Raw genomic sequence first — 57,671 nt, forward strand, 5'->3', positions numbered from 1 at the left:
GCTGCTGTCAACACCTCTTTTTCAACTCCCTTTCGGGCTTCGATGACCTGAAGCCGCTCACTGCCGAAAACTGCGTAACTCTTTGTTTACCAAGGAGTTTTCCGTTTCGACTGCGCCGGAAGTGGGGCGAATTATAGACATCCAGAATCTGCCGTCAAGTATTGATTTGGTTTTTCTATCGAACAATCCAAAATCACTGCTATATATAGACGCGCCCGCCACGAATGCGCACTATATTGCCCAACCGCACTACATCAATACTCTCGCTTCCAATTTCGGACGATGCCACGCAATGAATGATCAGCCCCGCAGCATTGCCTCGACCTTGTTCTCGGTAGGCCTTCTAATAATAGCCATGGCCTCGATCCAGTCCGGAGCATCCCTGGCCAAAAGCATGTTCCCGGTTATTGGTGCTCAAGGAACCACCACTCTGCGCCTGATGTTCGCCAGCGTGATCATGCTGCTCATGCTGCGGCCATGGAGGGCGAAGCTCACCGCCAAATCCCTGCGCACCGTCATCATTTATGGCATGGCGCTGGGCGGCATGAACTTCCTCTTCTATATGTCGTTACGCACCGTCCCCCTGGGCATTGCCGTAGCCCTGGAATTCACCGGGCCGCTGGCAGTGGCGATCTATGCCTCGCGCCGGGCGATCGACTTTTTGTGGATAGCACTCGCGGCTATCGGGTTGCTGCTCTTGATCCCTACAGGCGCGACAAGTGCCGGAATTGACCTTGAAGGCGCCGGCTATGCTTTGGGCGCGGGTGTTTGCTGGGCGTTGTACATTCTTTTCGGGCAAAAGGCCGGCGCCGACAACGGTGTGCAGACCGCTGCATTGGGCGTGATGATTGCTGCATTGTTCGTCGCCCCAATCGGCATCGTCCATGCCGGCGCCGCGCTGCTGACTCCGTCGCTGATCCCGGTGGCTATCGGTGTAGCCATCCTGTCCACCGCCCTGCCCTACACGCTGGAGATGGTCGCCCTCACCCGAATGCCAGCCCGCACGTTCGGCACATTGATGAGCATCGAACCTGCGATTGGCGCGTTGTCAGGCCTGTTGTTCCTCCACGAATACCTTTCACTGTCACAGTGGATGGCTATCTTGTGCATCATTCTGGCTTCCGTGGGTGCAACCATGACCATGGGCAGCAGTGCCAAGCCAGCGGTTGCGGCAGATTGATACAGGATTTGACGCAGGTCTGGTAATTACCGCTCAATTAGGCCATGTTTAGGCCCGCAACCCAGTGCCATACATGGATTTTTTCAGGATAGGGACATCAGAACGCTTCAGCGAAAGCGAATGCAGCCAGACCCGGGCACAAGATCCGGGAACGCTATAAGGACAGCAATGAAACGAATTTTGATATTGATCGCCGTACTTGCAGTTGCGGGCTGCGCGGCGACCTCGAAAACATCAGTCAAACATGGCAAGAAAGGGCTGCATATCAACTGTTCAGGGCTCTCATCCTCGTGGGACAAGTGCTACACCAGCGCCGCCAACTCGTGCGCACCCAAGGGGTACAAGGTCATCGCCAAGTCGGGGGACGCGGTGGAAGAACCAGGCGATTATCCGTTCGGCCTCAATCCCGCCGGCTACACCAGCCGCAGCATGATCGTCATTTGCAAGTAGATTGCTGCCGCCCGGCAATCTGGCGGCCAATCTCATCGTAGCTGGACTTCAACACATTACGCTGGATGTCTGGCGTCGCCAGCATCCGCGCGACCACCAGAGCACCGATGCATTGCGACAAAATGGCCCAAGCCAAGCTGTCGCTCTCCAGAATGCGCGCCCAACTCTCCTGTAGCTGACAAATCCAGCGCTCCGCCTGCTGACGAACCAGCACATCCGAACGAGCGATCTCTGCACCCAGCGCGGGTAACGCGCAGCCGGATTCTGGATGCTCGACATGCGCCATGCTCAGGTAATGCTTGAGGCATCGCTGAAGCTTTTCGCGCCCCTGATCGGCGCTTAATCGCTCCAGGCTTTGGCACAGCTCACGCTCGACGATTGAAGCGAACAGTTCGTCTTTCGACGAAAAATGACTGTAGAAAGCCCCGCCGCTCAGGCCGATCGCCTTCATCAAACCGTCGACACCGACCGTGGAGAAACCTGACTTCTTGGCTGACACCGCGCTGCTTTCCAGCAGCCTCTCTTTGGTTTCCAACTTGTGACTGGCCGAGTAGCGCATTGCCCATTCCTCAGATTGATCGTCTTGACGCGTACCAAATCGTAGCATAACGTTCGTTTAGTTAACGATCGTTTAGCAAAGGGATAACCCATGAATAACAAGAAGGTCGTACTGGTTGTCGGCGCGGGTGATGCTACCGGCGGCGCCATTGCCAAACGTTTTGCGAAGGAAGGCTACGTCGCCTGCGTCACCCGACGCAGTGCAGACAAACTCCAGCCTCTGGTCGATGCCATCAAAGCCAACGGCGGTGACGCCCACGGTTTTGCCTGCGATGCGCGCAAGGAAGAAGAGGTGATTGCGTTAGTCGAGCAGATCGAAAGCGAGATCGGCCCCATCGAAGCGTTTGTGTTCAACATCGGCGCGAATGTGCCCTGCAGTATTCTTGAAGAAACAGCCCGCAAGTATTTCAAGATTTGGGAAATGGCCTGTTTTTCAGGCTTCCTCAATGCTCGGGAAGTCGCCAAGCGCATGGCCAAGCGTCAACGGGGCACTATCCTGTTCACCGGAGCCACCGCGGGTATGCGCGGTGCCGCGGGATTCGCAGCATTCGCCGGTGCCAAGCACGGCATTCGAGCCCTGGCCCAAAGCATGGCGCGTGAACTCGGCCCCATGAATATCCATGTTGCTCACGTCGTCGTCGACGGCGCTATCGATACCGATTTCATCCGCGAGAGCTTCCCGGAAAAGTACGCAACCAAGGATGAGGACGGCATTCTCAACCCCGAGCACATCGCCGAGAACTATTGGTACCTGCACAGCCAGCCACGGGACGCCTGGACGTTCGAACTGGATTTGCGGCCCTGGAGCGAACGCTGGTAAGCCCTACCCCTACAACAAAAACAGAGTGCACCGACCATGAGCAAAACCGTGGAGTTCTTTTTCGACCTCGGCAGCCCGGCCACCTACCTGGCCTATACCCAGTTACCCAAAATCTGTGAGCAAACCGGTAGCCAACTGATTTACACGCCCATGCTGCTGGGTGGCGTCTTCAAGGCCACCGGTAACGCTTCGCCGGCGGTCATCCCGGCCAAGGGCCGCTACATGTTTCAAGACCTCGACCGCTATGCAAAGCGCTATGGCGTGCCGCTGAAATTCAATCCACATTTTCCCATCAATACCCTGATGCTCATGCGTGCCGTGACCGGGATTCAGTTACGTCATCCCGAGCGCTTCCTCGCGTTTATCGACTGTCTGTTCAAGGCCCTCTGGGTCGAAGGTCGCAGCCTCGACGACCCCGCCACCGTCGCCGCCGTGTTGACACAAAACGGCTTTGACCCCAATGAAGTGCTCGTCCTCACAGCCGACGAAGAGGTCAAAGCCGCCCTCAAGGACAATACCGAGAAAGCGGTACAGCGCGGTGTGTTCGGGGCGCCGAGCATGTTCGTCGGCAATCAGTTGTTCTTCGGCCAGGATCGGCTGGACTTCGTGGTTGAAGCCCTGAGTTAAATCTCGACCACCAACCGCCCCTGCGCACCTCCCGCAACGAGCAACTCATGGGCGGCCTCGGCAGTTTCCAGCGTGAACTGCCGAGGATCGAGCAGCGGTTTCAACTGACCCGCCTCAATCAGCCGCGTCGCGCCCTGAAGAATCTGGCCGTGACGTTCAAGCCCCTTACCGGTTAATAAAGGCAACAGCGTAAACACCCCGGAGTAAGTCGCCCCACGAAACGACAACGGCGCCAAACTGTGTTGGCCCCAGCCCAGACAGCTCACGACATGCCCTTCATAAACCCGAACGGCCTTGAATGAATCATCCAATACCCCGCCGCCCACCGTGTCATAGACCACATCGAAACCCTCCCCCGAAGTGAACTCAGCCACATAGTCCTCCACCGAAGACGCACGATAATCGATAAACGTTGCACCAAAACTTTCAATAAGCCCCTTATGACGCGCTGAACCCGTTGCAAACACTTCTGCACCCAAAGCCTGGGCTACTTGCACAGCCACGTGCCCGACACCACCCGCGCCACCGTGAATCAGCACTTTCTGACCGGCCCGAACCCGAGCCCGATCAACCAGCCCTTCCCACGCCGTGATCAATACCAATGGCAACCCTGCGGCCTCGCGCATGCTCAGATTTTTCGGCTTGAGCGCCAGAAGCCGCGAATCAACCACCGCGAACTCCGCGAGAGAGCCCTGCGCACCACCGATTCCGGTCGCCATCGCATAGACCTCATCACCCGGCAGCCACTCGCTGACGCCCTCTCCTATTGCCTCAACGATCCCCGCGAGGTCCATGCCCAACACCGCCGGCAATGGCTGACGCGCATGGGCTGCCTGTCCCGCACGAATCTTCGCATCCAGCGGATTCACCCCACTGGCCTTGATCCTCACCAACACTTGACCCGTTCCCGGCACAGGCCGCGGCAGAGAAACCAAGCGTAAAGGCCCATTGGCCGAGTCAACCATCAGAGCGCGCATTTCAAGTGAGTCAGTCATTTCGCTAATTCCCGTCAGAAGTGAATGTCGAACTTATCTTCATCCAGTTCACTCATGCCGATAAGACGCCATATCGCTATAGTGATCATGCCCATACGGCATCAATGAGAAACCCCGTGGACACACTCAACGCAATGGCCACGTTCGTCCGGGTCGTCGAACGTGGCAGCTTCTCGGCCGTTGCCCGAGAAATGCAGGCCAGCCAGCCGACTATCAGCAAACTATTAAGGGCGCTGGAAACCAGGCTGGGCGCCAAGCTGATTAGCCGCAGCACCCGACAACTGTCCCTGACCGATGAAGGTCAGCGCTACTACAACGAATGCCGGCAAATCCTGGCTGCCGTGGACGCGGCCGAACAGCGTTTTCGATCAGGACGCGAATCCGTCGCCGGCAATCTGAAAATCGGTTCCTCCGTGAGTTTCGGGCGCCTGCACATTGCACCGCGACTCCCTGAGTTTCTCAAAACGCACCCTCAAGTTCAGATTGACCTGCAACTCAGCGATCAAAATCAGGACCTGGTCAGTGAAGGGCTGGACGTGACGTTCAGAATCGGCGAGTTGACCGACAGCGGCCTGCTTGCGCGTCACATTGGTACCACGCACCGGATCACGGTTGCAGCGCCTGACTACCTTGAGCAACACGGCGAACCGCACACCCCGGAAGAACTCGGCGCGCACAATTGCCTGCAATTCAATTTGCTGAGCAGTCAGAACCTATGGCATTACCAAAGAGGCAACCAACGCCACGAAGTGCTTATCAGGGGTAATGCGCAAAGCAACAACTCCGAGGCGATTCGCGAGATGGTGCTGGGGGGATTGGGCATTGCGCTGTCGCCGGTGTGGCTATTCAGCGAGGATCTGAAGGCCGGCCGTGTGCAGGCGATTTTGCAAGACTACACGGCACAGTCGCTGCCGATTCATGCCGTGTCCCCGGCGAATCGTCGCCAATCCGCCAGGGTCAGGGCTTTTGTCGACTATATGAGTCAGGCGCTCGAACAAGCGCCTGAACTCCAACCCGTCAAATAGCCGCGGTGCGGGTATTCAACCACTCAAGGGCAGCGCCCTCGAGCAACGGGCTCAAGCGCTCGCGCACTTCGGCATGGTAAGCGTTGAACCACTGTTTCTCTTCCTGGGTCAGCAGCGACGGTTCAAGGCAACGGGTGTCGATCGGGCACAGTGTCAGGGTTTCGAACTTGAGGAATTCACCAAACTCGCTGGAACCCGCCTCGCGGTTCAGCGCCAGGTTCTCGATACGCACGCCCCAACGTCCCGGACGATAAGTGCCTGGCTCGATGGACGTAATCATGCCCGGTTGCATTGCAGTCTGCGGAGTAGCGGCGGCCTGATAGGCGATGACCTGCGGGCCTTCGTGAACGTTGAGGAAGTAACCAACGCCATGGCCGGTGCCGTGACCGTAGTCGACGCTTTCAGCCCAGATCGGCGCGCGAGCGATGGCATCGAGCAATGGCGACAGAATCCCCCGAGGGAATTGCGCGCGGGACAGTGCGATCACGCCTTTGAGCACGCGTGTGCAATCGCGTTTCTGTTCGTCCGTCGGAGTACCGACGGGCACCATTCGCGTGATGTCGGTGGTGCCACCCAGGTACTGACCGCCGGAGTCGATCAACAACAGACCGTCACCCTCGATCACTGCGTGCTCTTCTTCGGTGGCGTGGTAGTGCGGCATCGCGCCATTGGCGTTGAACGCGGCAATGGTGTTGAAGCTCAGCGACACGTAGCCCGGGCGTCGGGTACGTGCGGCCGTGAGGTGTTCGTCGATGGTCAGTTCGGTGATGCGCTCACGACCCTGGGCCGAGTCCAGCCAAGTGAAGAATTCGCACAGCGCCGCGCCGTCCTGCTCCATGGCCTGACGAATGTGCTCGGCATCGGCCAGGCTTTTTTGCGACTTGGCGAGCGTGGTCGGGTTCAGGCCTTCGACCAGTTTTACGCCGCTGTCGAGGTTCTCCAGCAGACCGGCAGTGACGCGCGCCGGATCGACTTGCAGGCTCGCGCCGCTCGGCACGGCACGCAACGCAGCAGCTACTTCGCTGTAATCGCGCAGGGTCACGCCGTCTTGTTCAAGCACCGCACGCAGTTCAGCATCGACTTTGCTCAGGGCCACGAACAGAGTGGCCTGCTCCTGACTGATCAAGGCAAACGACACGAACACCGGGTTGAACGACACGTCGCCGCCGCGCAGATTGAACAGCCAGGCGATGTCATCGAGGGTGGCGATGAAATGCCAGTCAGCACCACGACCCTTCAACACCTCGCGCAGCTTCGCCAGTTTCTCGCCACGACTGACCGTCGCCTGCGGCGGCAAATGTTGATAAATCGGTTCATTCGGCAATGTCGGGCGATCGCTCCAGACTTCGCTTAACAGATCGATGTCGGTACGCAGGCGGGCACCGCGTTCTTCGAGTTTGCCACCCAGCGTACGCGCCGACGCCACGGCCATCACCGCACCGTCCACCGCGACGACGCCGCCTTCAGGGGTTTGTTCGGCCAGCCAGTCCAATGGACTTGGTTGACCCGGTTGCAGCTTGACCAGCTCGATGCCGCTGCCCTTGAGCTCCTTGGTCGCTTGCTCCCAGTAACGACTGTCGGCCCAGACGCCGGCAAAATCCGGGGTCACGATCAGTGTACCGACCGAGCCATGGAAGCCCGATAACCACTGCCGTCCCTGCCAGTAACCCGGCAAATATTCCGACAGGTGCGGATCGGCCGACGGCACCAGCAAGGCATGAATGCCTTCTCGGCTCATCAGTTCGCGGGTTTGCGCCAGGCGCTGTGGCACCGATCCATTGATCGAAGGCTGCGTACTCATCGTGTCTCCTGCTAATCACTTCAGCTTATTGTTGAGTGCCGATCTGAGTCGGCGCTTTAAGGCGCTACTGCCAGAATGCCGGGGCACTGGCGCAGGCCGCTTTGATCAGTTCTACCGCTTGGTCGATGTCTTGCTCGGTGGTGAACCGGCCGAGACTCAAGCGGATGGTGCGACTCGCCGAGCGGGCGTCATGCCCCAGGGCCAGCAGCACGTGGGATGGAACGTTGCTGGCGGAGTTACAGGCCGACGTCGCAGAAAAAGCGATCGAATGGCTCAACGCCGCAGAATTAAACTCACCTTCGCTGAACGTCAGGCTCAGGGTATGGGGAATGCGCTGGGCCGGGCTGCCATTGAGGCTAACACCGGGAAGGCTCAGCAACTGCTCAAGCAATCGCTCGCGCAAGCGCACGATCGTGGCTTTCTCGTCATTGAACACGTCGGCGGCCAAGGCGAAGGCCGCGCCCATGGCGGCGATCTGATGAGTCGCCAGGGTGCCGGAGCGCAACCCGCCTTCGTGACCACCGCCGTGAATCTGTGGCTGCAAGCGTTGTTGCGCGCGCGGACCGACGTACAACGCACCGATACCTTTGGGGCCGTAGATCTTGTGCGCGGAAAACGACATCAGGTCCACCGGCAGGCGCGCCAGATCAATGGCCACCTTGCCCGCGCCTTGAGCGGCGTCGACGTGAAACAACGCATCGCGCGCGCGCACGATTTCACCAATGGCGGCGATATCGTTGACCGTGCCCAGCTCGTTATTGACCAGCATCAGTGACACCAGGAAGGTGTCTTCGCGCATCGCTTCACTGACCGCTTGCGCAGTGATCAATCCATCGGCGTCAGGCACCAGATACGTGACCGCAACACCGGCGTCCTGCAATTGCTTCGCCGTGTCGAGAATCGCCTTGTGTTCGATCTGGCTGGTAATGATATGCCCGCCGCTGACACCACGGGCCTGGGCCACGCCCTTGAGCGCGAGGTTGTTGGATTCAGTGGCGCCGGAGGTCCAGACAATCTGCTGCGCCGTGGCGCCAACCAGTTCGGCGACTTGCTGCCGGGCGTGCTCGACCGACTGTCGGGCTTGCTGGCCATAGGCATGGGAGCTGGACGCCGGGTTACCGAAATTGCCGGTAAAACCCAGACACTCGACCATGACCTTGATGACCCGCTCATCCACCGGCGTGGTGGCGGCGTAATCGAAATACAACGGACGCTTATTCATAAAAGACTCGCAGAGCGTGTTCCGGGATCAGGAAGCTCATGACGGAAACGTCGAGGCGCAGCCTCGTGAGCTGCGCCGATATTTCAGCACGTTAGAAATACCTGATCGGAAGCCGTTAAAGAAGAACAACTTCATTTAAAAGTGCGTAGGAACGCTCCTGAAGTCGAGCTTAACAGGCATCGGGCAACCGGTTGAAGCAATGCGTCAGCTAAAGCTTTCAAGAAGTAACGGATACAGCGAAGCCACCAACAACGCCGCCATGCCCCAGTTGAACAGGCGCAACCAGCGGCGGTCCTTCAACACATTGCGCAACAACGTGCCGCATCCGGCCCAGATGCCGACGCTCGGCAGATTGATCACGGCAAACACCGCCGCAATGATGATCACGTTGGTGAAATAGCCCTGCATCGGCGTGTAGGTGCTGATGGCACCGATGGCCATGATCCACGCCTTGGGATTGACCCATTGGAACGCGGCTGCGCCGAGGTAAGTGATGGGTTTGCTTTCGCTGTTCTCGCTCTCAGAGACCGGACCTGAATGGGCGATTTTCCATGCCAGATACAGCAAATACGCCGCGCCGACGTAACGCAGCACGGTATAGAGCAAAGGATAGGTTTTAAACACGGCACCGAGGCCGAACCCGACGGCGACCACCAGGACAAAGAAGCCACAGGTGACGCCCAACATATGCGGGATGGTGCGGTTAAAGCCGAAGTTCACACCCGATGCAAGCAACATGGTGTTGTTGGGGCCGGGAGTAATCGAGGTGACGAGCGCAAACAGGGCCAGGCCCATCAGCAGATCGAGTGAAAGCGTCATCAGTGGCAGTCCATTAGGGTCAATCGGGTGTTAAGACCCTATCGCACGCCTTGCCGGAAACCCATGGACAGTTATGTGAAACTTCGAGCGGTACAGTTTTCGATCAGCTTGGACGACCGTGAAGCTGTACAGCACGTTCGGCGTTCATCTCGCCCTGTTTATCGAAGCTGAACGATTTTTGCGGTTGACCGAGCAGTGCGGCTTTTTTCGCGTGGTATTCCTCGAAGGACAGACCACGACGATTCAAATCCTCTAGCGCCAATTCCCTGGATTCTTCGGCGGTGTACGGCCGCAGTTCCGGTGAAACATGACTGGCACAACCGGCAAGCACAGAGACCGCGAGCAGCAGAAAAGTGGCGATTAGAGGTTTCATTTTTGGCGTCCTGCATCTGGGTTCGGGGGAATGAACACAGGCTACTCGCGCGGCTTCACGGGCAGAAATCAACGCTCTCAATAGTGGCTATCGACTTTGGTAAACACTCCCCACCCACGCCCTCATATATTCCATAACAATCTATAAATATTTGTTTAATGTCTTTTGCGGAATATAAAACAGCCTTTATAACAACGCCATCGCTTCACGAACTGTTGCCGGAACAACTGTTTGCCAGGCAACAGTCATCCAGCAAACAGCCCCGAAAACAGTACAACGTCGGCCAGGAAACATGCTCAAAGCCCCGTAAACAGGGGCCCGATGGATTGGTACAGCTCTTGCTCAACCCAAGAACTACTCACTGCTCCCCGAGCAACTGTTGAAAAAGGAACTGATCATGTCCCGTGCATTGAAAGTCGTTGCCCTGTCGGGCGGAACCTGGCGCCCGTCTCGCACCCTGGTGCTGACTCAGGCGCTGTTGAGCGAACTGTCGGAGCAATTGCCGATCGAGAGCCGGCTGATCGAACTCGGTGACATCGCTCGCCCCCTCGGTGCGGCACTCTCGCGACAAGAGTTGAGCGCCGAGATTGAAGCCCAGTTGCAAGCGATCGAGAACGCCGACCTGCTGATTGTTGCCGCGCCGGTGTATCGCGGCTCCTACCCGGGATTGCTCAAGCATTTGTTCGACCTGATAGACCTCAACGCCCTGATCGACACGCCGGTGCTGCTGGCCGCCACCGGTGGCAGCGAACGCCATGCGCTGGTCCTCGATCATCAATTGCGCCCGCTGTTCAGTTTCTTCCAGGCCCTGACCTTGCCGATTGGCGTCTACGCCACCGAAGCCGATTTCTCCAACTACCAAATAACCAGTGAGCCCTTGAAGGCCCGCATTCGCCTTGCTGCAGAACGCGCCGCGCCATTGTTCGGCGTGCACCCCAAAAATCTGCTGAAAATCGCTTAAGGACTTCTTCATGGATGTTTTCTGGTTCCTGCCCACTCACGGCGACGGCCATTACCTGGGCACCACCCAGGGCGCACGCCCGGTCACGCTCAACTATCTGAAACAAGTGGCCCAGGCCGCGGACAGCCTCGGCTATCACGGCGTGCTGATTCCCACCGGGCGCTCGTGCGAGGACTCGTGGGTGATTGCTTCGGCGTTGGTGCCTTTGACTGAACGCCTGCGGTATCTGGTGGCGATTCGGCCGGGGATCATCTCGCCGACAGTCTCGGCGCGCATGGCGGCCACGCTGGATCGTTTGTCCAATGGCCGCTTGCTGATCAACGTGGTCACGGGCGGTGACCCGGATGAAAACCGTGGCGACGGCATCTTTCTCGATCACAGCGAGCGCTACGAAGTCACCGATGAATTCCTGCAGATCTGGCGCCGGGTGCTGCAAGGCGAAGCGGTGGATTTCGAAGGCAAACACCTTCAGGTGCAGAACGCCAAGGCGCTCTACCCGCCGGTGCAAAAGCCCTACCCGCCACTGTACTTCGGCGGATCTTCCGAAGCCGCCCATGAATTGGCCGCCGAGCAGGTGGACGTCTACCTGACCTGGGGCGAACCTCCGGCCGCCGTAGCGCAAAAGCTCGCCGATGTGCGTGAACGCGCGGCGCGAAACGGTCGCACGGTGAAGTTCGGGATTCGCTTGCATGTGATCGTGCGCGAGACCGCCGACGAAGCCTGGAAAGCCGCCGACAAACTCATCGAGCACATCAGCGACGAGACCATCGCCGCTGCGCAGAAATCGTTCTCGCGCTTCGACTCCGAAGGTCAGCGTCGCATGGCGGCGCTGCATGACGGGCGTCGAGACAACCTGGAAATTGCCCCCAATCTCTGGGCCGGTGTCGGCCTGGTGCGGGGCGGTGCCGGGACCGCGTTGGTCGGTGATCCACAGCAAGTGGCAGCGCGGATCAAGGAGTACGCGGACCTCGGGATCGAGAGCTTTATCTTCTCCGGGTATCCGCACCTTGAAGAGGCTTATCGGTTTGCCGAGTTGGTGTTCCCATTGTTGCCGGAGCCGTACGCCAGCCTGGCGGGACGCGGCACCACCAACCTGACCGGGCCCTTTGGCGAAATGATCGCCAATGATGTGCTGCCTACCAAAGCCACGGCCTGACGAACAATCCCTACTTGGAAACTGGAACTTTGTGGCGAGGGGGCTTGCCCCCGTTGGGGCGCGAAGCGGCCCTTAAACCTGGATGCCGAATATTTTCTGATACTCCGCGTCAATCGGTTTAACGACTGCTGCGCAGCCGAACGGGGGCGAGCCCCCTCGCCACAAAAGCTCGTTCCCACTGGGGATTTGTGTCGAGTTTATGAGGAATTCACGCGTGACCGCCAAGCCGCACAGCACCCTGTTATCCCCCTTGCAGACCGCCCGCCAACTGGCCGCCGGGTTTGCCCTGACCGCCGTCGAACGCGACGAGCGTGGCGGCACGCCCAAGGTTGAACGCGATGCCCTGCGCCACAGCGGCCTGCTGGGCTTGAGCATCCCTGTGCAGTACGGCGGCCTCGGCGCCAACTGGAGCGAAACCCTGGCCATCGTCCGTGAATTCGCCAAGGTCGACAGCTCCATCGCCCACGTCTTCGGCTTCCATCACCTGATGCTCGCCACCGTGCGCCTGTTCGCCAGGCCTGAACAATGGCAGCCCTGGTTCGAACAGACCGCGCGCAAGAACTGGTTCTGGGGCAACGCCCTCAACCCTCTGGACACCCGTACGGTGGTGAAAAACCTGGGGGGCTGGCGTGAGTTTTCCGGCAAGAAAAGCTTCTGCTCCGGTGCCAGCGACTCGGAAATGCTGATCGCCTCGGCGGTCGATGAAAGCGCTGGCGGCAAACTGTTGATCGCCGCGATTCCCAGCGGTCGCAGCGGCATCACCCTGCACAACGACTGGAACAACATGGGCCAGCGCCAGACCGACAGCAGCAGCGCCACGTTCGAACGGGTGCGGGTCGAAGAGTCGGAATTGCTGCTCGATCCGGGCCCGTTGAGCACACCGTTCGCCTGCCTGCGACCCTTGATTGCGCAACTCACGTTCACCCATATGTTCCTCGGCATCGCCGAGGGCGCCTTCGAAGAAGCGCGGCAATACACGCTCACCGAGACCCGGCCGTGGCACAAATCCACGGTTCAGGATGTGCGTCAGGATCCTTATGTCCTCGGCCATTACGGCGAATTCTGGGTCGCCCTCGAAGGTGTTCGATTGCTGGTGGAACGTGCCGCCGAACTGCTCGACAAGGCCTGGGCCAAAGGCCCGAATCTCAGCGCCGAAGAACGTGGACATCTGGCCACCGCCATCGCCACTGCGAAAGTCGCCGCCACCCGCAATGGCCTGGAGCTGTGCAGCCGCTTGTTCGAAGTGACCGGCGCGCGCTCGACTCACGCGTCCCTGCGACTCGACCGTCACTGGCGCAACCTGCGCACGCAAACCCTGCACGACCCGGTGGATTACAAACTCCATGAGCTGGGTGACTGGGCACTGAACCAGGCCCTGCCCGTTCCGACTTTCTATTCCTAGCCTTCTCTTCATGGAGCGAACCCCATGCAACTGCTGACCTTACCGCCCTCGCCCGCGCTGGCGACTTCGATCCGAGCCACTGCGCAAGTGTTCGAAGACCCGAAATCCCAGGCCTTGCTCGCCCATCTTCAACAAGTCGCGCCCAGTGAAGCCAGCGTGCTGATCATCGGCGAAACCGGCACCGGCAAAGAGCTGGTCGCCCGCCACATTCACAACCTCAGCGCCCGGCGCAACCGGCCTTTCGTGGCGGTGAACTGCGGCGCCTTTTCCGAATCGCTGGTCGAGGCCGAACTGTTCGGCCACGAAAAAGGTGCGTTCACCGGCGCGTTAAGCGCCAAGGCCGGCTGGTTCGAGGAGGCCGATGGCGGCACGTTGTTCCTCGATGAAATCGGTGATTTGCCGATGGCGATTCAGGTCAAGCTGCTGCGCGTGTTGCAGGAGCGCGAAGTGGTGCGGCTCGGTTCGCGCAAAAGTATTCCGATCGACGTACGCGTATTGGCCGCGACCAACGTGCAACTGGAAAAAGCCATCAACGCCGGGCATTTTCGCGAAGACCTGTATTACCGCCTCGACGTCGTCAGCCTGGAGCTGAGCCCTTTGCGCGAGCGCCCCGGCGACATCCTGCCGCTGACCCGGCATTTCGTCGACGCCTACAGCCGGCGCCTGGGCTACGGCAGCATCACCATCAGCAAAGAAGCCGAATTGAAACTGCGTAGCTACAGTTGGCCGGGCAACATCCGCGAGCTGGAAAACGTCATTCACCACACCCTGCTGATCTGCCGTAACGGCGTGATCGAACGCGATGACTTGCGCCTGTCCAACATGCGCATCGAACGCCAGGACGACTACCACACCAGCGTCGACGATTCCCCGGAAGCCCTGCTGGATCGAGCCTTTCAAAAGCTCTTCGCAGAACAGGCCGGCGCGCTGCATGAAAAAGTCGAAGACGCCTTGTTGCGCGCGGCCTATCGCTTCTGCCATTACAACCAGGTGCATACCGCCGCTTTGCTGGGCCTGAGCCGAAACGTGACGCGCACGCGGCTGATCAAGATCGGCGAACTGGCCGTGAACAAACGCCGGGTGATGGAGAATGTCCAGGGCGAGCGGGTGATGCAGTTGTCGATTTAACCCACCAGGCGGCAGTGCAGCGCGTCGTCGTGACTGAGCGCCAGGCTGTGCAGCACCTGGAAGGAGCCGAACTTCACGGTTTTCGCCTGATGGGCGCGGATCAGATGCCAGAAATCCTGTTCGCCGCTTTCGAAACTGCGAAACGCCGCCTCTCCCGCCGCGCGGGTTTGCCATTGCAGGTAGTTGAGCACCCGCCGGCCGTCGTCGCTGGCCTGGATGCTCGCACTCAGAAAACCACTGAAATCCCGGGCCAGACGCTCGGTCTGCCGGGACAACGCCGACACCAGCGCAGGTTGCTGATGCGGCTCGATCTCGAACTCGATCAGTTGGGTGAAACTGCGATTGTTCTCTGACGATTGCATGAAAAGTCCCCCTCACGTGTCAGGCGGATCTTGCGATCCGAAGGCCTGCAGGGTAAAACCTCGAGTTAACTAGAGGTCAAGCAGGATTTTTAAATGATCACCCCGGACACTCTGCACAAGGAACTCACCGTCGGCCAATTGGCCGCCCGCAGCGGCGTGGCGGTCACGGCGCTGCACTTTTATGAATCGAAGGGGCTGATCAAGAGCACACGCAATCAGGGCAACCAGCGGCGCTATCCACGGGAAGTGTTGCGGCGGGTGGCGTTGATCAAAGTTGCGCAGCGCCTGGGGATTCCGTTGGCGGAAATTGGTGAGGCATTGAAATCGCTGCCGGATAACCGTGCGCCGACAGCGGCGGACTGGAAGGTGTTGTCGGCGCAATGGAGCCGGGATCTGGATGAGCGGATCAATCAGCTGACGTTGCTGCGCGACAAGCTGAATGGCTGCATCGGGTGTGGGTGTTTGTCGATGGAGGCGTGTCCGTTGCGTAACTTTGGCGATGTGTTGGGGGAACAGGGGCCGGGGGCGCAGCTGCTGGAATCGAATGTAAATCCGAAATAGCGGTGCGGCCTTCGCGAGCAAGCCCGCTCCCACATTAGACCGCATCCGTCTGGGCACCTCTGTCAACTGTGGGAGCGGGCTTGCTCGCGAAGGCGGCATCCTGGATGAATGAGATCTAGAACCCTGGCGCAATCTGCCCTTTATAGCGAGTCAGGATGAACTGCCGAACCTCATCCGAATTCAACGCCTTGGCCAGTTTCTGCAAGCCCGGATCATTGATGTTGTCCGGCCGCGCCACCAGAAACTCGATGTACAGGCTCTTGCCCTTCTCGACAATCAACGCGCTGTTGGTGTCGATCCCCGCTTCCAGCGCGTAGTTGGCAAAGACAAACGCCAGGTCGACCTGGCTCACTGAACGCGCCAGCAACGCGCCTTCCAGTTCACGGATTTTCAGGTGTTTGGGGTTGTCGATAATGTCCCGTTGCGTGGCCAGGGTGTTGCTCGGGTCCTTGAGCTTGATCAGCCCGGCTTCGTGCAACAGCACCAGCGCGCGGCCGGTGTTCACCGGGTCGTTGGGGATCGACACGGTGGCGCCGTCCTTCAGCTCGGCGATGTTTTTGATCTTGGTCGAGTAAGCACCGAACGGTTCAATGTGCACGCCGACCACCGGCACCAGATCGGTGTGGCGGGTCTTGTTGTAGTCATCGAGAAACGGCCGGTACTGGTAATAGTTGGCGTCGAGGTTCTTCAACGCCAACTGCTGGTTGGGCTGGATGAAGTCGGTGAAGACCTTGATGTCGAGGTCCACGCCTTCCTTGGCCAGGGTCGGTTTGACGAATTCGAGGATTTCCGCGTGCGGCACCGGGGTCGCGCCAACGGTGAGTTTTTCGTTGGCGTGAACGCTCAACGACACTAAGGCAGCCAGAATGGCCAGGGTCTTTTTCATGTTGCGCTCCTAGGCAGATTGAGTGGCCGTCGTGGGGTGGACGTGGGGCCTGATTGCTTTTTTTGAATAAAACTTATCGTCGGCTGTAGCGCGCGACCAGGCGGTCGCCGGTCATTTGCAGGGCCTGGACCAGGATCAGCAACAGCACCACGGTGACCACCATGACGTCGGTCTGAAAACGCTGATAGCCGTAGCGGATCGCCAGGTCACCCAGCCCACCGCCGCCGATCACGCCGGCCATCGCCGTGTAGTCGACCAGCACAATCGCAGTCACCGTGACCGCCGCCAACAACCCTCCCCGCGCCTCGGGCAACAAGGTGTGACGGATGATCTGCCACGTGTTTGCGCCCATGGCCTGGGTCGCTTCCACGACGCCGCGATCCACTTCGCGCAATGCGGTTTCCACCAGCCGCGCAAAGAACGGCGTGCAACCAACCACCAGCGGCGGAATGGTCCCCGGCACCCCGAGCGAAGTGCCGACCAGCAGCGTGGTCAGGGGAATCAGCACGATCAGCAAAATGATGAACGGCAACGACCGCAGCATGTTGACGATCACCGACAGCACCCGGTAAACCCCGACCGCCTCATGCAACTGGCGCTTGCCGGTGAGGAACAGCACCACGCCCAATGGCAATCCCAGCAGCACGGTAAATCCCAGCGCGGCGCCGAGCATGCTCAGGGTGTCGAGGCAGGCCTGAGCGATGTCCGCCCAATAGATATGTTTCAGCAACTCGGCCATAAATCACGACCAGTCATGGCGCGGCGGTTTCACGCCGTTGAGCAGCCAGTTGCCGACCACGTGGTACTTCCAGCGCACCGGGTCGTGCAGGGTATGAACCCGGGCGTTGCGCCAATGACGGTCGAAGTTGTGCTTCTTCAGGGTCGAACGGGTGCCACCGAGTTCGAAGAGTTTGTTGCTGGCCTCGATGGCAATTTCGGTGGTCAGCACCTTGGCCTTGGCCACCGCGAGGGACGCCTGGGCGACGTTGTCTTCGTCGGGTGCCGGGCGCGCCGCATCCAGCGCTCGCCCTGCCCGTTCCAGCAAGGCTTCGGCGGCTTCCAGACGAATCTCCAGGCCACCGACCTGGATGATGGTCAGCGGATCTTCACTGGCCTTTTCCACACCGGCATCGATCCACGGCCGAGCGAACTGCTGGACGAAGGCAATGGTGTCGCGCAGTGCCGCACGGGCGATGCCGGCGTCGATGGCCGCGGTAGTCAATTGCGCAAACGGGCCGGCCAGTGTCGGTGTTTCATAGGAACGGTAGGTCGGGAACAGATTGAATGCGCAGACGTGTAAATCCTCGGCGAGCACGGTGCCGCTGGACGTGGTGCGCTGGCCGATGCTGTCCCAGTCGTCGACGATCACCAGCCCTTGGGTGCCACGCTCGACGAAGGCCAGTTGCCCCTTCTGTTCTTCATCCAGCGCCAACACTGCCAGCCAGTGGGCGTAGAGCGAACCGGTGCAATAACCCTTGCGCCCGTTGATCACATGTCCGTCACCATAACGACGGATCGTCGCCTGAATGTCCTGGACGTTTTTGCCGCCGGTTTCCGACAACGCATTGGCAAAGCGATGGCCTTGCAGTGCCAGTTCGAAGAAGTGCGCCTGTTGTTCGGGCGTGCCTTGCAGGCGGATGTCTTCCAGCAGGCAATAGTGGTTTTGCGGGATCTGCCCCAGCGACGGATCGGCGGCCGAGATGATCGCAATGACTTGCGCCAGCACCGCATAAGACACCTGTGCGCCACCAAACTCGCGAGGCACGCTGATGCCCCACAAACCACTGTTGGAATACAGATCGACGATCTCGTCGGGGACCTGGCGAGTGCGGTCGCGTTCGGCGTCCTGCTCCAGCAATACCGCGGCGACACGCTCGGCGACGCGCAGGGCTTCGGCTTCGTCGGCGATCCGATGGGCGGCCGGCGGGTTGATCGGATAAACGGCAGATTCAGGCATGTGAGGGTCCGGGCAGCAGTGTTTAACAGAGCCATTGCAGCTTCTGTGCCGAGGTCCATCGCCAATCATTTCGGGGGTTTTACGCCTGTTTTTCAGCGTTTTTGATGATGCAGCCGAGCAATCTGCTGCTGCGCTGTTGATGGCTGAACAGTGTGGCTGCTCGTCGGGCACTCGGTTGTCCGCCGGACGCTGACCTATATTTATTCGGCCGGAAATCGGCGCAGGACATTTTCCACCCACAACAACAAACAGGGAGATTCATCATGAGCGTCAAACCCATTCCAGAGGGTTATCACAGCATCACCCCGTATCTGGGCATTCAAAAAGCCGCCGAAGCGATCGAGTTCTACAAGAAGGCCTTTGGCGCCATCGAAGTCATGCGCCTGACCATGCCCGATGGCGGCATTGGTCACGCCGAACTGAGGATCGGCGACTGCCCGATCATGCTCGGCACACCGTGCGACCAGGGGCCGTTGAGCAATCCGGACAAGTCGCCGTCAGTGGGCCTGCATCTGTATGTGACGGATGTGGACAAGTCCTACAAACAGGCGATTGATGCGGGCGGCACGGTGGTGTCCGAGGTCAAGGATCAGTTTTATGGCGACCGCTCCGGGACGTTGAAGGATCCGTATGGGCATCTGTGGTTTTTGGCCACGCGCAAGGAAGACCTGACTCAAGCGCAGATTGAGCAGCGGGCGAAGGAGATGTTTCAGCAGGGTTGAGAGCTTTGTCGCCGCTTCTGGCCCCTTCGCGAGCAAGCCCGCTCCCACATTTGATCTTCGCCGTGACATAGATCAAATGTGGGAGCGGGCTTGCTCGCGAAAAGGCCATTCTCAACACCACAATAACCACTGCCAGTAACAGCTATCTGGCAATAAGAAACATTTACTTTCATCTCCCCCTTCGGGATTTCCGATCCTCATCCGTCTTATAGAGATGCAGTCGGCGTGCTCAGGCAAAAGCCCGCCGGCCTTTCATGGACCTCATCGCTGGGAAGCCCGCAGCAGAGGTTCTCTCATCGATACAAGACCTTTAATCATGTCGAAGAAATCCCGTTCCAAACTCTGGTTTCTGGTCCATAGCTGGCTGGCATTGCCGATCTGGTTTTTTGTACTGATTGTTTGTGTCACCGGCACATTGGCGGTGATCAGCCAGGAAATCGTCTGGCTGGCCAACCCGCAAATGCGCGCCAGCCAGCCGTCGGACGATGCGCCGTTGCTCAGCTATGACCAGATCATCGCGGCAATCAAACAGGCCGAACCGGACACGCTGGTTGAATCCATCAGCCGCCCCGATGAATCCCACTTCGCCCTCGACGTCAGCGTCAGCTACCCCGACGGCCGATCGGTGACCGTGTACGTAAACCCATACAGCGGCGTCATTCAGGGCACCGCCCCGGCTTTCGATTTCAAGGCGTTTACCCGCGCGCTGCACGGCTGGTGGCTGGTGCCGTTCACCAATGGCTACAGCTGGGGCTGGTACCTGGTGTCCTTCTTGAGCCTGCCGTTGCTGGCGTCCCTGGTCACCGGGCTGGTGGTCTACAAAAAATTCTGGAAAGGCTTCTTCCGGCCGACCCTGCGCATTCGACATGGTGCGCGGATTTTCTGGGGCGATTTTCATCGCCTCAGCGGTATCTGGTCGATCTGGTTCATTGCGGTGATTTCCGTCACCAGCACCTGGTTCCTGATTCAGGCATTTATGTTCGATAACCAGGTCTCGATTTCCACGGCGCCGGTGGCCCTGGTGGTGCCGCGTGAAAGTGTGCCGGTGACCCCAGATGGCTCGCCCGCACCGACCATCAGCCTCGAAACCGCGATTGCCCAGGCCAAGGAACGCATTCCCGGCCTGGAAGACAGCTTCGTCAGCCTGCCCGCCAATGCCTACAGCTACCTCTCGGTGGGCGGGCGCAGTTGGTATCCGCTGATGTACCAGACGGCCGACATCAACCCGTACACCGGCGACGTCGCCGCCACGCGCCTGCTGTCGGACCGCACCGGCCTGGAGCTGGTGACCGAGTCGATGCGTCCCTTGCACACCGGTGATTTCGGCGGGATCTGGATCAAGCTGATCTGGTTCTTCTTCGGTTTGATCCTGAGCATGATGGTCCTCAGCGGCCTGCTGATCTGGACCAAACGCACCGCCCTCGCTACGGCCAACGCCCTCAAGCGCAGCAACAAGCACGCTCGGCTGCAAACCACCACGGAGGTCAGCCAATGAACGCGCAGGCCAAGCCAACACCGGACTCGACCCTGCGCCGCTTCTGGCTCAAATGGCGCTTCCACATCAACGTCCTGCTGTTGTTGGTGCCGCTGGGGTTCATGCCCAAATACTTCGCTGACGCGGCGCTGTTTCGCGGTGATACCGGGCTGGGTGAGCGGGAGATCGGAGAAGTCCAGGTCGGTCCGTGGAGCCTGCGTCTGGCCGAACTGCGCAATGAGGCCCCCACACTCGATGGCCCGGCCGGTCACATGAAGAACTTCACCGCCGCGCTCTGCGACAGCTGCCGCGATCAGGTCAAGGCGACTTACCTGCGCATCGGCAAACCGCGCAGCCTGCGGGCTGCCGGAGTGATTTTCTTCGGCACGCCGCACCGTATGGGCGCCATGGTGCCGATCCCGGAAAAGACCAAGGCTGACGCCGAGCTGTGGATCACCATGGAAGGCTGGGACGGCGCGATGCACCAGGCCGCCCTGCCCCTGAGCCAGGCATCGCCGGCCACCGTCGCGTGGCTGAACCAACAAGGAGGCAAACCATGATCAGCATTTTTCGCCCACTCCACGCCGTGTTGCTGGTGCTCTGCGCCGGTTTCAGTGCCAGCGCGCTGGCGCACAACCCGATGTGCGAATGCAAAGCCGTCGACGCCGAACAGATCAAATGCACCGGCGGATTCTCCGACGGCAGCGGCGCGCCGGGCGTGACGCTGGACGTGATCGGCTACGACGAAACCATTCTGGTGCCGGGCAAGCTCGGCGCCGATTCCACGCTGACCTTCAAGAAACCCGGCGCGGAATTTTATGTGCTGTTCGACGCCGGCCCCGGACACGTCGTCGAGATCGACCAAGCGGACATCGAAACCCCATGAGCACGCCCACCACACACGTCGTCCGCCCGGCCGGTGCCGGCCACGAAACCCTTTATGTGCTGTTGTTGTGCCTGATGATTCTGGCGGTGGCCGGTTCGGTGGTTGCCTGGCGCCACGAGTCCCAGGCCGTGAGCAGCGTCGGCAGCCATCAACTGGATGCCCGCCGCGACTTGAGCGCGTCCGAGCAAGGGATCTACGCCGACCTGCGGGTGACGCTGGATGAGATTCACTTGCTGCAACAGGAACAGCAAACCCTGCCGACACCTGAAGCCCTCGCCGAGGAAGGATTTGCACCGTTCGCCCAGGACGCCAGCTCCGTCAGCCGTGGCGCCCATCAATGGCAATTGCTCGACGCCAAGGCGTACTTCGGCCAGAGCCAGACACCCGCCGTGGCCGGTTCGTTTTTGATGCGACTGACCGCTGGCAACGAGGCACCGGACATCTGGCTCCACCGCGCCGCCGACCTCCAAGCCCCGACCGATCTGACGGACGCCGCCCTCGAAAGCGCCGGCTGGCAACTGATCGTCGCGCAATTCGATGCCGGCGTGACCCGCCAGCACCGGCACTGACCCCTCGCCTTCACCCGAGAGAAGACCGCTTTCCCATGCCTATTTCATCTTTCCTGCGCCTGCTATCGGTCGGCTTGCTCGCCTGCCTGCTGACTCCACTGGCCCATGCCGACGACGCCAAACGCCTGCGCATCGGCATCACCCTGCACCCTTATTACAGCTACGTCGCCAACGTCGTCGGCGACAAGGCCGAAGTGGTGCCGCTGATTCCGGCCGGTTTCAATCCGCACGCCTATGAACCTCGCGCCGAGGACATCAAGCGCATCAGCGGGCTGGACGTGATCGTGCTGAATGGCGTCGGTCATGACGACTTCGCCGACCGCATGATTGCCGCCAGCGAAACCCCGAACATCCCGGTGATCGAAGCCAACGAAAACGTGCCGCTGCTGGCCGCCACCGGTGTTGCCGCACGTGGCGCAGGCAAGGTGGTCAACCCGCATACGTTCCTGTCGATCAGCGCCTCGATTGCCCAGGTCAACAACATCGCCCGGGAACTGGGCAAGCTGGATCCGGCCAACGCCAAGACCTACACGCAAAACGCCCGCGCCTACGGCAAACGCCTGCGGCAGATGCGCGCCGATGCCCTGGCGAAGCTGACCCAGGCGCCCAACGCCGAACTGCGCGTGGCCACGGTTCATGCGGCTTACGATTACCTGCTGCGCGAGTTCGGTCTCGAAGTCACCGCCGTGGTCGAACCGGCCCACGGCATCGAACCGAGCCCGAGCCAGTTGAAAAAAACCATCGACCAACTGCGCGAACTGGACGTGAAAGTGATCTTCTCGGAGATGGATTTCCCCTCCACCTACGTCGACACCATCCAGCGTGAGTCCGGGGTGAAGCTGTACCCGCTGTCGCACATTTCCTATGGCGAATACACCGCTGACAAATACGAAAAGGAAATGACCGGCAACCTCAATACCGTGGTCCGGGCGATACAGGAGTCGGGCCAATGACTGTTCAAGAAAACCTCTCGGTCCAAAGCTCCGGCCCGACGCTGGATTTCGCCGATGTCAGCCTGACCCTCGGGCGCACAACGATCCTCGACAACGTGACCTTTCAGGTCTCGCCCGGCAGCGTGCATGCGCTGGTCGGCCCCAACGGTGGTGGCAAGAGTTCGCTGATCAAGACCCTGCTTGGGCAGATGCCGCATCAGGGTCGCTTGAGCCTGCAATGGCCCGGCACACCCGGGACCGTCGGCTATGTACCGCAAGCGCTGGAGTTTGATCGCGGCCTGCCCATGACCGTCGACGATTTCATGGCCGCGATGTGTCAGCGTCGGCCGGCGTTCCTTGGGTTGAGCAAACACTACACCGCCGCGATTGGCGAAGCGCTGGAACGGGTCGGCATGCAGGACAAACGCACGCGACGCATGGGGGCGCTGTCGGGCGGTGAGCGTCAACGGGTGTTGCTGGCGCAAGGGCTGATCCCGGCGCCGCAACTGCTGGTGCTCGACGAACCGATGTCGGCGCTGGATGAAGCCGGTATCCGGGTGTTCGAACGGCTGCTCGGAGACTGGCGCCAAAGCGGCATCACCGTGCTGTGGATCGAGCACGATCTGGAAGCCGTCGGGCGTCTGGCGGATCGCGTTACCGGGCTCAATCGCCGGGTGTTGTTCGATGCGACGCCAAAACAGGCACTGACCCCGGAACGCTTGTTGACCCTGTTCTCCACCCACCCACGGAGCGTTGCTTGATGAGCTACGAAGCCTTTCGCTTGATGGTTCAGGGCTGGGCGTCCTCGGGTTACCTGCCCGAGGCGCTGGCCTATGGTTTTGTGGTCAACGCGCTGCTCGCCGGCCTGTTGATCGGCCCGGTGCTGGGCGGTTTGGGCACGCTGGTGGTGGTCAAGCGCTTCGCGTTTTTCTCCGAAGCAGTGGGCCACGCGGCACTGACCGGCGTGGCCATCGGCATCCTGCTCGGCGAACCCTACACCGGGCCTTACGGCAGCCTGTTCGGTTACTGCCTGCTGTTCGGCATTTTGCTCAATTACCTGCGCAACCGCACCGGCCTGGCACCGGACACTTTGATTGGCGTGTTCCTGTCGGTGTCGCTGGCATTGGGCGCGAGCCTGCTGCTGATTCTGGCGGGCAAGATCAACGTGCACATTCTGGAAAACGTGCTGTTCGGTTCGGTGTTGACCGTCAACGGCAATGACCTGGCGGTGCTGGCCATCGTCGGTTCGCTGGTCATGGCGCTGGCCTTGCCGCTGTACAACCGCATCATGCTGGCCAGTTTCAACCCGCAATTGGCGGCAGTACGCGGGGTGGCGGTGAAAACCCTGGATTACCTGTTTGTGATTCTGGTGACGCTGATCACCGTGGCCGCAGTGAAGGTCATCGGCGCGATTCTGGTCGGCGCGCTGTTGGTGATTCCGGCAGCCGCCGCGCGATTGCTCAGCCAATCGCTGAAGGGGTTCTTCTGGTGCTCGGTGCTGATCGCCACGGTGAGCACTCTGTGCGGGATTCTTGCGCCGATTGTGTTCGACCTGCCGATCCCGTCCGGTGCCGCGATCATTCTGGTTGCCGGTATCGCTTTCGCCCTGTCCGCCATTGCGCGCGGTGTCGTCCCCAGCCTGAAAGGGAATCTCGGATAAATGTCTTTTTCTCTGCGTCAACTGACCCTGGCCTTAGCCTTCTGCGGGCTGGCCAACGCTTCGTTTGCGGCGAACAGCGCTAAACCGCTGCACGTGCTGGCGTCCTTGCCGATCACTTACGGCCTGGGCGAAGTGCTGCTCAAGGGCACCCCTATCAACCTTGAACGAGCCGCACCGGCGAACCTGCCCGGCAGCCGTCAGACCGCGTACTTCACCGGCCGTGGCGCCCCGGCGCTGGCCAAACTGGCGACCGACGCCGACGCGGTGATCGGCCTGCGTTCGCTGTGGGCGGATGATCCGCTGTACCCGATCTCCCGTCGCAGCAACATTCGCATCGTTGAAGTCGACGCGGCGCGCCCGGTGGACGGCGCCCTCCCCGGCATCGCCGTGCAGCCGGATAACAAGGTCGAGGGTTTGAACAGCCAGCCTTGGTTGTCCAGCAACAACATGGGGCGGATGGCGGACGTGATGGCCGCCGACCTGGTGCGTCTGGCACCAGAAGCCAAGCCGGCCATCGAGGCTAACCTGGCGGCGCTGAAACAGCGTTTGCTCAAGTTCAGCGCTGACAGCGAAGCGCGGCTGGCCGGTGCTGACAATCTCAGTGTGATGAGCCTCAGCGATCACTTGGGCTATTTGATTGGCGGGCTCAATCTGGAGCTGATCGGGATCGACGCGCGCCCGGACGCCGAGTGGACACCCGATGCGCTCAAGCAATTGGGCGCGACGTTGAAGGAGAACGATGTGGCGGTGGTGTTGCATCATCGCCAGCCTTCGGACGCGGTGAAAGCGGTGATTGCCGAGGCTGGTAGCCGGTTGGTGGTGTTGAGCGTGGATGCGGCGGATCCGGTGGCCGAATTGGAAGGGAATGTGGATTTGGTGATCAAGGGGTTGAACGGCGCTTGAGTCAGTTGGACCGCGGTATCGTTCTTCGTCGGAACGCCGCCCGGAGCAAGCCCGCTCCCACATTTGATTTGTGTACCGCCGCAGATCAAATGTGGGAGCGGGCTTGCTCGCGAAGGCGGCCTTGGAAACACAACAAACTCCGGACAAGAAAAAGCCCGCTGACCTTCTCGGTTCAGCGGGCTTTTCTTTGCGCGATCAATCAGTGAGCCACTGCCGCCTGCTCTTCCATCTTGCGACGCAGACTCAGCGGACGCATGTCCGTCCAGGTTTCTTCAATGTAAGCCAGGCATTCCTTCTTCAAACCGCTCTTGCCCACGGTGCGCCAGCCCTCTGGCACGGCTTTGTAGTCAGGCCAGATCGAGTATTGCTCTTCGTGGTTGACCACGACCTGAAAGAGGATGTCCTCGCGGTCGAATACTGATGTCATGGGCGTTTCTCCATCGCTGTAGGGTGGGCTGCGCGGCGTGCGCAGCCGTTATGTAGAAAGAACGTTCCGGCGGGCAAAAAATTTAGAGACTGGCGGTGGCAGCGGCCATGGCCCGGCCGAAAATCCCGGCCACCTGATCGATTTCAGCCGCCGTGATCACCAGCGGCGGCAGAAAACGCACCACGCCGCCATGCCGGCCACCCAGCTCGAGAATCAACCCGCGCTTGAGGCATTCGCGCTGCACCCGCGGCGCCAGCGCAGCAAATATCGGCGGATGGCCCTGAGCGTCCGGCGCTCCGGTCGGGTCGACCAATTCAACGCCGAGCATCAAGCCGCGACCGCGGATGTCGCCCATCTGCGGGAAGCCACGCTGCAGGATGCGCAGGTGTTCGCTCAAGCGCTCGCCCATAGCCGCCGCGTGCTCGCACACCTTGTGTTCGACCAGATAACGCATCACCGCAGAACCGGCGGCCATGGCCATCTGATTGCCACGAAAGGTCCCGGCATGCGCGCCCGGCAGCCAGGTGTCGAGCCAGTCGCGGTAAACCACCACCGCCAGCGGCAAGCTGCCGCCAATGGCTTTGGACATCACCACCACGTCCGGAATGATCCCGGCGTGTTCAAAGGCAAACATCTTGCCGGTGCGAGCGAAACCACTCTGGATTTCATCGACGATCAGCGCCACGCCAGCCTTTTCGGTGATGCGACGCACGCCGCGCAGCCAGTCGAGATCCGCCGGGATCACCCCGCCTTCGCCCTGTACCACTTCCACAATCACCGCGGCCGGCAACTGAACTCCGGCCTCGGGATCATTCAGCAGGTTTTCCAGGTAGCTCAGATTGACCTGCACGCCCTGCGCCCCACCGAGGCCGAACGGGCAACGGTAATCGTAGGGATACGGCATGAACTGCACACCACTGCTGAGCAAAGCACCCAATGGCTTTTTCGGTCCCAGGCTGCCCATCAGGCTCAGAGCGCCCTGGCTCATGCCGTGATAACCGCCGTGGAACGACAACACGGTGCTGCGTCCGGTGGCGGTGCGCACCAGTTTCAGCGCAGCTTCCACCGCGTCGGTGCCGGTCGGGCCGCAGAACTGGATCTTGGCCTCGGCAGCCAATGCTGGTGGCAACAGGCCGAACAGATCCTGGACAAACTGGTCCTTGACCGGTGTGGTCAGGTCGAGGGTGTGCAGCGGCAGTTCATCGCTCAGCACTTGCTGGATCGCTTCGATCACCACCGGATGGTTGTGCCCCAGCGCCAGCGTCCCGGCACCGGCCAGGCAGTCGATGAAATGGCGGCCCTCGACGTCCTCGACATAAATGCCCTTGGCGCGTTTCAGCGCCAGGGGAATACGCCGTGGGTAGCTGCGGGCATTGGATTCCTGCCGGTTTTGACGGGCCAGCAGCGGCGATTCATTGAACTGGTACAGCATTTCGGCAGGCGTCGGGACAATCCGGGCCGGCTGATCTTCGATAAGGCTGGTAGCGACTGACATTTCTCGACCCCTCAATAAGGTTTCCTGTTCTGGAAACGCATCAGGGGCTCGAGGATTTAGACCGCCGACAATGCTTTGTGCATGGGAACCGCCTGAAGCCCCGCCACTGCGAAGGTTTCAGCGCAGGCCTGGTAACCCAGATGCCGGTAAAAGGCCTCGCCGGTTCGGGTGCTGTTGAGTCGCGCCAAGTGCACACCGTGATCGATCAACCAGCCTTCAAGATCGCGCACCAGCGCCTGTCCGACACCGCGGCGGAACCACTCAGGCTGCACGTAGCAGAACGCGACCTTGCCGCTGATCGCGGCCATCGCGACGCCGACCGGTTTGTCGTGCAACAGGGCAATGTTGAGGTACAGCCGTTGGTCAGTCAGCCAGGGCTGGACGTGTTCGATGGTTTTGTTCTGGACCCAGGTGGCGACGGTGCGCGGGTCATTACGGTGATCCAGCGCACACCCCACCCGAATGGAGCGCTCGACGATACGGCTGATAATGCCCGCGTCGGCGGAGGTTGCCTTGCAGATGTGAACCGATGCTTCCATGGCGCTGTTACCTCAATCCATTGAGAAAAAGCTGCCGGGGACGATAGCGCTGGCGACCGTCAAAAGGCCAATGAAGAGAAGTTACATTTGGTGTGCAACACCAATCCCATGTGGGTTAGATAGTTTGCAAGGGCATGGTCAATTCCACTCGCAACCCATCCGGTCGACTGTCAAACCGCAACGTACAGCCACAACGCTGGACAATCGCCTGAACGATCGCCAGTCCCAACCCGCAACCGGTGCTCTGGCCGTTGCGCCAGAAGCGTTGGGTCAGGTGCTGCAGATCGTCTTCGGCAATCCCCGGCCCATGGTCGCGAACCAGAAAACGCGCACGATTGCCGGTGGTTTCCAGGCTCAATTCCACGGCACCATCGCCAGGGGTATGGCGCAAGGCGTTGTCCAGCAGGTTGCGCAATGCGGCAATCGACAACACGGCGGGCATTTGCACCGGCGCACTGGAGAACGTGTTCGGCATCTGCAGCTTGATGCGTTGCCGATCCCCGCTGGCGGCGTCCTGAATCGCCAGTTTCGCCACTTGTTCAGCGCTGCACTGCACACCGTCGTCGAAGGACAGGCTGCCCTCGACCCGCGCCAGCAACAGCAGTTGTTCAAGGGTCCGGTGCATGCGGTCGGCGCCCTCTTCGGCCCGGGCCAGGGATTGATCCCGCGCCGCGCCGTCGGTCATGCGCGCCACTTGCAGGTGGGTCTTGATCGCGGTCAACGGGCTGCGCAGTTCGTGTGCCGCATCGCCAGTCAGACGTCGTTCACGCTCGATGGTCTTGCCGATGCGCTGGAACAGCTGGTTCTGGGTGTCCAGCAGCGGTTGCAGCTCGCTGGGCAGCGGCTGGATCTGCAACGGTTCGAGGGAATCGGCGCTGCGCCGCATCAGCGCGTCGCGCATCCGGTTGAGTGGTGCCAACCCTTGGCCGATGCCCAGCCACAGCAGGCACAGACAGCCGAGCAACGCCACACCCACCGGCACCGACGCGGCCAGCAGGATCGACATGTTCAGCGCCTCGCGCTCGATTTGCCGGTCGGCGGTGGTGATGCGCAGATCGCCGCGCGCCAGGGTGAAACTGCGCCACGGCGCGCCGTCGATCATTTGGTCGTGAAAGCCCATTTTCTCGGCTTCCAGGGTTTGTTGCGGATCGGTGTGGCTGCGGGCGAGGATTTCGCCGCGCAATGAACTGACCTGACAGGCCATTCCACCGGGGATATTCAATTGTTCAGCGCTGAAATGGGTGCCCTCGCCCTTGGTCGGCAACGCGGGCAACTGTTCCATCAGGCCGGCGACCATGCGCGCAGAAGCCACCAGCCGCTGGTCGAGGGAAAACATCATTTGGTTACGCAGGTCGCTGAGCATCCAGGCCGCCGCCAGCGCCCAGATCAAGGCAAAAGCGGCGCCGAGGGTCAGGCTCAGGCGCAAACGCAGGCTCATCACTTTTTAATTTCCTCTCCACCATCGGCCGGTCCCAGGCGATAGCCCAGGCCGCGCACGGTTTCGACGATGCCGTTACCGAGTTTACGCCGCAGGTGATGGATGTGGACGTTGAGGGCGTTGCTTTCCAGTTCGTCGTTGAAACCGTAGACGCTGTCCTTGAGTTGCTCGGTGGAGAGCACGCGCCCGCGGTTATGCAGCAAGGCCTGCAACAACGCCTGCTCGCGACGCGACAGGTCCACCGGTTGACCGCCAAGCAGGGTTTCGCGGCTGCTAGGGTCATAGGTCAGCGCACCATGCTCGATCAGGTTGACACTGCGCCCCGCCACCCGGCGCAGTAACGTGTGCAACCGCGCGGCAAGTTCACGCAGATCGAATGGTTTGAGCAGGTAATCATCGGCGCCGGCTTGCAAGCCATCGACCCGATCCGTCACAGAATCGCGCGCCGTGAGAATCAACACCGGAATTTCCAGGCCGTTGTGGCGCAGTTGCTGCAACAGCTTCAGGCCGTCTTCGTCGGGAAGGCCGAGGTCGAGCACCATGACATCGAATTCAGCGACCTTGAGCATCGCGCGCGCAGACGAAGCAGTAGCGACGTGCTCGACCGTCAGGCCCTGTGCGGTGAGGCCGGCGACAATGCCGCTGGCGATCAGCTCATCGTCTTCACAAACCAGTACGTGCATGGGCGCTCCATGAGTAAAAACGCGATTCAAGCAGTTGAGGATTAAGGCGCAATTATGGCAACCGCGGCGCCTGACGAACAGTACAGCTTTCTGTCATCTTGATTAAACGAGCCAGCCCGAACAGCTTAGTTGCATCGCGAAACAAATAACTTTAAAAAAACTTATTATAAATATACTTACGACGATAATCTTCCCCTGCAAAGAAACAAGCAAGCCAACAACTAACCAATTAAATCCATGAAGACTCTATCCGATAGCAAAGAGTCCTCACTCAGCTGAAAGGAATCAGCCCATGCCAAATTTTAACAACTTCGTCGCCACCGACTGGCGCGCCGGCAGAGACCGCATTTACTTTTTCTTTAAAGACACGAACACCTTCACCAATTTTGATCTGGGGGATCATCGAGTTTCCGACGACTACCCTAAAGAAATCACGCAATACTCATGGCCCGGTTTTCACCAATACGCCAAGCACCTGCGATTCGGCTTCACCACCACAGACTTGGACAACCGTGACGGCTCTGACGACTTTACCTGGTTGTTTTATTACCACGGCGAGACCCCGATGGTCTGTAAATACGACCAGGATCAGGATAAGACAGTCGCCCACTATCGCGTTGAAAATTCGATATGGGCACCCATATTTCCTTACTTCGACCGCATTGTAGCGGGAACCTGGTGGCAATTAGGCGGCAAACAGTTCCTGTTTCGCTTCCTTCTCAACGACGGATACTATCTCTCTTTTGACTATCTAAAAAACCGATTGATCCACGAAGAAATTACCGCTACCTCTATGCCGGGATTAGAGCCTTTTAAACACCGCATCATTACAGCTGCACAAAACGATAGAACGTTTGCCGACAGTTTCTATTATATTTTTCTGAACAGAGGACAGTTTCTCGTCTACAACATCCAGCAAAACCGTCTGCATTCCGGCCCGCACGGAATGAATGACGAAGCGTGGCCAGGTCTGTTCCGAGACTGAGTCCCCGTGGCGGCGCGGTTAATCATCGGTTAATCGCCGCCTCCCATTGTGCATCTCACTTGCACAGGGAAAGGCTTACCCATGCGTCGTCTGTTTGTATTTTTTGTCCTCTTGATCTCGGGTCTGGCCCAGGCAGGGACCAATCCGTTCGATACCAAACCTGAATTCCTGCCGGTGGAAAAGGCGTTCGTCTTCACCTCCGAACGCCTTGAATCCGGTGAAACCCAGCTCTATTGGCAGATCACCGACGGTTATTACCTTTATCAAAAACGCCTGAAATTCGATGGTTTGTCTGCTGACCAGCATCCTGTCTTGCCGGAAGGCGAAGCGCACAGTGATGAGTTCTTTGGCGAGCAACAGGTTTACCGTCAGGGTCTGGAACTGAAGATCCCGGCGGGCGCTACCGGTCAAATCAAGGTGGGGTTCCAGGGCTGCGCCGATGCCGGTTTGTGTTATCCGCCGCAGACCCAGGTCGTGGATCTGGGCGGTATTGTGCCGAATGCCGCAAACGAAGCACCGGATCAAGCCTTGGCCAGCGATCTGCAACAACGGGCGTTGGGCTGGAGCTTGCTGGTGTTTTTTGGCTTGGGCCTTTTGCTGGCGTTCACGCCTTGCTCGTTGCCGATGTTGCCGATTCTGGCCGGTTTGATTGTGGGCAGCGGCGCCACCTCCAAACGCGGGTTTACCCTGGCGGGCAGCTACGTGGTGAGCATGGCGCTGGTGTATGCGGCGATGGGTGTCTTGGCCGCGTTTCTCGGCGCGAACCTGCAAGCGCTGTTGCAAAACCCGTGGCTGCTGGGCACTTTTGCGGCGGTGTTTGTACTGCTCGCGTTGCCGATGTTCGGGTTCTTCGAGCTGCAACTGCCGGTGGCGGTTCGCGACCGTCTGGAAAACGTATCGCGCAATCAGCGCGGTGGCAGTCTCGTCGGCGCCGGTGCACTGGGCGCCTTGTCCGGTTTGCTGGTGGGGCCGTGCATGACCGCGCCGTTGGCCGGCGCTCTGCTCTACATCGCGCAAAGCGGTAATGCGCTGCATGGCGGCTTGATTCTGTTCGCCATGGGCATTGGCATTGGTGTGCCGCTGTTATTGCTGGTGACCATCGGTAATCGTTTCCTGCCCAAACCCGGCGCCTGGATGAACCTGCTCAAAGGCATCTTCGGTTTTCTGTTCCTCGCCACCGCGTTGCTGATGTTGCGTCCGGTGCTGGATGAATCGCTGTGGATCGGTTTATGTGGGGCGCTGTTGTTGATTGCGGCTTACAGTGCATGGCGCCAATCCAGTGGTTTTGGTCGAACGGCGCACGTGTTCGGTGCCGGTTCATTGCTCCTTGGATTGTGGGGCAGCCTGTTGATGATCGGCGCCGCCGGTGGCAGTGACGATTTGTTTCAGCCGCTGCAGGTCTATCGCGGTTCAACCACGGCCAGTGCCGGTGCGCCGGTCGGCCACGAGGCCTTCACCACGATCAAAGACCCGCAAGCGCTGCAACGGGAACTGGACGCGGCGCAGGCGCAGGGCCAATGGGTACTGCTGGATTACTACGCCGACTGGTGCACCTCCTGCAAAGTCATGGAAAAACAGGTCTTCGGCAAAGCCAGGGTGATGGACGCGTTGAGCGATGTGCGCTTGCTCCGGCTGGACGTCACCGCCGACAATGCCGCCAGCCGCGAACTGCTCGGCCGTTATAAAGTGCCGGGGCCACCGAGTTTCCTGTGGATCGGCGCCGACGGCGAAGAGCGTCGCAGCCAGCGCATCACCGGCGAGGTCGATGCCGACACCTTCCTGCAACGCTGGACCACTACCCGAGACGCCCGTTAATGCTGACCTTTACCCTCGGCACCTTTGCCATCGCGCTTAACCATCTGCTGCTGATCAGTGCCTTGGCACTGGCGACGTTTGTCGGCTGGCGGGTGGCCAAACGAGGTGGCGAGAACCCCGAGTCGGTGCTGTTCAGCTTGTTCCTGGTGGGCATGCTGGCGGCGCGGGTCAGTTTCGTGGCGGTTTACTGGATGCACTATCGCAACGATCCGTGGCAAATCATCGACCTGCGCGACGGTGGTTTTCTGGCCTGGCCGGGGGTGGTTGTGCTGCTGCTCGCCACGCTGTATCGCGGTTGGCGTCGGCCGGGATTGCGCCGTCCTCTGGGATTCGGCGTGGGCAGCGGCCTGGCGTTCTGGCTGCTGGCGACAGTCTCCCTGAGCATTTACGAGCAAGGCACGCGCCTGCCGGAAATCAGCTTGCGCAATGCCGCCGGTGAAACCGTGCAACTGGCCGATTACAAGGGGGGGCCGCTGGTGATCAACCTCTGGGCCACCTGGTGTCCGCCATGCCGTCGGGAAATGCCGGTACTGGAAAACGCCCAGCAACACCGCCCGGACCTGACGTTCCTGTTCGTCAATCAAGCCGAAAGCATGCAAAGCGTCGCCACCTTTCTCGAAACCCAGGGCCTGAGCCTGACCAACGTGTTGTTCGACGGCGGCGGTCGTCTGGGTCAGGCCGTGGGTTCCATGGCTTTGCCGACTACGCTGTTCTATAGCAATGACGGTCGCCTGTTGGGCAGCCACTTGGGCGAACTCTCGGAAGCCAGCCTGGCCCGCGCCCTGGAAAACTTCGACAGTCCTTCTTCTGCCGCACCGTCCACTTCTCCAAGGAAACTGCCATGCCCCGCCTCCGCCATCTGCTGACGCTGACCCTCGGCGCCGCCCTGCTGCACCTGCCGTCGGTGCAGGCCGCCGAAGAACTGCCTGAGGCGATCAAGAAGATCGAAGCCAAGGGTGCGAAAATCGTCGGCCAGTTCGATGCCCCCGACGGCTTGCGCGGTTACGCAGCGCAATACCAGAACCGTGGCATGGCGTTGTACCTGACCCCGGATGGCAAGCACGTGTTGCTCGGCAACCTCTACGATGCCGAGGGCAATGACCTGACCACGGCGCCGTTGCAGAAACTGGTCTACGCGCCAATGTCCAAGGAAGTCTGGGGCAAGATGGAAGCCAGCAACTGGATCGGTGACGGCAAAAAGGATGCCCCGCGTGTCGTGTACCTGTTCAGCGATCCGAACTGCCCTTACTGCAATGTGTTCTGGGAGCAGGCGCGGCCGTGGGTGAAGGCTGGCAAGGTGCAATTGCGCCACATCATGGTCGGGATCATTCGCGAAGACAGCCCGGGCAAATCGGCGGCATTGCTGGCGGCCAAGGACCCGAGCAAAGCGCTGGAAGAACATGAAAAGGCTGGCAAGGAGAGTTCGCTCAAGGCGCTGAAGGAAGTGCCACCGGCGATTCAGCTGAAACTCGCGGCGAACATGCAATTGATGGAAGACCTGGAGTTGCAGGCGACTCCGGCGATTTTCTATATGGATGACAAGGGTGAGCTGCAACAGCAGCAAGGTGCGCCTTCGCCGGACAAGTTGGCGAAGATTCTGGGACCTAAGTAGTTATTCCCGAAGGAGCTCTGGTGAACTCACCGACGCCTTCGCGAGCAAGCCCGCTCCCACATTTAAACTGTGTACGCAGGGAAAATGTGGGAGCGGGCTTGCTCGCGAAGAACGATTACACGGTCTTGCAGGTTCTCTCAGCCAAAAACTTCAGCAGCGCCCCAGTGACAAACCCGGGATTCTCCAGACTGGAGATATGCCCCGCCTCCGGCACCAGCACAGACGCACACCCAATCAACTCAGCCATTTCCTCTGCTTCCGACGGTGGTCGCGGCTTGTCCTGATCACCACACATCACCAGCGTGGTTTGAGGATTCAACGCCCCCAGACGCGGCAACAAATCATCCCGCGCAAAGGTAATACGCCCCATCGGCACCACGCTTTCGCGCAAACGCTGCGGCGGCAACGCCGCCAGTTTGGCGCGGAAATCCTGATACAACGCCGACTGCGGATCGATGCCCGGACGGAAGAAAATCGGCACCACGATGTCGAGCAACGGCGCCGAGATCACGCCGGTGTCTTCGATCTGTTTGAACAACGAGAAATAGTATTGGCGAGTCGGTTCCGGCTCGACCCCGAGGTAGGTGTCCATCAGCACCAGACCGTTGATTCGCTGCGGTGCCGACAGCGCCAGCCGCGCGCCCCACATGCCGCCGACCGACAATCCGACCAGCGTGACGCGATCGACGTCCAGATGATCGAGCAACGCCAAGGCCTGACGCGCAATGTCGTCCAGCGATTGCGTGCCGGCGGGCAGCGGACCGGATTCGCCGTGGCCCCACAGGTCCAAGGCAATAACCCGGTAGTGCGGTGACAGGGCGGCAATCTGCGGGGCCCACATGGCCTGGTCCCACAGGTAGCTGCCGGCCAGCAGGACCGCCGGGCCGGTGCCTTGATCCAGGTAATGGAGGGGTTGGCCATCAATCGTTGCGAAGGGCATTGACTGGTTCCTTGGTGAAAACTGGAGTGGGGAGACTGTGCTGCAGTTGACCTATAGTCAACACTTGGAGTGTCTGTACCGGCCCCTTCGCGAGCAAGCCCGCTCCTACATTTGACCTGCGTTCGCAGGACCAATGTGGGAGCGGGCTTGCTCGCGAAGAGGCCCTGACAGGCGCTAAAAAACTAGAATCCCTCCAATTCCGCCATCAGGTCATTCAGTCGATCCACCTTCTCCTCCGTGATGTCATTCGCCGCTAGTCCATCAATGTACTCAGCCAACTCCGCCACCGTGCTGCACTCGAACATCGCCCGCAGCGGCACATCCCGTTGCAGCGCTTTCTGCACCCGCGACGCAATCTGCGTCGCCAGCAACGAATGCCCACCCAACTCGAAGAAGTTGTCGCGCACGCCAACCTTCTCGATCTTCAACACCTCAGCCCAAATGTCGGCTAGCGTCTGCTCCAGATCATTGCGCGGCGCCAGATAATCCTGGCTCTGCAACTGGCCGATCTCCAGCGCCGGCAGCGCCTTGCGATCGAGTTTGCCGTTGGCGTTGAGCGGCATGCGATCCAGCCACAACCAGTGCAGCGGCACCATGTATTCCGGCAGCTCGGCGCGCAGGCGTTGCTTGATCCGCTCCAGTCGTTCGGCCGGATTGAGCGCTGAATCAGCCGCGACCAAATAGCCGACCAGATGTTTGCCATTCACCCCTTCCTGCACCCCCACCGCCGCCTCGCGGACCTCAGGCTGTTCGTGCAGGCGCGCTTCGATTTCTCCCAGTTCAATGCGGTATCCGCGAATCTTCACTTGATGGTCAATACGCCCGACGTACTCCAGCACGCCGTCACTGCGACGACGGGCCAGGTCACCAGTGCGATACAACCGATCCCCCGGCGCCCCGAACGGGTTCGGCACAAACACCTGCGCCGTGCGCAACGGATCACTCACATACCCGCGACCGACACCGGTGCCGGCCACGCACAACTCGCCCACGGCGCCCAGCGGCACCAGTTCCAGCGCGCCATCGAGCAGGTACAAACGGTTGTTGTCGGTCGGTGTACCAATCGGCAAATAGCTGCCGCGCGTCGAGGCCAGGTCGACGCGGAAGAACGCCACGTCGTCCGAGCACTCCGCCGGGCCATAGGCATTCACCAAACCGATCTCCGGGTAACGCGACAACCATTGATGTGCCAGTTCCGGTGGCATCGCTTCACCGGTCGGCAGCATCCAGCGCAGGCCATCGAGGCTCATACGTTCGTGGGCGAGCATGCCCTGGATCAGCGACGGCACGCTTTCCAGCACGGTGATGCCTTGCACCGACACATGCGCCAACAGGCCCTGTGGATCATGGGCGATGGTGTTCGGCACGATGTCCACCCGCGCACCGAACAACGGCGCGGCGAGGAACTGCCAGACCGAAATGTCGAAGCTTTGCGTGGCGGTCTGGGCGACCACATCGGCATCGCTGAGGTTCAGGTAAGGCACCTTGCTCAACTGGTTATTGAGCATGCCGCGCTGCTCGACCATCACGCCCTTGGGCAAACCGGTGGAGCCCGAGGTGTAGATCACGTACGCGAGGTTATCCGGCCCGCTGTAGATCCCCGGATTGGCCACCGAAACAGTGCTCGCCTGCACCTCTTCCCAGACCAGCAACTTGGGTCGCTGGGCGCAACCGGACTCGTCCAGCAATGCCAGCGCCTGTTCGCGGCAGGCCTGAGTGCACACCAGCAACGGCGTGCGGCTCAGATCGATGATCCGGCTCAAACGTTGACTCGGCAGGCCCGGGTCCAACGGCAGGTAACCGGCACCGGCCTTGAAGCTGCCGATGATCATGCCGAGCAGATCGAGATTCCGTTCGGCCAGCAACGCCACTGGTTGATCCAGCCCGACACCGGCAGCGATCAGGGCGTGACCGAGGCGGTTGCTGCGCTGGTTCAGCTCGACATAACTGTGTTGCTGATCGAGGCAACTCGCGGCGATCCGCTGCGGATGCCGAGCGACTTGCGCTTCGAACAACGCGACATAGCTCTGCTCCAGCGGGTAGTCGTGTTCGCTCTGGTTGCAACCGTGGACCAGGAAGTCGTGCTCCTCGGCCCCCAGCAGCGGCAAGTCGGCCATGTCGCCATGGAACCCTTCGACCAGTGCCAACAGCAAGCGCTTGAACTCACCGAGCATGCGCTCGATGGTCGACTCGTCGAAATAACGCTGGTCGTAAGACAGGTGCAAGCCCAGGTCATCGCCCGGATAACACACCGCCGTCAGCGGGAAGTTGGTGTGGGTGCGGCCCGAATCCGAGGTCGCGTTGAGGCTTTGCGCACGGTCCAGCACCGACACTTCTACCGGGGCGTTCTCGAACACGAACAGGCTGTCGAACAGCGGCTGACCTTTAGGCAGTTCACTGTGTTCCTGAATGCTCACCAACGGCAGGTATTCGTACTCGCGCAGTTGCATGTTGCTGTCGAGCAAACCGCTGAGCCATTGGCGCACGCTGCAACGCTGATGGTCTTCGGGCATTTTCACCCGCAGCGCGATGCTGTTGATGAACAGCCCCACGGTGCGTTGCATCTGCGGCATGTCCACCGGGCGCCCGGCCACGGTGACGCCGAACAGCACGTCGCGATCACCGCTCAAGCGCCGTAGCACCAGCGCCCACGCCGCTTGGGCGAAGGTGTTGATGGTCAGCTGATGCGCCTGCGCCAGTTCACGCAGTTGTGCACCGTCACGGGCGTCGAGCCGGGTATAGCGGTCGCCGACGATCATGCCGCCGCTGTCGCCGGCGTGTTCGCGCAGGAACGGTCGATCGCTCGGGATCGGCGTGGTCCGTTCGAAGCCTTGCAGGTTGGTTTTCCACCACTGCCGCGCTTCGGCCAGGCTCTGGCGTTGCAGCCAGCCGATGTAGTCGCGATAACGCGGTGGCATGGCCAGTTGCGCTTCACGGCCTTCGCCAAGGGCGGTGTAGATCTCGAAGAAGTCATTCATCAATAGCGAGCGGCACCAGGCATCGATGAGGATATGGTGGTTACTCATCATGAACCAGTAACGCGCCGCGCCGACCTTGATCAAGCGCAGGTGGAACGGGGCCTGGTTGAGCAGATCGAACCCGGCCTCACGCTCGCTTTTCAGCAGCGCCTGCAACGTCGGCTCTTGCTCGGTGTCAGCCATCGAGGTCCAGTCGAGGTACTCGATCGGCGTGCTGCCCGGCTTGTGGATAACCTGCAGCATTTCTTCGCCGACGTTCCAGCAGAATGACGCACGCAAGGCTTCGTGACGGGCGATCACCGCTTGCCAGGCCTGGGCGAAACGCTGCGGATCGAGCTCGCTGTTGATGCGGTAGCGGTCCTGCATGTAGTAGAGCCCGGTACCCGGCTCGAGCAAGGTGTGCAGCAGCATGCCTTCCTGCATCGGGGTCAGCGGGTAGACGTCTTCGATCACGGCGGCCGGAACCGGTAGTGCATCGAGTTGCGTTTGCGTCAGTTTCGCCAGCGGGAAGTCCGACGGTGTCAGGCCACCCGCCTCGTCTTGCAGGCAATGTTCGATCAGGCTGTGCAGTTCACGTACGTAAGCGTCTGCCAGGTCGGAGATGGTTTGCCGATCATAACGTTCGGCGCTGAAGGTCCAGCGCAGCACCAGTTCACCACCGTAGACCTGACTGTCGACGCTCAGCTCATTGGGCAGCGGTGCGTGCTGATCATGGGCCGCGCCGACCGCTTCATCCAGCGGACGGAACAAGGCCTGCGCGCCAAAGCTCTGGTCGAACTGACCGAGGTAGTTGAAGGTGATCGGCGCTGCCGGCAGCCCAGCCATCGCCTGTCGGCACAGGTCGTCGGCCAGATAACGCAAGACGCCATACCCCAGGCCTTTGTGCGGCACGGCGCGCAGTTGTTCCTTGATCGCCTTGATCGATTCGCCCTGCCCGCCCATCGGCGTCAGTCGCAGCGGATAGGCGCTGGTGAACCAGCCCACGGTGCGGGTCAGGTCGATCTCGTCGAACAGGGTTTCGCGGCCGTGGCCTTCCAGTTGAATCAGCGTCGATTCGTCGCCGCTCCAGCGGCACAATACGCGGGCCAGCGCCGTCAGCAGCAGGTCGTTGACCTGCGTGCGGTAAGCGCTCGGCGCTTGTTGCAGCAATTGGCGGGTGTGCTCGGCATCCAGCCGAACGCTGACGGTGTGTGCATGTCGGTTCTGCTGGCCGCCCTGAGGACGCTCGCAAGGGAGTTCAACGCTTGGGCCGGCCAGTTGCGCCTGCCACCAGCTCAGTTCTTCGCGCAGGGATTCGCTGCCGGCGTAGGCCTGCAAACGCGCCGCCCAGTCCCTGAACGCACTGGTTTTCGCCGGCAGATTGACCGATTGTTGCGCGTCCAGTTGGCGGTAAACCGTTTGCAGATCATCCAGCAGCACGCGCCACGAAACGCCGTCGACCACCAGGTGGTGAATGGCGATGAACAGCCGTTGTTGTCCCTCAGGCCCATCGACCAACAGCGCACGCAGCAGCGGCCCAGCTTCGAGATCGAGGCTGCGCTGGGCATCGGCGAACAGCGCGGTGCAGGGGTCCATCGACAAAACATGGACTTGCCACAGCACGGGGACATCGGACACCGGTTGGTGCTCGGCGCGCCATTGCGCATCGGTTTGGCTGAAGCGCAGGCGCAAGGCGTCGTGCTGTTCGATCACTGCCAGCAGCGCTTGCTCAAGACGATGAGGCTCCAGCGTCACGGTCGGTTCCAGCAGCAACGCCTGATTCCAGTGTTGGCGTTCAGGGATGTCGGTATCGAAGAACCAGTGCTGAATCGGCGTCAGACGCGATTCACCGGTGAGCAAGCCCTGCTCGGCGGTGACCTGTTCGGTGCGGGTCGCCACCGCGGCCAGCGTCTGCACAGTCTGGTGCTGGAACAGGTCACGCGGGCTGAAATGGATGCCCTGCTGCCGCGCCCGGCTGACCACCTGGATCGACAGAATCGAATCGCCGCCCAGTTCGAAGAAGTTGTCGTTGAGGCCGACCTGCGCGACGTTCAACACTTCGCACCAGATTGCGGCCAGGATCAGTTCAAGTGCATTGCTCGGCGCCACGTACTGCTGACGATTTAGTTCCGGGTCCGGTGCCGGCAATGCACGGCGGTCCAGTTTGCCGTTGGCGGTCAGCGGCATGCTGGCCAGCAGGATCAGGTGCGTGGGCACCATGTAATCCGGCAGTTGGGATTTGAGGTGCGACTTGAGGGATTCGCGCAGTGCGGCTTGTAACGCTTCGTCCTGCTCGGCCACTTCGGTGACCAGATACCCCACCAGTTGCTTGCCGCTCGGTGCGTCGAGAGCCAGCACCACCGCTTCACGGATCGACGCGTGCTCCAGCAGGCGCGTTTCGATCTCGCCCAACTCGATGCGGAAACCGCGAATCTTCACTTGATGGTTAATGCGTCCGAGGTATTCCACCAACCCGTCGGCACGTTGGCGCACCAGGTCGCCGGTGCGGTACAGGCGTCCGCCATTGTTGGCGAACGGATCCGCGACAAAGCGCTCGGCAGTCATGCCCGGGCGCTGGTGATACCCCTGCGCCAGACCGGCGCCGCCGACGTACAACTCACCGGTCGCGCCTTGTGGCACAAGGGCCAGATCCGCGTCGAGAATGTAAGCCACCCGCGCACCGATCACGCTGCCAATCGGCACACTGCCCAGGCCTTCTTCCAGCTGTTCGGGCGCGAGACTGGCCAGCGGCATGACCACGGTTTCGGTCGGGCCGTAAGCATTGAAAAACAGGCTCGGCTTGAACGCTGCGCGAATTCGCGACAGGTGTTCGCCGGTCAGGGCCTCGCCGCCGGTGATGCACATGCGCACCGGCAGGGTTTCGTCCTGGGTCGCCAGCCATTGCGCCAACTGGCTGCCGTAGCTCGGGGTGAAGCCGAGGATGTTGATGGAGTGACGACGAATCAACTCGCAGATTTCTTGCGCGTCCCACTGACCTTGCGCACGCAACACCACTTGCGCACCGCTCAGCAGCGGCACCAGTAAACGCTCGGTTGCGGCATCGAAATTGATCGAATAGAAGTGCAGTTCACAGTCGTCCGGGCGCATGCCGAAGCGTTCGATCACCGCTTGGCAGTGCATGGCGATCTCACCGTGAGACACCACCACGCCTTTCGGTTTGCCGGTGGAGCCGGAGGTATAAATCAGGTAGGCCTGATGTTGCGGCAGGCTGATAAACGGCAGCTCGCTGGCCGGGTAATTGACCAGCCCGGCCGTGTCTTCTTCCAGGCACCAGCGCGCGACCGTTGTCGGCAACTCACCCAGCGCTTCGAACATTGCCGCATCGCTGAGCAACACACCGATGCCGCTGTCTTCGATCATGTAGTGCAAACGGTCCAGCGGATATTCCGGGTCCAGCGGCACATAGGCACCGCCCGCCTTGAGAATCGCCAGCAGGCCGATGACCATCTCCAACGACCGCTCAAGCGCCAGGCCGACGCGCACCTGCGGGCCAACGCCACGTTCGCGAAGCATCCAGGCCAGTTGATTGGCACGGCTGTCGAGTTCGGCATAGCTCAGGGTTTGCCCGGCAAAGGTTAGGGCCGGCGCATCTTTGCGGGCCAGCGCCTGCTCGCTGAACAGGTGATGAATGCACTGATCGAGGCGATGTTCGCCCGGCTCGACGCCAAGGCTATCGAGCAGGTGTTGCTGTTCGCGAGTGTCGAGCAACGGCAGTTCACTGAGGCGCTGTTGCGGGTCGGCCAGCAACGCTTCCAGCAGATTGCGCCAATGCCCGGCCATGCGTGCAATGCGCGGTTCATCGAACAGATCAGTGCTGTAGGTCAGGCAGCAACCGAGGCGATGATCGAGGTCGGTGACTTCCAGGTTGAGGTCGAACTTGGTCGCCCGCGCATCGTTGGCCAGGTACTCGACGGTCATGCCGGCCAGGGTGCGGCTCTGCTGGAATTCCCAGCGTTGCACGTTGCACATCACCTGGAACAACGGGTTGTACGCGGCACTGCGCGGTGGCTGCAACGCTTCTACCAAGTGGTCGAACGGCAGGTCCTGATGGGACTGGCCTTCGATCACGGTGTGGCGCACCTGCTCGAACAATTCACCGACAGACATCTGCCCGTCGAGTTGGCAACGCAGCACTTGGGTGTTGAGGAACGCACCGATCAGCCCTTCGCTTTCAGGGCGAATCCGGTTGGCTACCGGCGCACCGATGCGCAGATCGGTCTGGCCGCTGTAGCGGTAAAGCAGCACCGCCAGCGCGGCGGTCATGGTCATGAACAGGGTCAGACCGTTTTGCGCATTGAAGGCGCGCACGCGTGCCGCGAGGTCATCGCTCAGGTCGAAACGGAACAGTTCGCCTTGGTGGCTTTGCACCGGTGGACGCGGACGGTCCGCCGGCAGTTCCAACAGCGGGTGTTCACGGCCCAGTTGCGCCGTCCAGTAGTCGAGTTGGCGCTGACGTTCGCCGGACTCCAGCCACTGCCGTTGCCACACGCTGTAATCGAGGTAGTGCACCGGCAGCGGCGCCAGCGGTGATTCGCGGTCATCGACGAAAGCTTCGTAGAGCGCGCTCAGTTCCCGGGCAAAGATGTCCATCGCCCAGCCTTCGGTGACGATGTGGTGCAGGGTCAGCACCAGGTAGTGTTCGTGTTCGGCGGTCTTGACCAGGCAAGCACGCAGCAATGGGCCGGTTTCCAGATCGAACGGTGTGTGCGCCTCGTCGTCAGCCAGTTGCTGGACGCGTTGCTCGCGGACATCACCCGCCAGTGCGGAAAAATCCTTCCAGTCCATGCGCATTCCGGTTTGCCCATGCACCTGTTGCCGGGCCACGCCGTCGACGCTCGGGAACGTGGTGCGCAGGGTTTCGTGGCGCATGATCAGCGCTTGCAGCGCCGCTTCGAAACGCCCGACATCGAGTACGCCACGCAACCGCGCCATGCCACCGACGTTGTACGCCGGGCTGTCCGGTTCCATCTGCCAGAGGAACCACATGCGCTGCTGGGAATACGACAACGGCACCGGTTGGCTGCGGTCGACCGGCTCGATCGGCGGTTGCTTGTTGGTGTGGCCGCTGACCTGAATCTGCCGAACCTGCTCGGCAAACGCGCCCAGTTCACTGTTCTCGAACAACGCACGCAGCGGCAATTCGACGTCGCAGGCCTGGCGGGTGCGGGAAATGATTTGCGTGGCCAGCAACGAGTGACCGCCGAGGGCGAAGAAGTCGTCGCGCAGACCGATTTGCGTCTGGCCCAGCACTTTGCGCCAGATGCCGGCGACCTGTTGTTCCAGCGCCGTGACCGGTTCGACGTGTTCGCGCACTTGCCATTGCGGCTCGGGCAAGGCGCGACGGTCGAGCTTGCCGCTCGGGCTCAGGGGCATTTGCTCCAGACGCATCAGCTGCGCCGGGACCATGTATTCCGGCAGCTCGGCCGCCAGGGCGGTGATCAGGCGTGTGGTCTGGGCGTCTTCGGTTTCGCTGGTTTCTGTGGCGGTGTAGTAACCGATCAACTGTCCACCAACCGCCGTTTCGCGCACCAGCACCACCGCTTGCGCGACGCCCTCCTGCACCAGCAACCGCGCTTCGATTTCTTGCGGTTCGACACGGAAGCCGCGCAGCTTGACCTGCTGATCGAGCCGGCCGAGGTATTCAATCACGCCGTCGGCGGCCCAGCGCGCACGGTCGCCAGTGCGGTACAGGCGTGCGCCAGACTCGCCCAGCGGATCGACGACAAAACGTTCTGCAGTCAGCCCTGGACGTCCCAGATAACCACGCGCCAGCCCGATGCCACTGATGCACAACTCACCGGGTACGCCGGCTGGTACGGGGTTGAGGTCGCTGTCGAGCACGCGGCAGATGACGTTGCCCAACGGACGACCAATCGGCGAACGCTCGCCATCGGCCGTGGTGCATTGCCAGTGGGTGACGTTGATCGCGGTCTCGGTCGGGCCATAACGGTTGTGCAGTTGCACGGCGGGCAATTGCTCCAGCACACGGTTGCGCAGTTCTGCCGGCAAGGCTTCGCCACCGGAGAAGATGCGGCGCAGGCTGGTGCACTCAGCGGTGAGCGGTTCGTCGATGAACAACGAAAGCAGCGGCGGCACAAAGTGCAGCGTGGTCACGCCGTACTGCTGAACCAACTGCGCAATGCGATGCGGGTCGCGGTGTTCACCGGGGCCGGCCATCAGCAAACGGGCGCCGGTGATCAGCGGCCAGAAGCACTCCCACACCGACACGTCGAAACTGATCGGCGCCTTTTGCATCAGCACGTCGGTGTCATTCAGGCGATAAGTGTCTTGCATCCATTGCAGTCGCTCGGCAAGCGCCGCGTGGGTATTGCCGACGCCCTTCGGCTGACCGGTGGAACCCGAGGTGTAGATCACGTAGGCGAGGTTGTCGCCCTGTAAATGCAGCCCCGGCGCATGGCTCGGCCAACAGTCGAGGTTGAGCGCGTCCATGGCAATCACGCTGACGCCCTCAGTGGCCGGCAGACGTTCAAGCAATCCGGTTTGGGTCAGCAGCAATTCGACGCCGCTGTCGCCGAGCATGTAGGCCAGGCGGTCGGCCGGGTAGTCCGGGTCCAGCGGCACGTACGCGCCACCGGCCTTGATGATCGCCAGCAGGCCGATCAGCAATTGCGGCGACCGCTCGGCAGCGATGGCCACGCACACGTCCGGGCCGACACCTTTGTCGCGCAGGTAATGCGCGAGGCGGTTGGCTCGGGCGTGCAGGTCGGCGAAGTCCATGGCGCCAGCGTCCCACAGCAGGGCAGTGCGTTCCGGTGTCAATTTCGCCTGTTCGTTGAGCCGTTGCGGCAGCCATTGGCTGGCCGGCGTGCAAGGCGCAACGCTCCACGCTGTTTGCTGAGCATGCTCGCTCGACGTCAGCAGTTGCTGGTCTCCGATGGCGGTGTCGGGTTGTTCACAAATGGCGCGCAACAGATTGCTGAGGTGGTCGGCCATGCGTGCGATGGTCGATGCGTCGAACAGTTCGCTGGCGTAGTCAAAGGACAGGCTAAGGCGACCCTTTTGGTCTTCCTCGCTGTGCAATTGCAGGTCGAACTTGGCTTCGCGGCTATGCCACGGCAGCTCTTCGGCGAGCAATCCCGGCAGCCGGCGCAGTGCGCTCAAGTCCCGTTGCTGGTGGTTGAACATGACCTGAAACAGGCCTTGTTCACGAGCTTGCGGGAACGCTTCGAGCAGTTGTTCGAACGGCAGGTCCTGATGCGCCTGGGCGCCCAATGCGCTCTGACGGGTTTGCGCCAACAACTCAGCGAATGGTTGCTGCGAATCCACCTCGGCACGCAGCACTTGAGTGTTGATGAAGAAGCCGATCAGCCCCTGTGTTTCAAGGCGCGGACGGTTGGCATTTGGCACGCCGATGCGGATGTCTCGCTGGCCGCTGTAGCGGTGCAACAGACTCTGGAACGCCGCGAGCAGCAGCATGAACGGGGTTGATTCATGCGCCTGTGCGGTCCGGCGAAGGGCATCGCTCAAGGTCGCGTCCAGGTTGACGCAATGACGCGCCGCGCTGTGAGTGTGCTGTGCCGAACGCGGGTGGTCGGTGGGCAGATTGAGTGTCGGGTGTTCATCGCCCAACTGCGCTTTCCAGTAAGCCAGTTGGCGTTCACCCTCCCCTTGCGCCAGCCATTGGCGCTGCCAGCTGCCGTAGTCGGCGTACTGGGTCGGCAAGGCGGGGAGCGTTGCTGTTTGTCCCTGGGATGCAGCGGCGTACAGGCGCGAGAACTCGTCGGTCAACACGTTCAGCGACCAACCGTCGGCGATGATGTGGTGCATCGTTACCAGCAATTGGTGATCTTCATCGTTGAGGCGCACCAGCGTCACCCACAGCAACGGACCTTTCTCCAGATCGAATTGGGTACGCGCTTCGTCCTCACGGATTTGCTCGGCGCGAGCTTCACGTTCGGCGGCTGGCAGGTCGCTGATGTCGATCAATTGCAGGTTGAACCCGGCGGCGGCATCCACCTGTTGCAGCGCCACGCCGTCACGCTCGAAGAACCGCGTGCGCAGGGATTCGTGGCGCTCGATCAGCTGCTGGAAGCTGGCGCGCAACGCGTCTTCATCCAGCTCGCCGCGCAAACGCAATGCACCGGGAATGTTGTAGGCGCTGCTATGCGGATCGAGTTGCCAGGTGATCCACAGGCGGTTTTGCGCCAGGGATTGCGGCATTGCGTCGCTGCGCGACAACGGGGTGATCGCGCCTTGGGCCAGGCCGCCATCCTGTTGTTGCTGAGCCACTGCGCTGGCGAATGCGCCGAGGGTTGGTGCTTCGAACAACAGGCGCAGGTTTAGCTCCAGGCCGAGCGCTTCACGCAGACGTGCAACCACTTGGGTGGCGGCGATGGAGTTGCCGCCGAGCAGGAAGAAGTGGTCGTCGGCATGGATCTGTTTGACCTGCAATTGTTCGCACCAGATCTGGCCGATCAGGGATTGCAGCTCAGAAGCGGATTCGCTATTTGCTTCACGCTCGGTGGCCGCTGACGGAAACAGCGCATAGCTGTCGAGGCTGCCCTCCTCCCGGCGATTGCGGCACGCCGAGCGTTGCAACTTGCCGCTCGACGTCTTGGGCAGCGCTCCCGGATTCAGCAGCATCACCACGCTCGGCGCTTCTTGATACGCTTCGGCCACGGCTTGGCGGATGGCTTTGATCAGCGCTTCGGGCGGCAGGATTTTCTGCACGCTGCGGCTGATTTCGGCGGCGATGCCGATACCTTCCTGATCGTCAATGTTGACCGCGAATGCCGCGACGCGACCTTTGCGCACCACCTCCACTTCGCGCTCGATGGTTTGCTCGATGTCCTGTGGATAAAGGTTGTGCCCGCGAACGATCAGCAGGTCTTTCAGGCGCCCGGTGATGAACAGTTCACCGTCGCGCATAAACCCCAGGTCGCCGGTGCGCAACCAGGTCTGGCCGTTGTGCTGGACGAAGGTCTTGGCGCTGGCCTCGGGGTTGCGCCAATAGCCGAGGGCGATGCTCGGCCCGGTGGCCCAGACTTCACCGACAACGTTATCGGCCAGCTCTGTGTGCGAGGCCGGATCGACAATCAACACCGCGTGATCCGGCTGGCTGATGCCACAACTCATGATCGCGCTGCCCTCGCCCGGTTCCGCGCGGTTTTGTGCCAGGGCTTGATCGTCCACGCGCAAATTGCCAATGCCCTGGCCACGAGGGCTGCCGGCCACGAACAGCGTCGCTTCGGCCAAGCCGTAGGACGCCATGAAAGTGTCCGGGGTAAAACCGCATGGGGAGAATTTCTCGGCGAAGCGCTCCAGGGTGTCGAGGCGAATCGGCTCGGAACCGGAATACGCCACACGCCAGCCGCTCAGGTCGAGTCGCTCCAGCGCCGATTCGCTGACCCGCTCGCTGCACAGCCTATAGGCAAAATCCGGCCCGCCGCTGATGGTGCCGCCGTACTCGCTGATTGCTTCCAGCCAGCGCAGCGGCCGGCCGAGGAAGTACGCCGGCGACATCAACACGCACGGCACGCCGCTGAAAATCGGCTGCAACAGACCGCCGATCAAACCCATGTCGTGGTACAGCGGCAGCCAGCTGACGATCACGTCGTCAGGGTTCAGATCAATGCCAAAGCCGTGGCGAATCAGTAATTCGTTGGCCACCAGATTACCGTGGCTGACTTGCACGCCCTTGGGCAATGCGGTGGAACCGGAGGTGTATTGCAGGAAGGCGATGTGGTCGTTTTCGAGGTTCGGTTCAACCCAGCGATCCGCCAGTTCAACGTTGAGGGTATCGACGCAAAGCAATGGCGGCGCGCCTTCGATCTGCTGCAACGCGTCGCGCAGATCGGCGCTGGTCAGCAGCAAGCGCGGCTCGGCATCGCTGATAATCGACAGCAGGCGCTCCTGGTGATGACGCTTGGCCGACTCCGGCGGATAGGCCGGCACCGCGATCACGCCGGCATACAGGCAGCCGAAAAACGCGGCGACGTAATCCGGGCCACTGGGAAACAGCAGCACCGCGCGATCGCCAAACTCCGCCTCGGCTTGCAACGCGCCGGCAATGGTTCGCGCACGCTGATCCAGTTCGCGATAGCTGAGGACTACCGCCTGATCCGGGGTGTCGGCAAGAAAACGCAAGGCCACCCGATCCGGCGTCAGGGCCGCACGGCGCTGTAGGGCTTGGACCAGTGTGCTTGGGAGTTCGAACGCGTCGGTCATGAGGTTTCCTGCCTGATTTCGGCTTGCAAGTGGAATCGGTTTTCTAAGCAATGAGAACGGATGACGTCTGCAAATAATTAGTCGGCAAGCTGGATAGCCAGCGGGGATGGGGGGTGCATGCGAGGGCATCGGCGTGCGGCAGTTCGCACTTTGCACCAACGAGGCGCATTAGTTCTCTTTCTCAATTGACAATCATTATCATTAAGCCTAATTTGTCGCTCGACGTGTCGGGCGGCACAGGTTTCCTGCCGCCCCACCAACCTATTGGCAGCAGGGTGATTTCCATGACGGAACAAGTATCCACAAGCAGGTGCGATTCACCGCTACTTCAGGCCTTCGTCGACAATCGACTGATTCTGGTCAAGATTGCAGCCCGCATTACCGGTTGCCGGTCACGCGCCGAAGACGTGGTGCAGGATGCGTTTTTCCGGCTGCAATCAGCACCGGCGATCACGTCCTCGTTCAAGGCTCAGCTCAGCTACCTGTTCCAGATCGTGCGCAACCTGGCGATCGACCACTACCGCAAGCAGGCGCTGGAGCAGAAGTATTCCGGCCCTGAAGAGGAAGGTCTGAACGTGGTGATCCAAGGCGCTTCACCTGAAACCTCGCATATCAATTTCTCGACCCTTGAGCACATTGCCGATGCGCTGACGGAGTTGCCGAGCCGCACCCGTTACGCCTTCGAGATGTACCGCCTGCACGGGGTGCCGCAAAAGGACATCGCCAAGGAACTCGGCGTATCACCGACCCTGGTGAACTTCATGATTCGTGATGCGCTGGTGCATTGCCGCAAGGTGTCGGGGAGTCGGGCGGATACTTTTGCTCGTCGTTAAGATTCGGAATCTGTGTTGCACCCATTCGCGAGCAAGCCCGCTCCCACACTTGACCGCGTTCACTTGAACGACTCGGTCTAATGTGGGACCGGGCTTGCTCGCGAAAGCGCACTCAAGACCGATACAGATCCTGAGTCTTACCCATCAAGCCAACCGGCACCGATCAAAAAACCGCTCCCGCCCCACCACCATCAACGCCGCGCGCTTGTGCGGGAAGTCGAACTCTTTTTCGCGATAAAACCCCTGCCCCTGCATGTGCCCGATCATCTTCGCGTTATCAGCGCGAGGCTCGGCCACTACCCGTTGCGTGCGCGGATCGTCGAGAAACAGGTAATGCACCAGCGCCGATAACCAGCTCGCCACTTTGTGCGGCCCCCGGTGGTTTTCTTCACCCACCAGCATGTGAATGCCACGGTCGTAATCATCGACGTCATAGAACGGCGCGATGCGGTCTTCCTTGGCCCAATACACTTCGAAATAGGCAAACGGCTGATCATCGAAACAGCCAATCAGGGTCACCGTGTGCGGGTCCGCCGCCAGTTTTTGCAGGTAGTCACGATGCCGTTCGAGACTGCCTTCCTCCTGCCAGAAACTCGCCACGCGCGGGCTGTTCTGCCAGCGATTGAAACGCTCCAGGTCCACGTCAATGTCCGCCGTGCGCAGGGAAATCCAGGCACCGAGGCGCGCATCAAAGCGCCGATAGACTTCGCCCTGCGGCTTCGGTGGGCGCAGCGGGTGACGCTTGCCGTTGCTGATGACCCTATGCTGCGGATAACTGACGGTCAGCGATTCACCAAGCCATGGCTGAGGCAATTGCCAGAACAGGGTGCGCAAACAGTGATACTGGCCGACGTTTTCGGTGGCAATCAGCAATCCGCTGAGCAGTGCATCGGTGGGGACTTCATCGAGTTGCCAGGTCAGGCGCTGGCAAGCAGGATCACGGGCGAACAGCCAATAACACGCCGTCCGGATGCCCTGTTCGAGCGGTTGGCCAAAGTGCTCTTCCACCTGCACCTGTAACTCGGGCTCGCGGGTCAGGCGCAGCTGAATTAACGGCTGCCCTTGCAGGCTGAGGTGCAGGCGATTTTCGCTTTCATCCGCTACAAGCGGCCCTTCGGCTGGCAGGGCCAGCGCAGTCAGGTCATTCAAATCGGGCATGGGTCGGGCTCACGTTAATCGTCGACAGTTCAACGATGTGACGTGAGCCGGGGCCGGAAATTTAGGACAAGTACGTAAATACCGTGGCGCGATATCAGGTTCGCGGCACCGGCACCACGGCGATTTTGTACGGATCGAAAATCTTCAGCATCTGGCCGTTGTCGCGCAATCCTTGCAGCAACTTGCCGAACGCTTCGCCCGTGATCGGCGCGGAGGGACGCAGGATGGCGTAGTGGTGATAGACCTGATCGATGCGCTGGGACACCAGCAACTGATCGGCGACCTTCTCGTTGCGCAGCAGGTAATCGCTCAGGTACGAGCGCGTCACCAGGGCAATGTCCGCCCGCCCGCGCAGCACCATCAACAAGTTGCTGTCGTGGGAATAGGTCAGCGTCGCGTTGTAGTTTTGCGCGAGGAATTTCGGGTCGGCATTGAAGTTGGCGAATTCGTAGTGATAGCCACTGAACAGGGCCAGGCGCTTGCCGGTGAGGTCGGCAAAGTAGTCCTGCTGTCGATCCGGCAGGTGCTGCGCGACAAAAATCTCGGCGTCTTCAAGCCCCATATCGACGCTGGTGTGAGGAATATCCTTCCAGCCCCAATCCGGGTTTTCGAAAATCGCCATGTCGACCCGGCCCTGCTTGAAATCACCGAAGCGCCGGGGAATGGAGGTGGGCACGAGGACAAACTGATAATCGCTTTGCTCGCGATTCAACGCCTCGACCAGTTGTGGCAGCAGGCCGGTGTCGACACCGGTTTCCGGGCGAATGGTATAGGGCGGAAAATGCGCCGCCCCCACTCGCACCAGTTGTGCCGCGTGGGACGGCAATACCCAGAGCGCCGCAAGCGACGCCAGCAAAAGCCGCGAAGCCGTCCTGATTGGCGAAGACATCAAAACAACCCACTCCCCAAAAAAATACGCATCAATGCATTCAAGCTAGGCGGTTTCGGCCACTTAGCCAGTTTCCTTAGATTGGCACAACCTTATTGTTTTTCTTCCAGTACGAGAATCAAGGCTTCCTCGGCCAATTGATCGAGGCTCATGCTGCCGTCAGCGCGAAACCAGGTGGTGGTCCAGGACAAGGCGCCCGTGAGGAAGCGCCGCGTAATGAACACATCGCCGCGAATGTAACCCGCCTCTTTGGCTTCGCCCAACACCTGCAGCCACAGGTCTTCATAAATATCACGCAGCGCCAATACCTGCGCCTGCCCGTCTTCGGACAACGAGCGCCATTCATACACCAGCACCGCCATGGCCTCGCCGCTGCCACCCATGATCGACTGCAACTCGCATCGAATCAGCGCCAGCACCCGTTCGCGGACGTTGCTGGACTCGGCCAGGGCCGCATGCATCAACGCGGTGTTGTAGCGGATGGTCTCTTCCATCACGGCGCGAAGGATTTCGTCCTTGCTTTTGAAGTGATGAAAAATGCTGCCTGACTGGATGCCCACGGCGCCCGCCAGATCGCGCACGGTGGTGCGCTCGTAACCTTTGTTGCGGAACAGGTGAGCCGCCACTTGCAGCAATTTGCCGCGGGCGCTGTCCGGGTCGGTCAATTGGCCGTTGTCGACCAATTCGCGCATGACCCTCAGGGCTTTTTGCTCGTCCACCCGTTCTCTCCTACAGTCGATCAATCAAATACGCCGCTTGCCGCAAAAACAACGGGGTTGCGCGGGCAATTTAAGCTGGCGACGACCACCAAGCAAGCGCTCGGGCAGAAGATATTTCAGCCATTTACAGACCAAGCGCTTGCTTGGTAGTCTCGATTCACTTCAGTGGGAGGTGGCTATGCAGTTGACTGTGCCTAAAACGATTCGCATCGGCTGCGCCAGCGCCTTCTGGGGCGACACCTCGACCGCCGCCGCGCAACTGGTAGAAGGCGGACGCCTGGACTACCTGGTCTTTGACTATCTGGCTGAAATAACCATGTCGATCATGGCCGGCGCACGGATGAAAGACCCGCAGGCCGGCTATGCGGGGGACTTCATTGAAGTCCTCAGCCCATTGCTGGGGCAACTCGCCGAACAGAAGATTCGTGTCATCAGCAACGCGGGCGGGGTCAACCCGCTCGCCTGCGCCGCCGCCCTGCAAGCCGCCTGCGACAAGGCCGGTGTGGCGTTGAAAATCGCCGTGCTGTTGGGCGATGACCTGCAACCGCAATTCAAACAGCTGAGCAGCCTTGGCCTTCATGAAATGTTCAGCGGTGCGCCGTTACCGCCCCTGTGCGTGTCGACCAACGCCTACCTCGGCGCGCCGGGCATCGTCGAAGCCTTGCGCCTGGGCGCGGACATCGTCATCACCGGGCGCGTGGTCGACAGCGCCGTGGTCAGCGCGGCACTGGTGCATGAATTCGGCTGGTCCTGGCACGACTACGACAAACTCGCCCAAGCCGCGTTGGCCGGCCACATCATCGAATGCGGCGCCCAATGCACCGGTGGTAATTTCACCGACTGGCGCGAAGTGCCCGACTACGAACACATCGGCTTCCCCATCGTCGAAGTCAGCGCCGACAGCCAGTTCATCGTCAGCAAACCGGAAAACTCCGGCGGCCTGGTCACGCCACTGACCGTGGGCGAGCAGATGCTTTATGAAATCGGCGATCCACGGGCTTACCTGCTGCCGGATGTGGTCTGCGATTTCACTCAGGTCAAACTTCAGCAACGAGGCAAAAACGCGGTTCAGGTGCACGGCGCCAAAGGCCTGCCGCCGACCGATCAATACAAGGTCAGCGCGACGTACCCGGACGGTTTCCGCTGCACCGCCAGTTGCCTGATCGCGGGCATCGATGCGGTGGACAAGGCGCGCCGGGTCAGCGAAGCAATCATCAACAAGACCTCGGACATTTTCCGCCAGCGCGGCTGGGCGCCGTACAGCGAAGTGAACATCGAATTACTTGGCAGCGAGGCCACCTACGGCCCCCACGGCCAGCGCACGGACAGCCGCGAAGTGGTGATCAAACTCGCGGTGCGTCACCCGAGCAAACAGGCGTTGATCGTGTTCTCCCGGGAAATCGCCCAGGCCGCAACGGGCATGGCGCCGGGGCTGACCGGGATCGTCGGCGGGCGGCCAACGGTGTATCCGCTGATCCGGCTGTTCTCCTTCCTTATCGACAAAACCGCCTGCACGCTGGACATTGATTTCAACGGCCAGCGCCACCCCTGCGCCCTGCCCGCCGTCGATGTGCTCGACCCGGATGACTTGCCTGTCCCCATCGACCCACCGCAGCCCAGCGACCGCGCCGACGCCAGCGTGGCCCTGATCAAACTCGCGGTCGCCCGCTCCGGCGACAAGGGCAATCACAGCAACATCGGGGTCATGGCCCGCGAGCCCGAGTACCTGCCGTGGATCGCCGAAGCGCTGACGCCGGAAGTCATGGTCGACTGGATGAGCCACGTCCTCGACCCCGTTCACGGGCGCGTGGAGCGCTGGTATTTGCCCGGCACCCACAGTCTGAATTTTCTCCTGGAGAACGCCCTCGGCGGCGGTGGCGTGGCCAGCCTGCGGATCGACCCGCAAGGCAAGGCCTTCGCCCAGCAGCTGCTGGAGATCCAGATTCCGGTGCCGCAGCGCATCGCCGACCAGGTCAACTAGAGGACTGCCGCCATGGCTTACGATTCGATCTTCAAAACCGATCTGTTTGCGGGCCAAACCATTCTTGTCACCGGTGGCGGCAGCGGCATCGGCCGTTGCACCGCCCATGAACTGGCAGCCCTGGGCGCGCATGTGCTGCTGGTCGGGCGCAAGGCTGACAAGTTGAAAAGCGTCGCCGCCGAGATTGCCGAAGACGGCGGCAAAGCGGATTGGGCCGCGTGCGATATCCGCGAGGAAGAAGCGGTCAAGCACATGGTCAGCGAGCTGATTCGCAAACACGGGCCGATCCACGGGCTGGTCAACAATGCCGGCGGGCAATTCCCTTCACCCTTGGCCTCGATCAATCAGAAAGGTTTCGAAACCGTGGTCCGCACCAATCTGGTGGGCGGTTTCCTGATGGCCCGGGAAGTGTTCAATCAATCCATGAGCAAGCATGGCGGCGCCATCGTCAACATGCTCGCCGACATGTGGGGCGGCATGCCCGGCATGGGTCACTCCGGCGCGGCGCGCGCGGGCATGGATAATCTGACCAAGACTGCCGCCTTCGAATGGGGCTACGCCGGGGTGCGGGTCAACGCGGTGGCGCCGGGGTGGGTCGCGTCCAGCGGCATGGACACTTACGAAGGCGCATTCAAAGCGGTAATCCCCACCTTGCGCGAACACGTGCCGCTGAAACGCATCGGTACCGAATCGGAAGTCAGCGCGGCGATTGTGTTCCTGCTCAGCCCGGCCGCGGCATTTGTCAGCGGCAGTACCTTGCGCATCGACGGTGCCGCCAGCCTCGGCGGGCGGGCGTGGCCGATCCACAAGGCTACGAACAGCGAGTCGTACAACGGTTTTCACCGCGCGTACTTACCTGACGTACTCAAGGACAAGGAATAGCCCATGCCGGTGATTGAATCCCAGGTAGACCCGTTCAACGCGCAGTTCGCCCAGAACCGCGACGCGATGCTGGCCGTGATCGAACACGTGCGCCAGCTCGAACAGAACCTGTTGAACAAGGCAGCCGAAGCCAAGCCGAAATTCGACAAGCGTGGCCAACTGCTGCCACGTGAACGCCTCAACCTGCTGCTCGACCCCGGAGCGCCGTTCCTCGAACTGGCAAGCCTGGCCGGCTACAAGCTGCACGACGACAAGGACGGCAGCGCAGCCGGTGGTGGTTTGATCGCCGGGATTGGTTATGTGTCCGGCGTGCGGGTGCTGGTGGTGGCGAACAACAGCGCGATCAAGGGCGGGACCATTTCCCCCAGCGGACTGAAAAAGTCCCTGCGCCTGCAACAGATCGCCATGGAGAACAAACTGCCGGTGATCACCCTCGCCGAAAGCGGTGGCGCCAACCTGAATTACGCCGCGGATATTTTCGTCGAAGGCGCACGCAGCTTTGCCAATCAGGCACGGATGTCGGCCATGGGATTGCCGCAGATTACCGTGGTGCATGGCTCGGCCACCGCGGGCGGCGCTTATCAGCCGGGATTGTCCGATTACGTGGTGGTCGTGCGCGGTAAAGCCAAGCTGTTTCTCGCCGGCCCGCCTCTGCTGAAAGCGGCGACCGGGGAAGTCGCCACCGATGAAGAACTCGGCGGCGCCGAGATGCACGCACAAACAGCCGGCACCGCCGAGTACCTGGCCGAGAACGATGCCGACGGCGTGCGCCAGGTGCGCGAGATCGTCGGCCTGTTGCCCTGGAACGATCAGTTGCCCCGGCGCCAGGAACATCGCTGGGACGAACCGCTCTACCCCATCGACGAACTGCTGGGCCTGATCCCGGACGACCCGAAAAAACCCTATGACGTGCGCGAGATCATCGCGCGTATTGCCGACGGTTCGAGCTTCCTCGAATTCAAGGCTGAATTCGATCAGCAGACCGTCTGCGGCCACCTGAAAATCCAGGGCCGTGCCTGCGGCTTCATCGGCAACAACGGCCCGATCACGCCCAAGGGTGCGAGCAAGGCCGCGCAGTTCATCCAGCTCTGCGACCAGAGCCAGACGCCGCTGCTGTTTTTTCACAACACCACCGGGTTCATGGTCGGCACCGAATCGGAACAGCAAGGCGTGATCAAGCACGGCGCGAAGATGATTCAAGCGGTGGCGAATGCCCGGGTGCCGAAACTGACGATTGTCGTCGGCGGCTCCTATGGCGCCGGCAACTACGCGATGTGCGGGCGTGGCCTCGACCCGCGTTTCATCTTCGCCTGGCCCAACAGCCGCACCGCCGTGATGGGCGGTGCCCAGGCCGGCAAGGTGCTGCGAATCGTCACCGAGGCCAAACAGCTCAAGGACGGACTGGTGCCGGACCCGAAAATGCTCGACATGCTGGAGCAGGTCACCGCGCAGAAACTCGACAGTCAGTCCACCGCCCTCTATGGCAGTGCCAATTTGTGGGACGACGGGCTGATCGATCCGCGGGACACGCGGACGTTGCTCGGTTACTTGCTGGATATCTGTCACGAGGCCGAGGTGCGGCCGCTGCAAACCAACAGTTTTGGCGTCGCCAGGTTCTAGACCGGCCTTTAGGAGAACAATAAAAATGATCTTCACCCAGGAACACGAAGCACTGCGCCGCACCGTCCGCCAGTTCGTCGATCACGAGATCAACCCTCACGTCGAGGAATGGGAAAAGGCCGGTCGCTTCCCCATCCACGAAATCTTCCGCAAGGCCGGCGACCTCGGGCTGCTGGGGATTTCCAAACCGGAAAAATTCGGTGGCATGGGTCTGGACTACAGCTATTCGATTGTCGCCGCCGAAGAGTTCGGCACCATCCATTGCGGCGGCATTCCGATGTCCATCGGCGTGCAGACCGACATGTGCACTCCCGCCCTCGCCCGCTTCGGCTCCGATGAGCTGCGGGAAGAATTCCTGCGCCCGGCGATTATCGGCGAACAGGTCGGCTGCATTGGCGTTTCCGAGGTCGGCGCCGGCTCCGACGTTGCCGGGCTGAAAACCACCGCCCGCAAGGACGGCGATGACTACGTGATCAACGGCAGCAAGATGTGGATCACCAACTCGCCCAGCGCCGACTTCATCTGCCTGCTGGCCAACACCTCGGACGACAAGCCACACATCAACAAGTCGCTGATCATGGTGCCGATGAACACGCCCGGCATCAGCCTCAGCTCGCACCTGGACAAGCTCGGCATGCGCAGCTCGGAAACCGCCCAGGTGTTTTTCGACAATGTGCGTGTGCCGCAACGCAACCGCATCGGCCATGAAGGCGCCGGGTTCATGATGCAAATGCTGCAATTCCAGGAGGAACGCCTGTTCGGTGCGGCGAACATGATCAAGGGCCTGGAGTATTGCGTCGACAGCACCATCGAGTACTGCAAGGAGCGCAAAACCTTCGGCAACGCGCTGATCGACAATCAAGTGATCCACTTCCGCCTGGCCGAGCTGCAAACCGAAATCGAATGCCTGCGGGCGCTGGTCTATCAGGCCACCGAGCAATACATCAAAGGCCAGGACGTCACCCGTCTGGCTTCCATGGCCAAGCTCAAGGCCGGACGTCTGGGCCGTGAAGTCAGCGACAGTTGCCTGCAATATTGGGGCGGCATGGGGTTCATGTGG

General features: G+C 60.8%; 48 protein-coding genes (1 of these 48 running past the window's edge). 28 read left to right on the forward strand and 20 right to left on the reverse strand.

Annotation, left to right across the window (positions count from 1 at the left end; genetic code table 11):
• Positions 1–292: 292 nt before the first annotated feature.
• Together rhtA and BK660_RS06070 are read left to right on the forward strand one after the other, a co-directional pair.
• Positions 293–1,180, forward strand: coding sequence for a threonine/homoserine exporter RhtA (gene rhtA / locus BK660_RS06065; RefSeq protein ID WP_123432555.1), 888 nt, complete (start codon positions 293–295; stop codon positions 1,178–1,180).
• A gap of 168 nt (positions 1,181–1,348) precedes the next feature.
• Entirely contained in the window at positions 1,349–1,630 is a 282-nt protein-coding gene (locus tag BK660_RS06070; protein WP_027925802.1) for a hypothetical protein, read from the forward strand.
• Here BK660_RS06070 and BK660_RS06075 read toward each other — a convergent pair.
• Positions 1,617–2,189, reverse strand: coding sequence for a TetR/AcrR family transcriptional regulator (locus BK660_RS06075; RefSeq protein WP_123432556.1), 573 nt, complete (start codon positions 2,187–2,189; stop codon positions 1,617–1,619). The two genes, BK660_RS06070 and BK660_RS06075, sit on opposite strands and share 14 nt — an antisense overlap.
• 90 nt (positions 2,190–2,279) lie before the next feature.
• On the opposite strand from BK660_RS06075, the gene BK660_RS06080 reads away from it, so the two are divergent.
• On the forward strand, positions 2,280–3,008 hold the full coding sequence (locus tag BK660_RS06080) for an SDR family oxidoreductase (RefSeq protein ID WP_123432557.1): 729 nt from the start codon (positions 2,280–2,282) through the stop codon (positions 3,006–3,008).
• A gap of 36 nt (positions 3,009–3,044) precedes the next feature.
• Positions 3,045–3,635: a 2-hydroxychromene-2-carboxylate isomerase gene (locus BK660_RS06085; protein ID WP_123432558.1), complete on the forward strand. Its 591-nt coding sequence runs from the start codon at positions 3,045–3,047 to the stop codon at positions 3,633–3,635.
• On the opposite strand, the gene BK660_RS06090 is transcribed toward BK660_RS06085, so the two are convergent.
• On the reverse strand, positions 3,632–4,630 hold the full coding sequence (locus BK660_RS06090; RefSeq protein ID WP_123432559.1) for a zinc-dependent alcohol dehydrogenase family protein: 999 nt from the start codon (positions 4,628–4,630) through the stop codon (positions 3,632–3,634). The genes BK660_RS06085 and BK660_RS06090 overlap by 4 nt on opposite strands.
• 104 nt (positions 4,631–4,734) lie before the next feature.
• Here BK660_RS06090 and BK660_RS06095 point away from each other — a divergent pair, with 104 nt between their 5' ends.
• On the forward strand, positions 4,735–5,655 hold the full coding sequence (locus BK660_RS06095; protein ID WP_185045022.1) for a LysR family transcriptional regulator: 921 nt from the start codon (positions 4,735–4,737) through the stop codon (positions 5,653–5,655).
• On the opposite strand, the gene BK660_RS06100 is transcribed toward BK660_RS06095, so the two are convergent.
• The 4 genes from BK660_RS06100 to BK660_RS06115 form a co-directional block, all read right to left on the reverse strand.
• The gene (locus BK660_RS06100) at positions 5,648–7,456 is read right to left on the reverse strand and encodes an aminopeptidase P family protein (RefSeq protein WP_123432561.1); all 1,809 of its coding nucleotides are present in this window, start codon (positions 7,454–7,456) and stop codon (positions 5,648–5,650) included. The genes BK660_RS06095 and BK660_RS06100 overlap by 8 nt on opposite strands.
• 64 nt (positions 7,457–7,520) lie before the next feature.
• On the reverse strand, positions 7,521–8,678 hold the full coding sequence (locus BK660_RS06105) for an aminotransferase class V-fold PLP-dependent enzyme (RefSeq protein ID WP_123432562.1): 1,158 nt from the start codon (positions 8,676–8,678) through the stop codon (positions 7,521–7,523).
• A 204-nt stretch (positions 8,679–8,882) separates the two neighbouring features.
• Positions 8,883–9,497: a LysE family translocator gene (locus BK660_RS06110; protein WP_123432563.1), complete on the reverse strand. Its 615-nt coding sequence runs from the start codon at positions 9,495–9,497 to the stop codon at positions 8,883–8,885.
• A gap of 103 nt (positions 9,498–9,600) precedes the next feature.
• A complete protein-coding gene (locus BK660_RS06115) occupies positions 9,601–9,870 on the reverse strand; it encodes a hypothetical protein (RefSeq protein WP_123432564.1) in 270 nt (89 codons plus the stop codon).
• A 397-nt stretch (positions 9,871–10,267) separates the two neighbouring features.
• Between BK660_RS06115 and msuE the strand changes: the two genes are divergently transcribed.
• From msuE to BK660_RS06135, 4 genes are all read left to right on the forward strand, one after another.
• Entirely contained in the window at positions 10,268–10,831 is a 564-nt protein-coding gene (gene msuE / locus BK660_RS06120) for an FMN reductase (RefSeq protein ID WP_123432565.1), read from the forward strand.
• 10 nt (positions 10,832–10,841) lie between these two features.
• Positions 10,842–11,987 (forward strand): FMNH2-dependent alkanesulfonate monooxygenase, encoded by a 1,146-nt coding sequence (gene ssuD, locus BK660_RS06125; protein ID WP_123432566.1) that lies wholly within the window; start codon positions 10,842–10,844, stop codon positions 11,985–11,987.
• Positions 11,988–12,186: 199 nt separating this feature from the next.
• On the forward strand, positions 12,187–13,389 hold the full coding sequence (locus BK660_RS06130) for an acyl-CoA dehydrogenase family protein (RefSeq protein WP_185045011.1): 1,203 nt from the start codon (positions 12,187–12,189) through the stop codon (positions 13,387–13,389).
• A gap of 24 nt (positions 13,390–13,413) precedes the next feature.
• Positions 13,414–14,517 (forward strand): sigma-54 interaction domain-containing protein, encoded by a 1,104-nt coding sequence (locus BK660_RS06135; protein ID WP_123432568.1) that lies wholly within the window; start codon positions 13,414–13,416, stop codon positions 14,515–14,517.
• Here BK660_RS06135 and BK660_RS06140 read toward each other — a convergent pair.
• Complete coding sequence (locus tag BK660_RS06140) at positions 14,514–14,879, reverse strand: antibiotic biosynthesis monooxygenase (RefSeq protein WP_123432569.1); 366 nt, start codon at positions 14,877–14,879, stop codon at positions 14,514–14,516. The genes BK660_RS06135 and BK660_RS06140 overlap by 4 nt on opposite strands.
• Positions 14,880–14,972: 93 nt before the next feature.
• On the opposite strand from BK660_RS06140, the gene soxR reads away from it, so the two are divergent.
• The gene (soxR, locus tag BK660_RS06145; protein ID WP_123432570.1) at positions 14,973–15,440 is read left to right on the forward strand and encodes a redox-sensitive transcriptional activator SoxR; all 468 of its coding nucleotides are present in this window, start codon (positions 14,973–14,975) and stop codon (positions 15,438–15,440) included.
• Between the two features lie 115 nt (positions 15,441–15,555).
• On the opposite strand, the gene BK660_RS06150 is transcribed toward soxR, so the two are convergent.
• The 3 genes from BK660_RS06150 to BK660_RS06160 all read right to left on the reverse strand — a co-directional run bounded on the left by BK660_RS06150 (position 15,556) and on the right by BK660_RS06160 (position 18,283).
• The gene (locus BK660_RS06150) at positions 15,556–16,326 is read right to left on the reverse strand and encodes a MetQ/NlpA family ABC transporter substrate-binding protein (protein ID WP_123432571.1); all 771 of its coding nucleotides are present in this window, start codon (positions 16,324–16,326) and stop codon (positions 15,556–15,558) included.
• Between the two features lie 73 nt (positions 16,327–16,399).
• Entirely contained in the window at positions 16,400–17,065 is a 666-nt protein-coding gene (locus BK660_RS06155) for a methionine ABC transporter permease (protein ID WP_123432572.1), read from the reverse strand.
• Between the two features lie 3 nt (positions 17,066–17,068).
• Positions 17,069–18,283 (reverse strand): SfnB family sulfur acquisition oxidoreductase, encoded by a 1,215-nt coding sequence (locus tag BK660_RS06160; RefSeq protein ID WP_123432573.1) that lies wholly within the window; start codon positions 18,281–18,283, stop codon positions 17,069–17,071.
• Positions 18,284–18,546: 263 nt separating this feature from the next.
• Between BK660_RS06160 and BK660_RS06165 the strand changes: the two genes are divergently transcribed.
• The 9 genes from BK660_RS06165 to BK660_RS06210 all read left to right on the forward strand — a co-directional run bounded on the left by BK660_RS06165 (position 18,547) and on the right by BK660_RS06210 (position 25,429).
• Positions 18,547–19,005, forward strand: a complete 459-nt coding sequence (locus tag BK660_RS06165; protein WP_123432574.1) for a VOC family protein — start codon at positions 18,547–18,549, stop codon at positions 19,003–19,005.
• Positions 19,006–19,321: 316 nt separating this feature from the next.
• Positions 19,322–20,500 carry a PepSY-associated TM helix domain-containing protein gene (locus BK660_RS06175; protein ID WP_123432576.1) on the forward strand — a complete coding sequence of 393 codons (1,179 nt, stop codon included), beginning with the start codon at positions 19,322–19,324 and terminating at the stop codon, positions 20,498–20,500.
• Complete coding sequence (locus tag BK660_RS06180; protein ID WP_123432577.1) at positions 20,497–21,039, forward strand: thiamine pyrophosphate-binding protein; 543 nt, start codon at positions 20,497–20,499, stop codon at positions 21,037–21,039. Before BK660_RS06175 ends, BK660_RS06180 begins: the two co-directional genes overlap by 4 nt.
• Entirely contained in the window at positions 21,036–21,365 is a 330-nt protein-coding gene (locus BK660_RS06185) for a hypothetical protein (RefSeq protein ID WP_123432578.1), read from the forward strand. The genes BK660_RS06180 and BK660_RS06185 overlap by 4 nt, the downstream gene beginning before the upstream one ends.
• Positions 21,362–21,934, forward strand: a complete 573-nt coding sequence (locus BK660_RS06190) for a DUF6162 family protein (RefSeq protein ID WP_123432579.1) — start codon at positions 21,362–21,364, stop codon at positions 21,932–21,934. The genes BK660_RS06185 and BK660_RS06190 overlap by 4 nt, the downstream gene beginning before the upstream one ends.
• Positions 21,935–21,969: 35 nt before the next feature.
• Positions 21,970–22,887, forward strand: coding sequence for a metal ABC transporter substrate-binding protein (locus tag BK660_RS06195; protein ID WP_123432580.1), 918 nt, complete (start codon positions 21,970–21,972; stop codon positions 22,885–22,887).
• Positions 22,884–23,627: a metal ABC transporter ATP-binding protein gene (locus tag BK660_RS06200; RefSeq protein WP_123432581.1), complete on the forward strand. Its 744-nt coding sequence runs from the start codon at positions 22,884–22,886 to the stop codon at positions 23,625–23,627. Before BK660_RS06195 ends, BK660_RS06200 begins: the two co-directional genes overlap by 4 nt.
• Entirely contained in the window at positions 23,627–24,526 is a 900-nt protein-coding gene (locus BK660_RS06205) for a metal ABC transporter permease (RefSeq protein ID WP_027925783.1), read from the forward strand. The genes BK660_RS06200 and BK660_RS06205 overlap by 1 nt, the downstream gene beginning before the upstream one ends.
• A complete protein-coding gene (locus BK660_RS06210) occupies positions 24,527–25,429 on the forward strand; it encodes a metal ABC transporter substrate-binding protein (protein WP_123432582.1) in 903 nt (300 codons plus the stop codon).
• Between the two features lie 199 nt (positions 25,430–25,628).
• On the opposite strand, the gene BK660_RS06215 is transcribed toward BK660_RS06210, so the two are convergent.
• From BK660_RS06215 to BK660_RS06235, 5 genes are all read right to left on the reverse strand, one after another.
• Positions 25,629–25,856 carry an MbtH family protein gene (locus tag BK660_RS06215; RefSeq protein ID WP_027925781.1) on the reverse strand — a complete coding sequence of 76 codons (228 nt, stop codon included), beginning with the start codon at positions 25,854–25,856 and terminating at the stop codon, positions 25,629–25,631.
• Positions 25,857–25,938: 82 nt separating this feature from the next.
• Positions 25,939–27,351, reverse strand: a complete 1,413-nt coding sequence (locus tag BK660_RS06220; RefSeq protein ID WP_123432583.1) for an aspartate aminotransferase family protein — start codon at positions 27,349–27,351, stop codon at positions 25,939–25,941.
• A 56-nt stretch (positions 27,352–27,407) separates the two neighbouring features.
• On the reverse strand, positions 27,408–27,890 hold the full coding sequence (locus BK660_RS06225; RefSeq protein WP_123432584.1) for a GNAT family N-acetyltransferase: 483 nt from the start codon (positions 27,888–27,890) through the stop codon (positions 27,408–27,410).
• Between the two features lie 115 nt (positions 27,891–28,005).
• Positions 28,006–29,331 (reverse strand): ATP-binding protein, encoded by a 1,326-nt coding sequence (locus tag BK660_RS06230; protein ID WP_123432585.1) that lies wholly within the window; start codon positions 29,329–29,331, stop codon positions 28,006–28,008.
• A complete protein-coding gene (locus BK660_RS06235; RefSeq protein ID WP_123432586.1) occupies positions 29,328–30,011 on the reverse strand; it encodes a response regulator in 684 nt (227 codons plus the stop codon). Before BK660_RS06235 ends, BK660_RS06230 begins: the two co-directional genes overlap by 4 nt.
• 292 nt (positions 30,012–30,303) lie before the next feature.
• Here BK660_RS06235 and BK660_RS06240 point away from each other — a divergent pair, with 292 nt between their 5' ends.
• The 4 genes from BK660_RS06240 to dsbG all read left to right on the forward strand — a co-directional run bounded on the left by BK660_RS06240 (position 30,304) and on the right by dsbG (position 34,423).
• Positions 30,304–30,996 (forward strand): hypothetical protein, encoded by a 693-nt coding sequence (locus tag BK660_RS06240; RefSeq protein ID WP_123432587.1) that lies wholly within the window; start codon positions 30,304–30,306, stop codon positions 30,994–30,996.
• Between the two features lie 81 nt (positions 30,997–31,077).
• Positions 31,078–32,811, forward strand: a complete 1,734-nt coding sequence (dsbD, locus tag BK660_RS06245; RefSeq protein ID WP_123432588.1) for a protein-disulfide reductase DsbD — start codon at positions 31,078–31,080, stop codon at positions 32,809–32,811.
• On the forward strand, positions 32,811–33,677 hold the full coding sequence (locus tag BK660_RS06250; RefSeq protein ID WP_123432589.1) for a TlpA disulfide reductase family protein: 867 nt from the start codon (positions 32,811–32,813) through the stop codon (positions 33,675–33,677). The genes dsbD and BK660_RS06250 overlap by 1 nt, the downstream gene beginning before the upstream one ends.
• Positions 33,653–34,423 (forward strand): thiol:disulfide interchange protein DsbG, encoded by a 771-nt coding sequence (gene dsbG / locus BK660_RS06255; RefSeq protein ID WP_123432590.1) that lies wholly within the window; start codon positions 33,653–33,655, stop codon positions 34,421–34,423. The genes BK660_RS06250 and dsbG overlap by 25 nt, the downstream gene beginning before the upstream one ends.
• Before the next feature lie 115 nt (positions 34,424–34,538).
• Here the strand turns inward: dsbG and BK660_RS06260 are convergent, their stop codons facing one another.
• Both BK660_RS06260 and BK660_RS06265 read right to left on the reverse strand, forming a co-directional pair.
• A complete protein-coding gene (locus tag BK660_RS06260; RefSeq protein WP_123432591.1) occupies positions 34,539–35,363 on the reverse strand; it encodes an alpha/beta fold hydrolase in 825 nt (274 codons plus the stop codon).
• A 182-nt stretch (positions 35,364–35,545) separates the two neighbouring features.
• Positions 35,546–48,529, reverse strand: a complete 12,984-nt coding sequence (locus BK660_RS06265; protein WP_123432592.1) for a non-ribosomal peptide synthetase — start codon at positions 48,527–48,529, stop codon at positions 35,546–35,548.
• Positions 48,530–48,813: 284 nt separating this feature from the next.
• Between BK660_RS06265 and BK660_RS06270 the strand changes: the two genes are divergently transcribed.
• The gene (locus BK660_RS06270; RefSeq protein ID WP_027925770.1) at positions 48,814–49,362 is read left to right on the forward strand and encodes an RNA polymerase factor sigma-70; all 549 of its coding nucleotides are present in this window, start codon (positions 48,814–48,816) and stop codon (positions 49,360–49,362) included.
• Positions 49,363–49,506: 144 nt separating this feature from the next.
• On the opposite strand, the gene BK660_RS06275 is transcribed toward BK660_RS06270, so the two are convergent.
• From BK660_RS06275 to BK660_RS06285, 3 genes are all read right to left on the reverse strand, one after another.
• On the reverse strand, positions 49,507–50,520 hold the full coding sequence (locus tag BK660_RS06275) for a GNAT family N-acetyltransferase (protein ID WP_123432593.1): 1,014 nt from the start codon (positions 50,518–50,520) through the stop codon (positions 49,507–49,509).
• A 94-nt stretch (positions 50,521–50,614) separates the two neighbouring features.
• Positions 50,615–51,409, reverse strand: coding sequence for a substrate-binding periplasmic protein (locus BK660_RS06280; protein ID WP_185045013.1), 795 nt, complete (start codon positions 51,407–51,409; stop codon positions 50,615–50,617).
• A gap of 92 nt (positions 51,410–51,501) precedes the next feature.
• The gene (locus tag BK660_RS06285) at positions 51,502–52,128 is read right to left on the reverse strand and encodes a TetR/AcrR family transcriptional regulator (protein ID WP_123432595.1); all 627 of its coding nucleotides are present in this window, start codon (positions 52,126–52,128) and stop codon (positions 51,502–51,504) included.
• 190 nt (positions 52,129–52,318) lie between these two features.
• Between BK660_RS06285 and BK660_RS06290 the strand changes: the two genes are divergently transcribed.
• The 4 genes in view from BK660_RS06290 to atuD are tightly spaced (at most 25 nt apart) and all read left to right on the forward strand, a layout consistent with a single transcriptional unit that may run on beyond the window.
• Entirely contained in the window at positions 52,319–54,109 is a 1,791-nt protein-coding gene (locus BK660_RS06290; RefSeq protein WP_185045025.1) for an acyclic terpene utilization AtuA family protein, read from the forward strand.
• A 12-nt stretch (positions 54,110–54,121) separates the two neighbouring features.
• The gene (locus BK660_RS06295; protein ID WP_123432597.1) at positions 54,122–54,991 is read left to right on the forward strand and encodes an SDR family oxidoreductase; all 870 of its coding nucleotides are present in this window, start codon (positions 54,122–54,124) and stop codon (positions 54,989–54,991) included.
• A 3-nt stretch (positions 54,992–54,994) separates the two neighbouring features.
• A complete protein-coding gene (atuC, locus tag BK660_RS06300; protein WP_123432598.1) occupies positions 54,995–56,611 on the forward strand; it encodes a geranyl-CoA carboxylase subunit beta in 1,617 nt (538 codons plus the stop codon).
• 25 nt (positions 56,612–56,636) lie between these two features.
• Positions 56,637–57,671, forward strand: partial view of a citronellyl-CoA dehydrogenase gene (atuD, locus tag BK660_RS06305; RefSeq protein WP_123432599.1) — the 5' portion only. Its footprint extends 123 nt past the window's final position; only the first 1,035 of its 1,158 coding nucleotides appear in the window; it begins with the start codon at positions 56,637–56,639; the stop codon falls past the right edge of the window.

This window comes from Pseudomonas brassicacearum (genome assembly GCF_003732265.1).
Lineage (GTDB): Bacteria > Pseudomonadota > Gammaproteobacteria > Pseudomonadales > Pseudomonadaceae > Aquipseudomonas > Aquipseudomonas brassicacearum_D.

Excerpts from the sequence above, each read along its gene's own strand:
- rhtA (WP_123432555.1), top strand. The coding sequence starts at position 293 with ATGAATGATCAGCCCCGCAGCATTGCCTCGACCTTGTTCTCGGTAGGC.
- BK660_RS06070 (WP_027925802.1), top strand. The coding sequence starts at position 1,349 with ATGAAACGAATTTTGATATTGATCGCCGTACTTGCAGTTGCGGGCTGC.
- BK660_RS06075 (WP_123432556.1), bottom strand. The coding sequence starts at position 2,189 with ATGCGCTACTCGGCCAGTCACAAGTTGGAAACCAAAGAGAGGCTGCTG.
- BK660_RS06080 (WP_123432557.1), top strand. The coding sequence starts at position 2,280 with ATGAATAACAAGAAGGTCGTACTGGTTGTCGGCGCGGGTGATGCTACC.
- BK660_RS06085 (WP_123432558.1), top strand. The coding sequence starts at position 3,045 with ATGAGCAAAACCGTGGAGTTCTTTTTCGACCTCGGCAGCCCGGCCACC.
- BK660_RS06090 (WP_123432559.1), bottom strand. The coding sequence starts at position 4,630 with ATGACTGACTCACTTGAAATGCGCGCTCTGATGGTTGACTCGGCCAAT.
- BK660_RS06095 (WP_185045022.1), top strand. The coding sequence starts at position 4,735 with ATGAGAAACCCCGTGGACACACTCAACGCAATGGCCACGTTCGTCCGG.
- BK660_RS06100 (WP_123432561.1), bottom strand. The coding sequence starts at position 7,456 with ATGAGTACGCAGCCTTCGATCAATGGATCGGTGCCACAGCGCCTGGCG.
- BK660_RS06105 (WP_123432562.1), bottom strand. The coding sequence starts at position 8,678 with ATGAATAAGCGTCCGTTGTATTTCGATTACGCCGCCACCACGCCGGTG.
- BK660_RS06110 (WP_123432563.1), bottom strand. The coding sequence starts at position 9,497 with ATGACGCTTTCACTCGATCTGCTGATGGGCCTGGCCCTGTTTGCGCTC.
- BK660_RS06115 (WP_123432564.1), bottom strand. The coding sequence starts at position 9,870 with ATGAAACCTCTAATCGCCACTTTTCTGCTGCTCGCGGTCTCTGTGCTT.
- msuE (WP_123432565.1), top strand. The coding sequence starts at position 10,268 with ATGTCCCGTGCATTGAAAGTCGTTGCCCTGTCGGGCGGAACCTGGCGC.
- ssuD (WP_123432566.1), top strand. The coding sequence starts at position 10,842 with ATGGATGTTTTCTGGTTCCTGCCCACTCACGGCGACGGCCATTACCTG.
- BK660_RS06130 (WP_185045011.1), top strand. The coding sequence starts at position 12,187 with ATGAGGAATTCACGCGTGACCGCCAAGCCGCACAGCACCCTGTTATCC.
- BK660_RS06135 (WP_123432568.1), top strand. The coding sequence starts at position 13,414 with ATGCAACTGCTGACCTTACCGCCCTCGCCCGCGCTGGCGACTTCGATC.
- BK660_RS06140 (WP_123432569.1), bottom strand. The coding sequence starts at position 14,879 with ATGCAATCGTCAGAGAACAATCGCAGTTTCACCCAACTGATCGAGTTC.
- soxR (WP_123432570.1), top strand. The coding sequence starts at position 14,973 with ATGATCACCCCGGACACTCTGCACAAGGAACTCACCGTCGGCCAATTG.
- BK660_RS06150 (WP_123432571.1), bottom strand. The coding sequence starts at position 16,326 with ATGAAAAAGACCCTGGCCATTCTGGCTGCCTTAGTGTCGTTGAGCGTT.
- BK660_RS06155 (WP_123432572.1), bottom strand. The coding sequence starts at position 17,065 with ATGGCCGAGTTGCTGAAACATATCTATTGGGCGGACATCGCTCAGGCC.
- BK660_RS06160 (WP_123432573.1), bottom strand. The coding sequence starts at position 18,283 with ATGCCTGAATCTGCCGTTTATCCGATCAACCCGCCGGCCGCCCATCGG.
- BK660_RS06165 (WP_123432574.1), top strand. The coding sequence starts at position 18,547 with ATGAGCGTCAAACCCATTCCAGAGGGTTATCACAGCATCACCCCGTAT.
- BK660_RS06175 (WP_123432576.1), top strand. The coding sequence starts at position 19,322 with ATGTCGAAGAAATCCCGTTCCAAACTCTGGTTTCTGGTCCATAGCTGG.
- BK660_RS06180 (WP_123432577.1), top strand. The coding sequence starts at position 20,497 with ATGAACGCGCAGGCCAAGCCAACACCGGACTCGACCCTGCGCCGCTTC.
- BK660_RS06185 (WP_123432578.1), top strand. The coding sequence starts at position 21,036 with ATGATCAGCATTTTTCGCCCACTCCACGCCGTGTTGCTGGTGCTCTGC.
- BK660_RS06190 (WP_123432579.1), top strand. The coding sequence starts at position 21,362 with ATGAGCACGCCCACCACACACGTCGTCCGCCCGGCCGGTGCCGGCCAC.
- BK660_RS06195 (WP_123432580.1), top strand. The coding sequence starts at position 21,970 with ATGCCTATTTCATCTTTCCTGCGCCTGCTATCGGTCGGCTTGCTCGCC.
- BK660_RS06200 (WP_123432581.1), top strand. The coding sequence starts at position 22,884 with ATGACTGTTCAAGAAAACCTCTCGGTCCAAAGCTCCGGCCCGACGCTG.
- BK660_RS06205 (WP_027925783.1), top strand. The coding sequence starts at position 23,627 with ATGAGCTACGAAGCCTTTCGCTTGATGGTTCAGGGCTGGGCGTCCTCG.
- BK660_RS06210 (WP_123432582.1), top strand. The coding sequence starts at position 24,527 with ATGTCTTTTTCTCTGCGTCAACTGACCCTGGCCTTAGCCTTCTGCGGG.
- BK660_RS06215 (WP_027925781.1), bottom strand. The coding sequence starts at position 25,856 with ATGACATCAGTATTCGACCGCGAGGACATCCTCTTTCAGGTCGTGGTC.
- BK660_RS06220 (WP_123432583.1), bottom strand. The coding sequence starts at position 27,351 with ATGTCAGTCGCTACCAGCCTTATCGAAGATCAGCCGGCCCGGATTGTC.
- BK660_RS06225 (WP_123432584.1), bottom strand. The coding sequence starts at position 27,890 with ATGGAAGCATCGGTTCACATCTGCAAGGCAACCTCCGCCGACGCGGGC.
- BK660_RS06235 (WP_123432586.1), bottom strand. The coding sequence starts at position 30,011 with ATGCACGTACTGGTTTGTGAAGACGATGAGCTGATCGCCAGCGGCATT.
- BK660_RS06240 (WP_123432587.1), top strand. The coding sequence starts at position 30,304 with ATGCCAAATTTTAACAACTTCGTCGCCACCGACTGGCGCGCCGGCAGA.
- dsbD (WP_123432588.1), top strand. The coding sequence starts at position 31,078 with ATGCGTCGTCTGTTTGTATTTTTTGTCCTCTTGATCTCGGGTCTGGCC.
- BK660_RS06250 (WP_123432589.1), top strand. The coding sequence starts at position 32,811 with ATGCTGACCTTTACCCTCGGCACCTTTGCCATCGCGCTTAACCATCTG.
- dsbG (WP_123432590.1), top strand. The coding sequence starts at position 33,653 with ATGCCCCGCCTCCGCCATCTGCTGACGCTGACCCTCGGCGCCGCCCTG.
- BK660_RS06260 (WP_123432591.1), bottom strand. The coding sequence starts at position 35,363 with ATGCCCTTCGCAACGATTGATGGCCAACCCCTCCATTACCTGGATCAA.
- BK660_RS06265 (WP_123432592.1), bottom strand. The coding sequence starts at position 48,529 with ATGACCGACGCGTTCGAACTCCCAAGCACACTGGTCCAAGCCCTACAG.
- BK660_RS06270 (WP_027925770.1), top strand. The coding sequence starts at position 48,814 with ATGACGGAACAAGTATCCACAAGCAGGTGCGATTCACCGCTACTTCAG.
- BK660_RS06275 (WP_123432593.1), bottom strand. The coding sequence starts at position 50,520 with ATGCCCGATTTGAATGACCTGACTGCGCTGGCCCTGCCAGCCGAAGGG.
- BK660_RS06280 (WP_185045013.1), bottom strand. The coding sequence starts at position 51,409 with ATGTCTTCGCCAATCAGGACGGCTTCGCGGCTTTTGCTGGCGTCGCTT.
- BK660_RS06295 (WP_123432597.1), top strand. The coding sequence starts at position 54,122 with ATGGCTTACGATTCGATCTTCAAAACCGATCTGTTTGCGGGCCAAACC.
- atuC (WP_123432598.1), top strand. The coding sequence starts at position 54,995 with ATGCCGGTGATTGAATCCCAGGTAGACCCGTTCAACGCGCAGTTCGCC.